The following is a 57,671-nucleotide window of genomic DNA, read 5'->3' as shown; positions in this document are numbered from 1 at the left end:
CCTTGGGAATCTTGTGGAAGGAGTACTTCATAAGTGTCAATCCACTCTTTTCGTATATAAAGCCATACAGCCATTGGGTACGATTAAACGCAGGCTGGTTATCATTCCACCTAATGCCGATAAAGAGGTCGGTTTTTCACTCTGGTTATCCAAAATATGGAATTTAGGTCGTAACTCAGGTGGGAAACTAAGTTTCTATGCTACCAATGAGATACTCGATACCCTTCGCTATGTATACAAGATACATCCTATAGATGCGGAATTTAATGAGTTTAGTGATTGGAAAGAACTTGTCAGACTGGCAAAAGAGGTCGGAAAAAATGATGGATTGGTTATTGTGATGAGCCGCCAGCGGAAGATATCCTATAATCCTGTTATGCGTAATATCCCCGATTACATCAACAAGCATTTTAAAGATACCAATTTTATGTTGCTTTATCCGGTACAATCAACCTCCGTGGAAGACTATCACAACGATATGATCAATGCCTCACTGATAACGCCTGTTCGTAATCAGGATGGATTTGGTGTTACTCCTTGATAAGGGATAATACTTTAATATACTGCGCACGACAACTGGTAATTAGTAATTTTGTAATTAGTAATTTTTAAAATGAATACATTCGGAACAATATTCAGGTTGACATCATTCGGAGAGTCACATGGTGCAGCTGTGGGAGGTGTTATCGATGGCTGCCCTCCGGGATTGGAACTTGATATGGATTTTATACAGTCGGAGCTCGACAGACGTCGTCCCGGTCAGTCCCGTATCACTACTCCGCGTAAGGAGGCAGACAAAGTGGAATTTCTTTCGGGAGTATTTGAAAATAAAACTACCGGCGCTCCTATCGGTTTCATCGTGAGGAACGAGAATCAGCAGTCGTCCGATTACGATAACATCAAAGAGGCTTTTCGTCCTTCGCATGCCGATTTCACCTATCAGGAGAAATATGGTATCCGCGACTATCGTGGTGGAGGACGATCGTCAGCGCGGGAGACTATTGCCCGTGTGGTGGCCGGGGCTGTGGCAAAACTCTACCTTCGGCATCTGGATATACATATTACAGCCTATACTTCACAGGTGGGCGATATTGCATTAGAGAACGATTACAGGATATACGACCTTTCACGTACGGAAGATAATTTTGTACGTTGTCCTGATCCTGATATCGCGGAACAAATGATCAGGCTTATTCAGGAGGTACGCTATCAGGGAGATACCATTGGCGGGACTATCACCTGTGTGGTCAAAGGGACACCGATAGGATTGGGTGAACCGGTATTTGGTAAACTCCATGCTATGCTTGGCTCGGCTATGTTGAGCATCAATGCTGTCAAAGGCTTTGAGTATGGCTCCGGTTTCGATGTCGCTGCACGTGGTTCCGAGGTGAATGACTCTTTTTATAACGATAATGGCAGGGTGAGTACCCGCACTAACTATTCGGGTGGTATTCAAGCCGGTATTTCCAATGGGCAGGATATCTATTTCCGTGTAGCCTTCAAGCCGGTTTCTACTATCCTCCGGGAGCAGCAGACGGTGGATATGCATGGCAACGATACGATCATTAAAGCACGCGGACGACACGACCCTTGTGTGCTGCCCCGTGCAGTCCCCATTGTGGAAGCCATGGCGGCTATCACCCTTCTGGATGCTTATTTGCTCTCGAAAGCTACAGCACCGCTTCATCCGTAATTTGGACGATTAAACCGGGAATTCCCTGGAATGGGGAGTAAAACAGAGAATCATGGGAAAGATGGTAATTGTATTTTCGATCATGATGTTATCTACAGTCTTTGCGGAGGATATCAGTATGCCTCCTGAAGCGGTTTATACTGCAGAAGACCGGCAGATATTCGATCGTTACATTGCCTATATCGACCCGTGGCGATCAGCGCCTACTGACAGCCTGCTTGAAAAGACAGCTCTTTTCTTTTTGAATTTTCCTTATGTATCCCATACGCTGGAGATGCCCGGAGAAGAGAATTTGGTCGTCAACCTGCGCGAATTTGACTGTACCACTTTCGTCGAATCGGTCATTGCCCTGGTTCGTACCACCCGTTCGGAGAGCCCTGGTTTTAATACTTTCCTCAACGAGTTACAACGTATCCGCTATCGCGACGGCAATCTGCAGGGATATGCCTCGCGACTTCATTATACATCCGACTGGCTTTATGATAATGAGAAGAAAGGGTTCTTGAAAAACAGTTCCGCCGTATTAGGCGGTATCCGTGAGGAAAAAACGATCGATTTCATGACTACCCATCGTAATGCTTACAGGCAATTGAAGAACGACGAAGTGCTGCTTCAGGAGATGCAAGTGATAGAAAATGGTATCAATGAACGGAATGGATTTTATTATCTGCCCAAAGAGTCTATAGCCGGTAGGGCGTCTAAGATCCCGCATATGTCTATGGTTGCCTTTACTACCAGTATTAAAGGGCTGGACGTCACCCATATGGGATTTGCCTTTCAGGAGGAGGACAGGCTCACTTTTATACATGCCTCATCCACACGGGAAAAAGTGGTGATCGATCAAAAAACGCTCAGTGACTACTGTGCCGGTCAATCTTCCTGTACCGGCATTATCATTGCAGAAGTGCTATAGTCTTAGACTAAAAACATCTTTCCACCATTCCACCGTTCTACCTTTTTACTTTCCCAAGAATACTGATTTTCCGGTTTTTCCTTTATTTCTGCTGTAGGTGGTACCTTTGCCGGTAGCGGCCGAAGTATCGAGCGGTACATCTCCGCGTTCCGGAGTACCTCCACTGCCTTATCGTACACCTTGTCGTCCGACAATTGATGCAAAAGTACTCCCTTCTTATAATAGAAACGCTGCACGATCTCCGATTCGATCATGCTGGTAATATCCTCTTTGAAGAGTTCCAGGTCCCGATCCAGATTTGCATGTAACTTTGCTTCCAATGCTGCGAATTCTTCTTTGGCTACATCCATATATCCTTCGAATTCCATCATACTCTTCAACTGTTGCAGCGAACGTTCGCTCAACTGGTCGTATTCGAAATCCCGATTCTTTACAAATTCCTTGAACGCTTCGTAGTCGCTCTCCGAAAGCCTGAACTGGTGGGGTGGAGCAATCTCTTTATGTTGTTGCGTCCACTCTGTCACATAATCAAAGATTACATTGTCGGCCATCAGATAGTATGCAATTGTTCCCCCGGCAGGCTGCGGAATGGTAATATCGGGCGTAATTCCACCTCCGTCACGTACTTCACGCCCGTTACGCGTTTTAAATACATTTGTCAGTGAGTCGGGTACCCGTGCCACACTTCCGTCGGGGTTACGGTGCGAGTAATCCAGCGCCTGGATACAGCGCCCACTCGGAATATAATATTTTGAAGTGGTAATTTTGATATTTCCACCATATGGCAGATCGCGTGGCGTTTGCACCAATCCTTTTCCGAACGACCGGTTACCGACTATCACCGCCCTGTCGAGATCCTGAAGTCCTCCCGCTACGATCTCTGATGCCGATGCCGAGCCGGTATCAATCAATACTACGATAGGTATAATTTCATCCAACGGCTGATTGCGTGTCAGGTAGGTTCTGTCCCACTGTTTTACCTTTCCTTTGGTCGATACGATCTCTTCTCCTTTCGGGACAAACAGGTTCACTACATCCACTGCTTCGTCCAGGATACCCCCGCCGTTACCGCGCAGGTCCATGATCAACGATGTGGCTCCCTTCTCCTTCAGGTCCTGTACTGTTTTCTTTACCCGGTCGGCACTTCGTGTCGTAAAACTCCCGAAATGAAGATAACCGATCTTATCATCTGTGACTCCCGAGTAGGTAATGGGGTCGACTTCTATCTTCTCTCTCACGATCTTCAGTGTCCGATCCTTCTTTTCTCCGGGCCGCCGGATCGTCAATTCAAGCGATGTGCCCGGTGTTCCTTTCAGTTTGTCGCTTACCTCTTTCACCGTCGATTTCCGCATATCTTTTCCGTCAATCTCAAGGATGGCGTCACCCGCTTTCAGGCCGGCCTTATCTGCCGGCAATCCCTCATGGGGTTCATTGATCACTACCTGCCCGTTGTTATAAGATATAATCGCCCCGATACCTGCATATTCGCCTGTCGTCATAAACTGAAGGTCTTCCATATTCTCTTCCGCGTAATATTCGGTATAAGGATCCAGACGTGTTAACATGTTGCGGATACTGTTCTGTACTAAATTATTCACCTCTACACTGTCCACATAAAACATGTCCAGTTCACGCAGTACCGAGTTGAAGATGTCAATATTCTTATTGATGTCGAAATAACGTTGATTTTTATTATCAGCCGGTGCCTGCGCCTGCGCTGCCGCTTGCAATGTTGTAAAAACCGCCAGCATACAAAGAATAATCTTTCTCATATAATATAATTGATTCATTTTTTACTTTCAAAATTCAGCTACGCTGATTCGCAATTCACATCCATGATTCGTGATCTCGGATCTCGGATTTGGAATTCCCATCTCCCTTTCTCCCCAGTCCCCCAATCATATGTCAACTTTCCCTCCTTCTCAAGTGGCAAAGGAACAAATTTTTGATGAGAATGAAATATAGTTTTAGTTATATGTTTATAAATCCATGTTTCTATTAGGATATAACTTCCATTTGTTGTAGTCTGTTTTTTATTTTGCATGTAAACTACGCATGTCTCGCAACAAAAGCAGTTGGTTTGTTGTTATCTTTGAAGTTTTTCAGATTAATTCTTGTTTATGAAGACCCTGCTCCGTTATATATTCCTGCCTCTACTTACAGTATTGCTTATTTTTATTGCTACCTGTCTAATTTCATCTTCCCGGATGCCCGGTATGCCCGAAGGTTTTCCGTGGGATAAGTTGGTACATTTTGGTATGTTTTTTGTCCTTTCCGCCGTCTCGTTGATCGATTATTACAGGTTGTGCAAGGGAAACCCGCCTACTTTACGATGGATTTTCTGGGGCTTTTTTATTCCCGTACTTTATGGAGGAGGTATTGAGTTAATGCAGAAATATTTCTTCGTATCCCGCAGTGCGGAATGGGCTGATTGGATTGCTGATATTCTCGGTTCGCTGGTCGCGACTGTAGTAGTAATTATTTCCCTCAAAAAACGACGATATTCGGAAAAAAATATATCTTTGTAAAGTCGAACATGTTTAAAAAGGTTATAATATCCGAAAGTATAACTAAATTGTCTTGGTCTTGAACTTTAGTTCCAAATTCCAAATTCTAAGTTCCAAATTCTAAGTTCTAAGTTCTAAGTTCCAAGTTCCAAGTTCCAAGTTCTAAGTTCCAAGTTCTGAATTAATAATGATTAATATGCGTAAATTTTTTATACTCTATAGTTTTCTGGCAGCTGGATTGCTGATATCATGTACCGCTTCTTCCGAAAAAAAATCCGCAGTATCCGACACACCATCCGATTCTGCTGCTGTAGCACAGGAACCACTTAGTGACGGTGATCGGCAGTTTTTGGTGAAAGTGGGCGACCAGGCTCCCGATTTTACAATGGAACTGCCTGACGGTAGTCATGTCACACTCTCCTCTCTACGGGGGAAAGTGGTGATGTTGCAATTTACCGCCAGTTGGTGTGGTGTATGCCGTAAGGAAATGCCCCATATTGAATCGCGTATCTGGCAGCGTCATAAAAATAATCCGGAATTTGCACTGTATGGAGTCGATCGTGAAGAGCCGGTAGAGAAAATTCAGGAACTCATTGAGGCCACCGGAGTGACCTATCCCATAGGTTTGGATCCTGATGCCGGTATCTTTGGTTTATATGCCGAAAAGAAGGCTGGTATTACCCGTAATATCATTATTGACCGGGAAGGGAAAATTGTGATGCTTACGCGTCTGTTCGAAGAAGAAGAATTTGAACGAATGGTGAATCTGATTGATTCGTTATTGTCAGAATCCTGATGGTTTTAGATTTCAAATTCAAGATTTCAAATCATTAAAATCGCTTTTCATTTTTCACTTTTCACTTTTAATTTGTTTATTGTATGAAATACGAAGATTTAAAAATTCTCGATGAGTTACGGGAAAAAGGGAGTATTTCCGAAGAGGAATATCAACGCGAGAAAGAAAAAATTCTCAATGATCAGGAAAATATCTTGAGTAATACCGGTAAGAAGCCTTTGTTTGGGCTCGAGGAAAACACTTATCTGATGCTTATGCACCTCACTCAATTTGCAGGAGCTATCGTTCCGTTGGCCGGTTTCATAATTCCTATCCTGATGTGGACTACCAACAAAGATACTAATGCCAATGTTGATAAGCATGGTAAGAATATTCTCAATTGTATGATCAGTTACGCTATTTATGCCGTCGTACTCTGTATCACTGTGATCGGTATCCCTGTGGCTGTCGTATTGGGTCTACTTTACGCCGTTTTTGTAGTGATTGCTACTGTCAAAGCCAATAACGGAGAGTACTGGAAATATCCGTTTACTATTCAATTCATTAAATAAAAAACAATGGTGCAGGAACAACTTGTTAATTATTCCAATGTACAACTCAACCGTGAGGAAAATATTATCCTTCGCAATGTCAATCTTACTGTCAATCGCGGCGATTTCCTCTATATCATTGGCAAAGTCGGTTCCGGAAAAAGCACCCTGATGAAAAGTATGTATGCCGAGCTTCCCATCGAGGAGGGGAGTGCACGGGTATTCGATTATGAACTGGCCGGCATCAAACGCCGGCTGATTCCTTTTCTTCGTAGAAAGATAGGAATTGTCTTTCAGGATTTTCAACTGCTTATCGACCGTACTGTTGAGAAGAATCTCGAGTTTGTACTGCGTGCCACCGGCTGGAAGAACCGCCGTGAGATCAGGGACCGGATTAATGAGGTGTTGGTGCAGGTCGGTATGCAGAATAAGACCTATAAGATGCCGCACGAACTGTCGGGTGGAGAACAGCAACGTGTGGTGATTGCCCGTGCCCTGCTCAATTCACCCGCCCTCATACTGGCCGATGAACCGACCGGCAACCTCGACCCCGAAACCGGAAGCCAGATTGTCGCTCTCCTCCAGGAAATATCCAGCCGCGGTACTGCCGTCATCATGTCCACCCACAATTACTCCATCGTACAGGCCTTCCCCGGCAAGATCATGCGTTGTGAAAATGCCTCCCTTATTCCTATGTGATTCAAGATTTAAGATTCAATATTCAATATTCAAGATTTAAAATTCAAGAGCCAGAACTTTTTTAGATTTGAAATATGGAATTTGAGATTTGAAATGTCTTAATTACTAATTACCAATTCTTCATTTTCAATTATCAATTATCCATTGTCAATTATCCATTGTCAATTATCCATCATCCCTTTCCACTTTTCCGCCTTCCCACTGCCCATTATTCCTAATTTTTTCCTACCTTTGCAACTTCGAAAAATTCATTTACGTTAAACAATTCACAATCGTGGCCGATACAAAGTATATTTTTGTTACAGGTGGAGTAGTTTCCTCACTGGGAAAAGGAATTATTGCTTCGTCGTTGGGTAAGTTGTTGCAGTCAAGAGGTTATAAAGTCACCATTCAGAAGTTCGACCCCTATATCAATGTCGACCCAGGAACCCTTAACCCCTATGAGCATGGCGAGTGCTATGTAACTGTGGATGGGCATGAGGCCGACCTCGACCTGGGACACTACGAACGTTTCCTCAACATACAGACCACCAAGGGGAATAACATCACCACCGGACGGATTTATCAGAGTGTGATCCAGAAGGAGCGTCGCGGCGACTACCTTGGCAAGACCGTACAGGTCATTCCCCACATTACCGATGAAATCAAGCGCAATGTCAAATCGCTCGGCGTGAAGAGTAAGTTCGATTTTGTTATCACCGAGATCGGGGGAACTGTGGGTGACATCGAATCCACCCCTTTCCTTGAGGCCGTACGCCAGCTTCGTTGGGAGCTCGGACGCAACTGCTTCTGCCTCCATCTCACCTATGTACCTTATATCGCAGCTGCGGGAGAAGTGAAGACCAAACCTACGCAACACTCCGTCAAGGAATTGCAGTCACTCGGTATCCAACCCGATATGCTGGTACTCCGCACGGATCGTAATCTCAACAAAGATATTCTCGACAAGGTAGCCCTTTTCTGTAATGTGGAACAGGGCGCCGTGATGCAGTCGGTAGATGTGTCCAGCATTTATGAAGTACCTATCATGATGCAGAAGCAGGGCATGGACGAGGTGGTACTGCGCAAAATGAATATGCCTGTCGAAGGCAGCGCCGACCTGGATGCATGGAATGCTTTCCTTCAGAAACGTAAAAGCGCCAGGAAAGAGGTCTGCATCAAATTGGTAGGGAAATATGCCGAATTGCCCGATGCTTACAAATCGATCAACGAAGCGCTTTCTCAGGCGGCTATCTATAACGACAGGAAGCTAAAGTTGGATCTCTGCCATTCGGAGAAGATCACTGAAGAGAACGTTGAAGAGACACTGCAGGATGCCGACGGCATTGTCGTTGCCCCCGGCTTCGGCCAGCGGGGTATCGAAGGAAAATACCTCGCGTTGCGTTATGCGCGTGAAAATGATATACCTACTTTTGGTATCTGCCTCGGTATGCAATGTATGGTCATTGAGTATGCCCGCTCTGTCCTGGATATTCCGGGCGCCAACTCCACCGAGTTCGATCCTAAGGCTGCTGATAAGGTGATCGACCTGATGGAAGAGCAGAAGCATATTACGAATATGGGGGCTTCCATGCGTCTCGGGGCTTACGATTGTTCCATTAAAAAAGGATCGCTGGCATACAAAGCCTACGGTAAGACCAAGGTGAGCGAACGTCACCGCCACCGCTATGAGTTCAATAACCTTTATAAAGAACGGTTCGAGGCTGCCGGCATGAAATGTACCGGTATCAATCCTGATTCGGAACTGGTGGAAGTGGTAGAAGTGCCTCATCTCCACTGGTACCTCGGTACCCAGTTCCACCCCGAATACAACAGCACCGTTATTTCACCCAATCCGCTCTTCATGAGTTTTATGCAAGCTGCGGCGGAATTACACGATGCACGAAAAAAATAAAAACTGATAATGGATAAAAATACAGTCACAGGATTGCTGCTTATCACAGCCATCATTATTGCTTTTACTATTTATAACAGGCCCAATCGTGAACAGATTGAGGCACAGCAGCGCATGCGCGACTCCATTGCAATGGTGGAAGCAGAACGTGCACAACTCGAAGCACAACAAAAGAGAGTAGATACACAGGCTGACACAGCCCTGCCGGGTACAGGGGAGAATGCCGTAGCTGATTTTTTTAGTGCAGGTTCCTTATCATCGTCTGCAGATACTTCTATCGTTTCTGTATTGGAACAAAGTGAGGATTCCGTAACTTTAGCGATGCAGCCAGGCGCCTCTTCTTCGGTTCAGGAAGAAACCGTTGTTCTGGAGAACGAAAAGGTACGTATTCTTCTCAGCACACGTGGTGGTTCCATCCAGTCTGTACAACTTAAGGAATATCTTCACCACACGGGGGAAAATCTCTTATTGTTCAATGGATCTAATGAAGCGCGTTTCAATCTTAACCTGTTCAACCGCAACAGTGTCCATCTCTCCACCGAAGACCAAATCTTTACTCCTGTTTCAGGTGGTGACAGTCATTCTGTCACTATGCGCCTGCAACAAAGTCCCGATCAATATATTGATTTTGTATATACCCTTCCGCCCGATGAATACATGATGGATTTCGAGGTGCGTCTGGCTGGTATGAAGAATGGTCTTCACCCGGAAAGCCTCACCAATTTCCGTATGAACTGGGAGCAGAAGATCCGTCAACAGGAGAAGGGACGCACCTTCGAGAATCGTTTCACTCGTATCCACTATAAATATGACAAACAGGATGTACAGAAGATGAGTGAATCCAAGAACGATCGAAAGGAACTCTCAGAACCGTTGAAGTGGTTCTCGTTCAAAGATCAGTATTTTACTTCCATCATTATCGGTAAGCAACCTTTCAGTAACACTATACTTAGTTCCGAAGTGCTTAACGATCCCGATTACACCAAATATTACAAGGCTGAAGGGTGGGTACCCGCTATAGTAAGCCCAGATAGCGACCTGCTTACTGCAGGCTTTAACTACTACTTCGGACCGGTACACTACAATACACTCAAGGCATACGACAAGGATGTCGCCAACAGTACAGACAAGCTGCAACTCGAGGAGAATGTATATCTCGGTTACCGTTGGCTTAGTTGGGTTAACAAGTGGTTTGTGATCCCTGTTTTTAATTTCTTCCTCTCCCTCAACTGGGGTATGGGATTGATTATCCTGATACTCACCCTTATGGTGAAACTGATCACCCTGCCGCTTACTTACAAATCGTTTATGTCATCGGCTAAGATGAGGGTGCTTCGTCCGCAGATACAGGAATTTGAGAAGAAATACCCGGGTAACGACCAGGAGATGATGATGAAGCGGCAACAGGCTACTATGGAGCTTTACAACAAGGCGGGAGTCAATCCCATGAGCGGTTGTCTTCCCATGTTGATACAGATGCCCGTACTGCTGGCTCTCTTCTTTTTCTTCCCGGCTGCCATCGAGTTGCGCCAGCAGGGTTTCCTTTGGGCAGATGACCTGTCCACCTACGACTCCCTTATATCATGGAGCGGCAATATTCCCCTGATCACCCGTTTCCTGGGTAATCATATCAGCATATTCTGTCTGCTGATGACCGTGGTCAACGTCTTCTATACCAAGTACAACATGTCGATGACCGACACCGGTTCGCAGGCAATGCCCGGAATGAAGTACATGCCCATCTTTATGTCCGTCTTCATGTTCTTCTTCCTCAACTCTTATCCTGCCGGATTGAACTATTACTATTTTCTTTCCACGCTGATCACTATCGGGCTTACTCTTGTCATGAAGCAGGTGATCGATGAAAATAAGATCCTGGCGCAGTTAGAAGCCAACAAGAAGAAGCCCAAAAAGAAATCGGGCTTTATGGCACGTCTTGAAGAAGCACAGAAGATGCAGGAGAAGATGGCACGCGAGAAAGCCAAGGAGAATGCTAAACGCAATGTTCGCCGTTAAGAAGAATCTTCGGATAAGCAGGTATCACCCTTTTATCCGGAGTTTTTTTATTCCCCGGGGAGAAATGCTACACACACCCTGAATTTTTAACAATAGACGAATGTCATTGAACTTATTTTTCCCATATTTGTTTTTTATTTAGTAAGAAGACATTTACTTTTTAAAAAGATATCCACATGAGTCAGGAAGATAAAGTACTTGAATATGATGAGGACGATTCTCTGCGTTTCATACGTGAGAACCTGCCTGAAGAGATGCAGGACGAGTTCTCGGATGACGAGATCAATTACATTGTAGATCTTATTTATGACTTCTACGAAGAAAAGGGCTATCTCGATGAGAATGACGACGACGATGATTCCGAGGTTGAAATCAATGAGGACGAACTACTGGAATATATCGGCCGGAATGCCCGGAAAAATAAAGAGGTATTAGGAAGAGATTATACTGATGAGCAGATTGAAGCCATCGTGGCAGGTGAGTTGGCCTATTGCGACACGCTCAATCTGTTCGATTAACCAAAATAAATTATTAAAATAACAACGAACTATGAAACAATTTTCTAAATTATTTGCCATCGGCCTTTTAGGAGGCGCATTGGTGTTATCGGGTTGTGGAGCAAGCAATACGGTGAAAGGTGGAGGTATTGGCGCCGGTGCCGGTGCAGCTGTCGGTGCAGGTATAGGGGCTATTGCCGGAGGGGGTAAAGGTGCCGCTTGGGGTGCCGGTATAGGGGCTGTACTGGGAGGCTCTGCCGGAGCTATTATCGGTAACAAAATGGATAAGCAGGCTGCCGAACTCGAGCAGATCGAAGGAGCTCAGGTAGAGAAAGTCAACGAAGGTGAAGCCATCAAGGTTACTTTCGAGTCGGGTATCCTTTTCGCCACCAATTCGAGTACACTGAACACCGCTTCACGTACTTCACTCGATAAGTTTGCTACTTCGCTGCAAAACAATCCCGATACCGATGTGAAGATATACGGTCATACCGACAGCACAGGTAGTGATGCTATCAACAATCCACTGTCGCAACGCCGGGCCGAATCGGTATATAATTATCTTGTATCTAAAGGAGTTTCCGGTGCCCGTATGGTATCCGAGGGCTTCGGTTCCACACAGCCTGTGGCCGACAACAATACGGTAACCGGTCGTGCACAAAATCGCCGTGTGGAAGTGTATATTCTTCCTAATGCCAAGATGATCCGCGAGGCACAGGAACAGGCACGATAAGTTTTACTGTGTGGTTTAATTTACTTAACTTACTTTTTCTAAGTTTACGTTTTTGAATCGCGTTGCCTTTACCGGCAGCGCGATTTTTTCACACAGATAGAATAAAGGCTATGGCAGAAGATTTACACATCCCGTATGGGGCATCCAAAGAGGAAATATATAAAGCGTTATACCCCCAGTTGCAGGCATTGATAGAAGGGGAACCCGACCTCATTGCCAATATGGCGAATATTGCATCTGTACTCAAGGAAGCGTTCCACTTTTTCTGGGTCGGTTTTTACCGTGTGTCAGGAGAACAGCTGGTACTCGGCCCCTTTCAGGGACCACCGGCCTGTACCCGAATCAATTATGGAAAAGGAGTCTGCGGCACTGCCTGGAAAGAGGAACGTACCCTTATTGTCCCCGATGTCGATAAGTTTCCCGGCCATATCGCCTGCAGCAGTTTGTCGCGTTCAGAGATCGTTGTACCGGTGAGACATAGAGGTGCTGTTACCGCAGTGCTGGATGTCGACAGTGACCGGCTCGATCATTTCGATGAAACCGATGCTTTCTATCTAGGGGGAATAATTGAACTATTTCGTTAATTTTCCCTTCCGATATTTTGCAGACACAAAACAAAAAAGTATCTTTGCACTGCAATTCCGACGCGTGCTCTCGGTTGGTAGAGCATAACCTTGGCAAGGAGTACCGGAACAGAGGTTTCGGTAAAAAGAACTAAACATTATTGCGGAAGTAGCTCAGTTGGTAGAGCATAACCTTGCCAAGGTTAGGGTCGCGGGTTCGAGTCCCGTCTTCCGCTCAATCTCTCAAAGACATGAGAGAGAAAAAACGAGGATAATAGCTTTCCAGTCAACAGATTAGGGGCTATTTTTTTTATACTTATTCCATTTAACAGACTAAGAAAAGCCCCTAACAGACAACAAATCGGTACTAAATCGGTACCGATTTGAATTTACCCTAAATTGGTACCGATTCGTTTACTTAAGTCATTGATTTGTCGAATTATGTCCGTCAATCTGTCCGTCTTTCGAGACAAGTTGAGACTATTTTTGTGATTTTAAAATTAATGAGTATGAGACGAAGCACTTTTAGAATTCTCTTTTATATCAAAAAGTAAGCTTTTATGCTTAACTCTGTGTCCCAATAAAGTTAGTAAATCCATACAATCAAATATATAGATGCGAAAAGTAATTTTGAATTGCTGTAATTTTATTGGATTTAGTTTTTCTTGTTGGTTTTTATATATTATATTTGTGGTATTGTAAAGAAAACCAAATGAAAAACAGAAAATTTAAGAATCAGTTGTTCCTGGTAATAACGCTTGTTTCAGGCTTATTATACAGTTGTGAGGAAATCCCTTTGGAGGACAGTCTCCAAACCTTGGATATCCCTTCCGACTTAAGCGGAATCATTTCTTCCGAGGAATCTTCTTTCAAAGATAAGTTTGGATATATTGAAACATTCTTTGGGTTCTCTCCTGTACCGAAATGGAATAACCCCAGAATAATCCGGTTAAATGAAGAAGATGCGAATATTTTTATTGATTGCACAACTAACGGATCTGAAATTGGCAACAAGTTTGTTTTTGTGATTTCAAAAAGGGGGGATGATTATTTCTCTTACATAAAAATGCTTCCGGAGAAAGATAAAACAATTCATAGACTGGTTGCTTCCGTAGAAGAAGAGAAGGTGTATTTAGAATTATTTACCAAACAAGCAGACGGGGGAACTATTTCTCAACAAATGGGATATCTGACATCCGGAAACGGACAGCCTGAGACAAGGAGTAACTGTTTTAACCAGAGTATTGATATTATGGTCGGTATTCGTTCCTACGGGGACGGACAATATTCACCCATATATAAAACAATGTTGAAGCTCGTTTGCATAGACTCCGAAGGTGGCGGTGGCGGTAATTGGGTACCTGTTGAACAACCGGATTACACGGGTGTTATACCTCCTTACAAATCTCCAACGGGAGATGGTGGAAGCAGCGGTTCCGGTGGAAACAATGGTTCTGGAGGAAGCAGCGGCTCTGGCGGGGGCTCCGGATCCGGTGGAAGTTCCGGTACAGGTGGTGGTTCGGGTTCCGGTGGAGGCTCCGGCTTGGGTGGGGGTAACGGCGGAGGAGGTAACGGTGGTGGCAATAACGGCCCTATTCCCAGTTGGGGAATTCCGGACTCAGAGGATCCCGGCGGTATAGATTTTATACCATCTCCCCCTAAAAAGTGGATTGAAGACCCTTATGCCGATGCCCGAAAACGCTTTGCAGAAGAAATGTATCAATTGTTGGATGAAGTAAGAAAATATACCCCAATACCCGATGGTACGGAGACAAATCTTGTTGAAAACTGCGCTTCAAATGCAAGGGTAAAAGACGGGAATATAGAGGTTTGTTATCGGTTTTACACGGATGAACATCTTACCAATAAAGACCGTGTTTCCATCCTGTATCATGAGGTGTTGCATATAAAAAACCATGACACTGATAAAGAACCTGAAGTATATAAGATGAAGACAGCCATAACCCTTCAAAATGTGCCTTCCGAATTTAAACAATATATAATGGATCATGTTATTATGATAGGATATCTTCCTTCGGATCAATGGGAGCAAGAGTATCTGAGAGAAATTACGTTTGAATCGATTTACCCTCCGGAATATTACAAGAACGAGATTGAGGCGTATGAAAATGAAATCCAGACAATAACAGGTGTCTCTGCGTATTATAATACGCAACGGAGGTATAAATTATGGGAGCATACACAACTATATGATATATCTAAAAATTATTACGGAAAATGAAAACTTTATTATTTATTTTATTCACCATTTTGCCTTTTACCCTTTCCGCCCAGTTTACGGTAAAGGCATTCAGGACAACGGACGAATATAATAGGAAGGTTATTCGTATAGAGGTAAAAAACACAAGCAATTATGATCTTCGAATTCGCAATCGGGTTGGTGGAGGTCCAGAAAACGGGACATTGTTGTTTTTTAGTTCGACAAAGGAAATTGAGAACAATGCTAGTTTCAGTTTTTACCCCAATCCGTTTGAACCCAAATTATCAAAATTGAGAAACGTAATCATAGAAAAAGGGAAAACGGAAAAGGCAGATATCTCTTTAGACGAGGTTGCAAATGATATCCCAATTGACAAAAAAATCTATTTGTTGGGACATATTGAATATTCTTTCCTACATGGGGACTATGAATTGAAATGGAAAGATATCGAGTTAGAGGTTGAATAGTAAATATTCTCTATATGTATCGGCTAAAAAAGGTATTTCTATTTTTACTCGCATGTATACCCCTGTCCCTTTCTGCCCAGTTTACGGTAAAGGCATACATGACAACGGACCAGTACAACAGAAAAGCCATCCGGATAGAAATAAAGAATGCTGGAAGCCAAGATCTCATGATTAGTAATTCAATCTCTGGTCCTGAAAATGGAACAATATTTCATTTCAGTACTACCAAGAAACAAGAACGCAATGTATTCTTTAGTTTCCATCCCGATCCAACGGAACATAGGAAATTCAGAGTTATAGAAAAGGGAAAGAGTGAGAAAGTCGATGCACCTTTAAACGAGGTTTCAAATTATATTCCGATTGACAAGGATATTTATCTTTTAGGACGAATTGACTATTCACTTCGCGACAATAAAGGTTTCCAAACAAAAGAAATTACAATAAAGGTTGAATAGCAAATATATTCTGAATGTACTGGATAAAAACAATATCTTTACTTTTATTTGCATGTATGCCTTTGTTACTTTCGGCCCAACTGGATGTAAAAGTGTATAAACTCTCCGAAACGACGGATCAAATCACTCTCCGGATGGAAGTAAAGAACAACGGTAAAGAGGATATTACAATTAGAAATTATCCTACTTTTGCCAGAGACTGGCATGGGACATTTATCTATTTTGTAACTACAGATGAAATAAAACAACTGAAAAGCGGTAAAGTAATTTCTTCTGCCTTTCCGTATGTTTTTTGTCCGGAGAAATACGAGGATAAAAACAATCCGGAAAAATCAACTTTCATTCCAGTAAAAAAAGATGAAACAGAGAGAGTTGATTATGTATTGAATAAAAAATGGTACGCCGATCGGACGATTCATATTTACGGGGATATTTCTTACCGCATCGACAATCAAAAGGGAGGTGGAAGAACGCCGATTGATATGAAAGTAAATTTTTGATGATTAGAACAATAACGGTTGAATAGTAAATATATTCTGTATGTACCGGATAAAAAAGATGTTTTTACTTTTACTGGCATGCATACCTCTTTCGCTTTCAGCTCAACTAGATGCCCAGCTAGATTTCAGAGTGTACAAGCTCTCCGAAACTACGGATAAAGTCACTCTCCGGATGGAAGTAAAGAATAACGGCAAAGAGGATATTGTAATCCGAAATGTTCCTAAACTTGTCAGAGAAGAACATGAAACATATATCTATTTCACAACTACGGATGAAATAAAACAGTTGAAAAGCGGCAAAGTAATATCTACGAGCTTTCCGTTTGTCTTTTGTCCGGAGAGATACGAGGACAAAAATAATCCGGAAAAGACAACGTTTATTCCGGTAAAAAAAGGGGAAACAGAGAGAGTTGATTATGTATTGAATAAAAAAAGGTACAGTGATCGGACGATTCATATTTACGGGAGTATTGGTTATCGCAAACTCGACGACCCGAAGATCGCTGGCAGAATCCCGATTGATCTGAAAGTAAATTTTTAATACATTCTATTTCATACTGTATAAAAGAGATTCTCTTGTAGCACGTTGAAGCGATACTTCCTATGATACAATACAAGTAAATGAAAGTTTTATTATCTGTTTTATTCACTATTTTGCCTTTTACGCTTTCTGCTCAATTTAGCGTAATGGCATACAAGACAACGGATCAATACAACAGGAAGGTCATCCGTATAGAGATAAAAAATACCGGAAATCAAGATCTCAGAATACGCAATGCAACTTCTGGTCCTGAAAATGGAACGATATTACATTTCAGCACAAGTAAAAAACAAGAAACCAATGCGTTTTTTAGTTTCCAACTCAATCCAATGGAAGATAGAAGGTACACGAATATACAAAAAGGGAAAGCTGAAAAAATCGATGTTCCTTTAAACGAGGTTTCAAACAATATTCCGATTGACAAGGATATCTATTTGCTGGGACATATTGAATATTATTTCCCCGAAGATAATGAGCGACATATCAAAGAAATAGCAATAAAGGTTGAATAGCAAATATATTCAGGATATATCAGTTAAAGAAGATGTTTTCACTTTTATTTGTGTATCTGCCTTTGTTACTTTCTGCCCAACTGGATATAAAAGCGTACCAACTCTCCAAAACGACGGATAAGGTGACGTTTCGGATTGAGGTATAATGTAAATTTCATTTTATGGAATTCGTTCACTTGAAAGAAAAAAAGAGGGTTGAAAATCAACCCTCTCCAAATTTTGAGTATTTTTGTTCTAACTTGGTACAATCAAATATATAGATGCGTTTTTTTATATTGGTTCTTGTATGAATTCTATATGTGAAAAGAAAAAGGAAGAAATTTGATGCGAAAGTTGTGTAATAGAAACAAGAGAGACTACTTTTGAATTTGAAAAGGAAACAGGCTGCCAGAGGACGCTTGTGTGACAATTTAAGACAGAAAAAAGGTACTAAAGCGGTACTTAGTCGTTAAGTTGATTTGGAAAGATTTTATTCTCAATGATATAGTGAATGCGGGTTCGAGTCCCGTCTTCCGCTCAGATATATAAACGTCCTAAAGTAAAATCTTAGGGCGTTTTTTTATACCGTGTACATTTAACATTTGGCCGCGAAAATCCGTACCAGATCTTACTTCTCGACTATTTACCTATGACAAGCGTATCGGCATTCAACAGGTTCCGATGATTGTAATTTTTTCTCCTGTTAGGTTTTATTAGTACTGCTCTGTAAAACAATAAGAAAAGACATTTGTTTCATTTATATACAGTGCACTGTGGATTCGATTATCAATTAAAAAAGAAAGGACTCAATTATGAATTTAGAAAAACAAGCAGAAACATTGAACGATTTGATATTAATCAATAACGACAGAGTGGAAGGTTATCAGAAAGCCATTGACGAGTTAAAACCTGAAGATTCCGATTTGAGAATCTTATTTCAGGAAAGGGTTGAACAGAGCAGTCTGAATCGCGATGAATTGGCTCCTGCAGTGGTTCGTGGAGGAGAAGAAATTGCCGAAGGCACCATGGTGTCGGGTAAGATTTACCGCGCGTGGATGGATGTCAAAGCCTTTTTCTCGGGAAATAACCGGAGAGCTATTCTCGATAACTGCGTATTCGGCGAAGAAGCAGCTTTGCGTGCTTATGAAGAAGCATTGAACAGCGAGGATCTTACTCCCGAACAACGTGCAATAGTAATCCGTCAACAAGCGGAAATACAGGTCTCGTACGATGAGATCAGGGCCATGCGTGAGATGCTTGGTTAAATTTATTAAAATGATAAGGGTGGGTGCCTGAGGGCATCTACCCTTATTTTTCACGATCTCCGGTTTGGGCTTTCACCCATTCATCATTTTCATTACAGTACTCGCACACATTCCTTTCCCCCTCGTTCATTATACGTGTATATCCGCAATAAGTGCAGGCATACATGCCGTGGTGTTTTATCTGTTTGGTTTTTTTCTCCAGATAGTTTGGCCATATTGGTAATCCCGCTTTTATATCCGGAGAGTTATAGAATAAAATACTTAGTTCACCGCTTGTTTCCAATATAGCGCTCTCTACTTGTCCCAGATGAAAAATATGCTGGTTTCGAAGTACCGAGAAAAATTCATCCATAGCCAATTCTTTATGTCTTAATGATTCTTTCGATGCTTTCCCTTCATGGATGATCTGATACGGTTTTCCTTCAAGGATCGTTTCTATTTTTTTCGAATGTTCGATCAATTTAGTGATGAGCCAATAAGTAAAGAAAACGATAATAAAAACCACCAGGGCATATACAATGCCTATTTCTTTGTAAATCATAGGATCGCCTGCTGCAGAGCCAAGTGCGATAATGATCAGTAGTTCAAATATAGAGAGTTGCTTTACTCCCCGTTTTCCCGTGATGCGCAGACCCGCAAAAAGAAGGAGGAACATTATCAGGGAGCGAAAAGCAATTTCTACAAGAAACATAAAGTCTTCAGCGCCGAATAAAATATCTTGCCAATTCATAATTTCCATTTTTTAATTTAAGTGGTTATTATCCATTGTACTCCATCTTCTAACAATAGATAATAAACGATTGTTTACCATTGAACCTGCCACACATGTTTATTATTGAACCAAGCCTTCTTTATTACTGTTCTATATAAAAACGATGGTATAACATGGGTATAAGAATAAAGTCATATGAAATCTATTTGGAATGGAGCTATCGGATTCGGACTGGTTAATATTCCCGTCAAGATGTATTCCGCAACAGAAAGCAGTACGCTCGATCTGGATATGCTGGACAAGAGCGATCTGTCTAATATCCGCTTTAAGCGGGTGAACGAAAAGACCGGTAAGGAAGTGGAGTGGGATAATATTGTGAAAGGCTATAAGCTCAATGACCGTTATATTGTACTGGATGAGGAGGATTTTGAAGCTGCAAGCCCGGAAAAAAGCAAAGTGTTTTCTATTCAGCAATTTGTGGATGAAGACGAAATAGACAGCGTGTATTTTGAAGCTCCTTATTTTTTGGAACCTCAAAAAAACGGGGAAAATGCTTACTCGCTACTGTTACAAGCATTGAAAAAGACCCGCAAGGTAGGTGTAGGCACATTCATTATGCGCAACAAGGAAATATTGGGTATTGTAAAGCCCTATCACGACGTTCTTATTATCAATAAGATACGTTTTCCTGAAGAACTTCGTGAATACGAAGAATTGAATATCCCTCCTAAAAAAGTTAAACCCAATGAGTTGAAAATGGCAGTTGCCCTCATCGATCTAAACTCGGAAACATTTGACGGAGAACAATATAAAGACACTTATAGCGCTGATTTACTGAAGATCATCAAACAGAAAGCGAAGGGACAGAAGCTGAAAGTGGCTAAAGGAGCGGAACCCACGGATAGAACCATCGACTTGATGGAAAAACTGAAAGCAAGTCTGGAAAAATCAAAAAAGAACATCTCCTGATGGCACTGGATAAATATAATAAGAAGCGTAACTTCAATCAAACCTCCGAACCAAAAGGGGAAACTGTTTCAGCGGGTGCTGATTCTTTGGATACAACTTCTGCGGATACCGCTTCTTCTGACAATAGGCATATTTTTGTTGTACAACGACATGCGGCTACCCGGCTGCATTATGATTTCCGGCTCGAGATGGAAGGTGTGCTCAAGAGCTGGGCCGTCCCGAAAGGCCCCTCACTCAACCCTACTGATAAACGGCTGGCTATAATGGTAGAAGACCATCCTTATTCTTACCGCACCTTTGAAGGAACTATTCCTGAAGGCAATTACGGAGCGGGCGAAGTGGAAATTTGGGATGAAGGCACCTATGAGCCCCTGCTTCGCCGGGAAGGTAAGACGGACGAAGAGATTTTGCTGGAAGGATTGAACAAAGGTTCTGTTAAAATTATTCTCCACGGAAAAAAGCTAAAAGGCGAATTTGCTTTGGTAAAGATGCATACAGCGAAAGAAGCTAATGCGTGGCTGCTCATCAAGCACAACGACTCGTATGCCGTACATGAAAATTACGATGCCGAAAATTACACATCCTCAAAATCCAAGATAACAAAACTGGTTGGAAAGAAATATAAAACTTCCGCTCCTTCCGGAACAGCTTCGAAAAAGAAACGTCCTCCGGCTTTGTCTCTTTCAGGGCAGGAAAAACTTTCCCAGTATATCAGGCCCATGCTGGCAATTACCGGTGAAGATCCGTTCGACAGTGAAGAATGGATATTTGAAATCAAATGGGACGGGTACCGTGCCATTGCCGATCTTACCGATGGTTTACAGTTCTACTCTCGTAACGGATTATCGTTTCTCGGCAGATATCCCCTTATTGAGGCCGGACTTGGACAACAGACGCATCAAATGATCGTGGACGGAGAGATTGTGGCATACGACAAGAACGACAAACCCGATTTTCAGACCTTACAACACTTTGCGGATAATCCGCAGACGCCACTCATTTACCACGTGTTCGATTTGCTTTTCCTGAATGGGTACAGTACGAAAGAGCTTCCTTTGCTCCAGCGCAAAGAACTACTGAAAGAAGCACTCACCGAAACATCGCATGTGAAATTTTGCGATCATGTGGAAAACAAGGGTAAAGAATTTTATAAAGCCATACAACAAGCCGATTTGGAGGGAATGATCGCAAAGAAGAAATCGAGCCTCTATATCGAAGGGGTACGTACAGCGGAATGGGTAAAAATAAAGAATCATCAGACAGATGAAGCTGTCATCGCCGGTTACACCGAACCGCGCGGTTCGCGAAAGTATTTCGGGGCACTTATCCTGGGTAAATACAGAGAAGGAAAGCTATATTACGCGGGACATACGGGAACCGGATTCAGCAAAAAATCGCTCAAAGAGATACATATCTTGTTGCAACCTATGGTAACCGAAAAAATACCTTTCACAACCAAGCCTCCTACCAATGCCCCGCCCACGTGGTTAAAACCGGAAACGGTGTGTACCGTGAAGTACTCCAGAATAACCGAGGACGGTCTTTTTCGCCAACCCGTATTTATAGGTATCCGGGACGATTTGAGCGCTATAGACCTCTACCACGATAGTCTCCCGGGGACTACTGTACAACCACAGGAAGGGGAATCGGCTCCTGCTTCGTCGGCCGGAACAGTAGACAAAATGAAATACACTCATCTCGATAAACTCTACTGGAAAAAGGAAAAGATTACCAAGGGTGAGTTAATTGATTACTATCTGTCCGTGAGCGAATATATTTTACCGCATTTAAAAAACCGCGCGCAATCATTACACCGCTTTCCCGACGGTATAGACGGATTGAGTTTCTACCACAAAGATGCCGGAAAAAATGCGCCGTCATGGGTGGAAACAGTCTCTGTTTTTTCGGAATCCAATAACAAGGAATTGGAATACATTGTCTGTAACAACAAAGAAACACTCGGATATCTCATCAATTTAGGCTGTATTGAGCTTAATCCATGGAACAACCGGATAGAAAATCCTGGTAATCCCGATTACCTGATCATTGATCTTGATCCCTCGGAAAAAAATAGCTTCATTCAGGTTATCGAAGCAGCCCAAGTGACCAAAGAAATACTGGAGATATGCCAGGTACCGGCATATTGCAAGACATCGGGAAGTACGGGCATTCACATTTTTGTACCCATGGGTGCGCAGTACACTTACGACCAGGTACGCGATTTTGCCCATATTGTCGTCCGGTTCGTGGAGCAGAGATTATCCGGTACCACTACTTTAGAACGCAGTCTACGAAAGCGTGGCCCGAAAATTTATCTGGATTACATGCAAAATCGGGAAGGACAAACCGTGGCAAGTGCTTACAGTGTCCGTCCCAAACCCGGAGCTACAGTTTCTATGCCGGTTGAATGGGATGAATTGACGAAGGATCTGTCCATAGGTGATTTTTCCATTCACAACGCCCTTTCTCGTTTGGCAAGAAAAGGTGACATCTTCTTACCGGTATTGGAAAAAGGTATTGATTTAAAAAAAGCAATAGACCGATTGGTAATGTGATTTTCACGTCATCCGCCAACCTCGTCGATTTATTTACTAACGATATTTATATGAATATTTTTGATCATAATAAAATAAACCAAATCAGCCGATTATTGCAAAAGAGGAAGCAAACCATTGCCGCTGCCGAAAGTTGTACCTCAGGACTAATACAAAATGCTCTTTCGCAGGCTACAGAGGCTACTTCTTTTTTCCAGGGAGGTATGACGCTTTATAATTTGGGACAAAAAGCGAAACACCTACATGTGAATCCGGTTTTTGCCGAGGCTTGTAATTCAGTGAGTAAAGAAATATCCGATAAAATGGCAGTGGAAGTAGCATTGGCTTTCAATGCCGAATTAGGGCTAGCCATTACAGGATATGCACAACCCGTATCCACTCTTTCTATAAAGGATTGCTATGCCTATCTAGCTATAGCGGAAGACTCAAATATAATTTTATCCAAAAGAATCAAGGGAGATCCTTTAAAATCCCTGTTTGAAAATCAATATATTTTTATGGAGAAATCGATGGATGGATTATTGGAAATTTTAAAGAAAAAATAAGTCGATAAGGCCCATTTGAACATTTTCGTTAAGCTAAATGAATAGAGACCGAACTTGTTCGGGCTCTATCATAGTGAGGAAATGACTAATTTGAATGAATAAATCCTTTATGAAGCGAACAGATAAAGAGGACGATCTTACCCACGCAATATCGTCCGGAAAAATAGCCCGGATACTCTATGATCCCCAAAAAACGGCGAAGGCAGTCAACCTGGTATATGTTACCGATGATCGGCCGGGAATAATACGTAAAAAACGAGGGAAAACGTTTCGGTACTTTTTGGACGGAAAAGAAGTGAAAAATAAGGAAGTGCTGGAAAGGATCAGGAAACTGGTTATTCCCCCCGCCTGGGAAGATGTATGGATATGCGCGTTGGAAAACGGCCATCTTCAGGCTACCGGTATTGATACTGAAAAGCGAAAACAATACCGGTATCATCCTGCATGGGTTGCATTGAGAAACCATACTAAATATTACCGCATGGTACAATTTGCACATGCTTTACCTCGCATAAGGGCGAATGTCGAAAAAGATCTTGCGCGTCACGGGCTTCCGCAGGAAAAAGTACTGGCTGCGGTGATCAGTCTTATGGAACGTACCAACATGAGGGTAGGGAATAGCAGTTACGAGAGATTGTATGGCTCGTTCGGACTTACCACGCTTAAAGACAAACATATTGATGTAAAAGGAAATGCGATCAGGTTTTCTTTTAAAGGTAAAAAAGGCGTGCTCCAGGATATCACTCTGCGGAATGCAAAACTGGCACGAATTGTGCAACGATGCAAGGAAATTCCCGGTAAGGAATTGTTCCAGTATTATGATGAAGACGGGAAACGCCAAACCATTGACTCCGGAATGGTAAACGATTATATAAGAGAGGTTGGCGGAGAGGATTTTACCGCCAAGGATTTCCGTACCTGGGGCGGAACGGTGAACGCTTTTTTGGCATTCAGGGAGTTAGGCTGGGGTGAAACGCAAACGGAGCAAAAGAAAAAAGTAGTGGAAGCACTCGATAAAGTAGCTGCATATTTGGGAAATACGCGCACAGTCTGTAAAAAATATTACGTGCATCCACTTATTATAAGTTTGTACGAAAACGGTTCGCTTCATGAATATTTTGATCAGCTCGATAAAATCGAAGAAAACGATAACCGGACAGCTCTGACCAAAGAAGAAAAAATTATCCTTTCTATTTTGGAGAAAGGATAATTTCCAGGATAACTTCATATCCTATTTATTTGTAGGCTTCATCATCCTCTTCTTCGTACAAGTCTTCATCTTCATCGGTGTGCATCGGGTATTCGCTGTCTGAATCACCCTCACGATAGTCGCCATGTTCTCTTGCCGGATTATAATCATTGATTTGTTCCTCGACTGGATCATAGGGGCTCCCAACGCCATTTCCGCTTTCTTCTCCTTCTTCTTTTGCTTCTTCATTTACCGATTCAACCGCCAATTCCGTTAAGCCTACATCGGCCGACTTTTCTTCTTCGAGTGTCTCTTCAAGAATGTCGGCCGCCTCATCCAAACCGAGTGTTCGAGCCAATTCGGCAAGACTCCCGTAAGTGGCGATTTCATAATGCTCTACTTTTTGGCAAGCAATAATAATTGCCACATCGCGCACCATGCTGCCCTCTTCAGTATCTTCGAGCATGGTTTCCCCTTCTTTGAGGATACCGATGATAGCTTCGCATTTCTTTTTGGAAGGTTCTTCGCCGACAAGTTGAAATACTTCTTTCAACCTTTCTATTTGTTCTTCGGTTTCTGTATGATGGTACCGGATACTTTCCTTGAGGGATTGAGAGATGGCGGCTGACTCCATCTTGTCAAGACCTCTTAAAATTTCACCTTCCGCAAAATAAATGTCTTTCAATTCTTCCACGAAAAATTCTTTTAATTTTCCTTCAAATTTTTCGTTAAAACGAGCATTTTGTCTTTTTTTTGTAATATCTTTGCTCTGCGATTGGCTACTAGCCGATTGATTAATTGAGTCCATAGATTTGATAATTTTTGGATTTTCAGCCGGAGTACAGCCGAGAACTGCACTCCGGCTTCTAATTTATTGGATTGATTAAATAATTTGATAATTTGGATTTATCCCTATTATCTGTTTTTCGGCCCGGATTTGTTATCCGAATTTTTGTTACTCCTTGAACCAGATTTATTATCCTTGTTCTTGTCAGTGTGGGACGTAGAACCAGATTTGTGGTCCTTGTCTTTGTTTGTTTTTTTTGAGTCCATAATTGATTTTCTAATTGAAATACCTGATTCGGTTCAGATACATTTATACAACTATTGAGAGAAATGATTTGTTCTGTGAGAAATTTAAGATTGAATTTTATTAAGTATTCAGAATGATCATTTTATCTACGGCTTAATTTATTTGTTGTGGGTCCTATCCTGCAAAATAATAGATTATATCTTTGTATAACTCTTTTTTCCATTAATCTTATCTAACATATCTATTTTAATATATAAGATTCTTTTTACGATAAACTGCGACCTGAATTTTCTCACATTAACGAAATTATCCTCCCTCTCACTTTCTTTCAAATAAGTGGCTTTCATACGGAAGGCCGGATAAACGTATCTCAATTTTTTGAATATTCCTGAAAAACCCGAAAAAGGGGGTGAAATTGAATATTTCACTCCATTTATTTTTGTGTCGACAATTCTATTATTTATCATAAAACCGGTGTGATGAAATAATCATGGAAAGTGCATGGAATATACACTTTAATAAAAAATAAACTAATCGTATGAACACAATTCAGAGAGCTAAAAACATTCTGAGGACTCCCAAAACAGAGTGGGATCTGATATCGGAAGAAAACAACGGACATGTAAAATTACTGACCGGCTATTTGATTCCGTTGGCATTGATACCGGCAATAGCTGGTTTTATCGGGTACGGCCTTATCGGTTATAGTGTGATAGGTATTCAGATCGGGTCGATTGGTTTTGGAATACGTCAGGCCTTAGTGTCATTTATTTCTACAGTGGGCAGCGTTTATCTGTCAGCATGGGTCATCTCTTTCCTGGCTGATAAATTCGATTCATTGAAAAGTTTCGATAAAGCGTTCGAACTGGTAGTTTATTCCTATACGCCGATGTGCGTAGCCGGCATTTTGCTGATTTATACCCCTCTCTCCTTTCTGGTTAGCCTCGGTGGGTTGTATGGCCTGTATTTGTTATACGTAGGCCTGGTGCCTATGCTACAAACGCCCGGAGAAAAGAAAACACCTTTCTTCCTTGTCAGCCTGCTGGCCATAGTTCTTGTATCTGTGATCCTGTCGGCCATATTGGGCGCCGTGATTATTTCTTCAATGAGAACATTTATCTATTGATTATTTAAAACAAAGCATCATGAAAAAATTAGTATTCTTCATTTCCCTGTTTCTCCTTATCGCTACACAGGCCGATGCGCAAAGCTGGCTCGATAAAGTGGGGAAAAAAGTGGAAAACGCAGCGAAGCGTACCGTAGAAAGAAAAGCCGAGCAAAAAACAGAAGACGCAGTGGGTAAGGCTGTGGATAAGGCGATCGACAAAGACACTTATAAAGAGTCGGAAAAAGATAAAGACGTGGAAACGATCGAATGGACAGAGATGGAATCGGGTGAAATCGAAAAATCTGCCGGCAGCAAACAGGGTGGGGCGCCTAAACTGGAAGCTTATTCCAAATACGATTTTGTGCCCGGCGACCAGATCCTTTTTTATGAAGATTTTTCGCAGGACGCCATCGGCGATTTTCCCGCACTGTGGACAACTAATGTCAGCGGGGAAGTGAAGACCATCAATATTGCTCCTGGCAAGTGGTTGCAGAACACAACCAGCAGCGGGGAATTTGCCTACCTCAAAAATCTGGACCTGCCTGCTAATTTTATTCTCGAGTTCGACTACATACCCTATTTCAGTGAGGAGGCCCAGCAAAAGAATCCAAACAGGAGTAACTGGTATGCTACCGGCGCTGTGAAGCTCTACAGTGATAAACCCGGGAAGGAAAAAGAGTTTGATGGTGGTCTGTTTCCGGGCGATATGGGATTGAGAATACATTTTAGAAAAGATTGGTGGAGTATGGACGCTTATGATTATAATACAGAGTATAGAAGTATGGATGCTAAAAGCGAGAGGAATTGTGTCGTGTCCGAACAGGTCAACCATATCATCGTATGGGTGCAGAACCGCAGGGTAAGGGTTTATCACGGCGGTGCGAAAGTAATGGACGTGCCTACAATGCTTGCGCCGGACACAAAACTGACACGTTTGCGCCTGGACAATGCCCACGAAGACAACCGGCCCTTCTTCTCAAATATAAAGATCACCACTGCTTCGCCCGATACGCGCAGCAAACTTATCACCGAAGGAAAATTGATTACCTATGGTATCACTTTCGATGTGAATAAGGATGTAGTAAAACCTGAATCCTACGGTACACTGAAAAGCATTGCCGATGTACTGGCGGAAAATCCCGATGTAAAGGTGAAGATTATAGGGCATACCGACAGTGATGGTGCCGATGATGCCAACCTCGACCTTTCACGCCGCCGCGCCGCTTCGGTAAAGAGCGAATTGTCCAAATCGTTCGGCATCGATGCTTCACGTATGGAAACCGAAGGAGCGGGCGAAAGCCAACCCATAGCCCCGAACGATACCTCGGAGAACAAAGCCAAAAACCGTCGCGTAGAATTTGTGAAGCAGTGAGAGCAAAGCTGAGCTTGCTCAAGCTTTGCCGAGTCGCGAAACAAAAGGACGAAGTCAATTTGTGAAGCAGTGAGAGCAAAGCCGAACTTGTTTGAACTTTGCCGGGTCGTGAAGCAAAAGAACAAAGTTAACTTGTGAAGCAATGAGAGCAAAGCCGAACATATTTGAGTTTTACCGGGTAGTGAAACAAATGAACGAAGTTAATTTGGAAAACTGTAAAATCATGAAATCAACTCCTAAAAAACTATTGACTGCGGTAATGGTTGTCACCGCCTTATTGGGCGGAGGGAAAGCCGGAGCGCAACCGGAAGTGATCCGTTCGCCGCAACCGCCGGAGGTATTCCGTCAGTTGGTGCCGCAAGGCGCCGTTATTGATGTGGCCGAAACGACCAAAACACCTGAATACGGAATGGGAACGGTAACTTTCGCTGCCCGCCGGACAGGAAAAAATGGACGTTTTGAAACAAATTATCTCTTTGAACTTACCATTGTAACGGCACGAACGATTGAATCGGCCGAAAAATGGCGCATGATGTACCGGCAGGATCTGGAAAGTAAAGCCGGCAGCAAAATGAAGGAAGAAAATTCAACCGTAAACTGTGAAAACGATCCGCCTGAATTAACCGGATATCCATGGGGATCAGGAGTCAGGCAGCGATCCGTCTGCAAAGATACAGACGGGAATAACATCCGGAACGAAATATATTACGACGGTACTTATTATGGCCTGATTGAGGAGGACGGCGGAGTCTTCAAATTATTCACACTGACTGTGAAATATGGTGAAAACCCCGGAGAGGTTGGCGAATGGACGGAAAAAGCAGTGCAATTGATATCGGAAACCGGTCTTGATCAACTATAATAATATGCCGGATAACATTCAATAGTTATCACTATAATAAACGTCACAAATAATCGAATCTTTTTAAAGTGCAAACGTTTGAATAATAGTAGATTGTCTTCGATCTTGATTCTTGACTCTTATGTCTTTTATTATATCTATTGATAAAGTTTAATAAAGAGGAACGTTTTCGTTAAGCAATACGAACAGAAGACAAGCTTGCTTGAGCTATGCCATAGCAAGAAATAGTCTAATTTTAATGAACTATATAAACTTCAATTTTTTCAAACATATGAAACACAAATCAATTTTACTCATAACGTTCTGTCTTACATTAATTACGCTCTGTGCGTGTAACGGAAAGAAAAAAAATCACGACGGACAGGATGTGTCGGTTACTGAAATGAAAGCCGATGTCAAAGCAAAAAAATATCCTTTCGAAAAAGGAATCGTCTATCAGAAAACAAGCGCCATGGGAATAGAAAGTAATCCCGTAGTTTATTTTGACAAATGGGGTGAATGGGAAGCAACCGAAACCGTGATCGAAATGGAAATGATGGGACAAAAAATGGTCACCAGGGAACTTGAGATCACGAAAGGCAACGACTACTGGAAAATCAACCTCGAAGAGAAAACAGGTGTTCATTTCAACCGGCCGCCGGCCATTAGCCCGATGGGCATGGATATGGAAAAAATATCGAAAGAAATGTTGGGAGAGATGAACATAGAACTTCTCGGTGAAGAGACTTTTCTGGGTTATCCGTGCAAAAAGTACCGCTTGCAAAGCGACAAAAACACTTTAGGTATGGAATACCTGCTCTACGGCAACCTGATGATGAAAATGAAAGGTGAAGCCATGGGGATGCCAGTTACTACCGAAGTAATCAAAATAGAAACCGTGGCACCTCCGGCCGAAAAATTCGAAGTGCCGGCGGATGTCGAAATTACGAAATATTAGATAATTTATCAATGTACCAATCCCGATGAATCGGGACAACTTGTCCCGATTTTTCGGGAAGTAGTGACAAACAACTGTTGGCTACGCCGATTTTAACTACATCGATTGTTAATTCAACTCAATGGAACGAGATGTAGTTAAATGTGGTATAAGGCAAGAACTGGAATGTGGTGAACAACTGCGAAATACTTAATGGAGGAAGTTTATGAAACGTATATTCATTCTTTTATTGCTGTTCTCTTTCACGATCGTTTCGGTTTTTGCACAAAGCGCGGAGATCAAAGCAATTATGGAAAAGGCGCGATCCGGAAAACAGCTTTCTGACGACGAAATGCGAAAGTTACGTCAGAATGGCAAAAGACCTGATGGCGGTCTATGGGACACGTTCGGGACAGGAAGAGGAATTAAATAAATTGTTGGAGTCCGCTTCCAAACCTACCGACGGCGCCGATATGGGAGGTATGCTCATGGTTGTCGGCGCTGGTTCCGCCTGTGTTTATACCACTGCATGGAGCGCAGTTCAACAACCCGACGATATTTTGACCGCGAACAACCTCGGGGTCGCCCTCAAAGACATGGGTGAACTCTCGCAGGCGCTGCAGGTACTCAAATATGCGGAATCACTCAAACCAAACGCTGCGCTTATTCAGGGTAATCTGGGATGGGTCTACTGGGAAGCGGGTGAACTGTCGCAAGCCGCAACTCAATTCAGGAAAGCATTGAATATTGCTCCCGACATGGTTTCGGCAAACCTAGGTATGGGGTTGTCGCTGAACTGCCAGGGCAAAAAAGCGGAAGCGGAGGAATACCTGCGTAAAGCTTTGAAAGAACGTCATTCTACCATGGGTATCATGGCTTACCGCCAAAACGTACAAACCGGCAAACCGGGACAGGATGCCAGGTACCGCTTAGCAGGCAGGGATTAAGTAGAGTAATGTTGTCAATAGGTGAAATTAAAATACTGTAAATCAATGAAAACAGCAAAATTCCACGATTTGAAATCTCCCCGGAGGGCGTTTACTTTCGGGAGAGTGAAATGGCTACTGGTGATGGCGGCGCTACTGCTCGCGGTTGCACCGGCTTTGGGGCAACCCGCCAGACCGCCCGCGCAGAAAGTGGAGTCAATCTCTGTCAGCCCCACCACGATGCACCTGAAAATGGGCGAAAGCGCTCCGTTGAACGTTACCATCGTGCCTACCGATGTGAAGTTGGATTTCTGCACAAGCGAAGATGCCCGCATCGCATACGAGCGGAATGGCAGGATATATGGCGGCTCCGTGGAGGGCACCACCGTCATCACCGCCTATGCCGGCCGAGGTGCCAAAAGTGCCACCTGCACCGTTACCGTCACCAAAAAGGAAGAGGTGAAGTACCCGTTGTGCTACGAAGTGAGGATAAACATCACGGTGCGCACGGTCACGATCTCTCCGTCGGACAGGAATCCCGCGCCGAAACGGGAGGAGATCATGCAGATAAAAGGCTCAGTGGTGGGCGAAGTGGTGAGGGGAAGGATTGAGAAAATCGCCTCCGACACCGACTACTGGTGGTATTTAAGGGATAAAGGACACACCCCCGTTTTTATCGCCAACAGCGATTATGAGGTAAAGGACGACGATTTTAACGTGGTGTTCAATAAACGGTGCCCTTTGCAGGTAAACATAGAACGGACGGAATGGGACTACAAGGATTTCTCCCGCGACGGTATGCAATACGTGAAGACGCTCGATTACCGCGCGGCGGGGATCAACGACAAGCAAACCATCCAGATGGGTATCCACCCTTATTATGAAATGGACGTCCATGACCCTGATCCGGTATTAAGGCCGGTAATCAGGCAGTATGTCGTTGCGCTGAACGTATTAACCTATACGGAGCATTTCGCAAAACCCATCCCGGGCAACGGGCGTATGCTGAGATGGGACGACCAAAAGATGAAGCTTGAACCGTACGGCAATGAGGTGTCGGTAGATGTACTGGGGCGGATATCAAGCCGGGAATACGATGAGCATGTTACCCCGCCCCTGATTGGCGAAATCCCGCTGAATCAATATTTCCTGAACCCTTCGGGCGGCACCAAAAAATTTATCCTGACCGGGAAATCCTACGAAGAGGGGAACAGGAGAAGCACTGAGATAAATGTGACGCTGGAGTTCAGGTGCATCGCCGACGTGAAAGCCACTTCCACTATTGATCCACCCCCGCCCCCGCTGGAAGATTGGGAACGCTGATAAAGTTCCATTGAATTGATCATTCATCAATTACTTAAAACAATTCAACGACTCAACAACTTAACAATTCAACAAAAATGACTAAACAACACCTACTCACCTTGTTGTTCCTTGCCGGTCTGTTATTCGCAGGCTGCCAGAACGACGACATGGCCGTGCCGGCACCGGAAACCGGTAGCGTGCGTACTTTGAAGATCACGGCATCGATGCCTTTGGAAGGGGATGTCGGCACCCGTGTGACCGCTTCGCAGAAAGAGGACAGCAAAAACATCGAATTGCGCTGGAAAGAACGCGACGTCATTCAATTCTACTTCAAACAGGAAAATAAAATTATTAAAGGCGACGCGATATTGCTGCTGAATTTTTCTGCTGATGGTAAACGCGCTGAATTTACCGTACCCATTCCCGGCACGGTAAATACGGCATATCCTTTCGATCTCTATGGCGTGCATGGCGCCCAATCCGCCATTTTGGACAATGCCATCGTACTGGATGGCCGCCCTTCCGGCTTCCAACCTCTCGACAAAATAGCCGTACCCATCTTTTTCAAAGCGCAGGACCTGACGGATGTTACTGCGCTCGATGTGACGTTCCGCCATTACGGTGCCTTGCACGTGGCTACGCTCAAAAATAGTTCCCCATTCGGGCTGTCGCCCAGGAACATATTCCTGAGTATCACCGGTAACCCGTGGTTCCATCTGGAAACGGAACAAACGATCCCTGTATATGACCTGGTCTCAGAAACGGTATTGCAGAAATTAATCACGTTTGATCCACTTCCATACCAACCCCTTGCTCCCCTTGTGTCGGGCGACAATGCAAAACTCGCGCAATGGGTAATGCCCAACGGGCAAAACCCGCCCGGATTTGCCTTGGCGATGACGTTGGACCAGGGCCAGACCATACAGTCCGGAACCAAACCGGCGCGTACCCAGCCATTGATACCTGGGCACGCCTATCACCTGTATACCCTGTGGAACGGAAGCTCTTTCGCTTTTTCCGATGAAGCGGCAACCAAACCCTCTTCCATTACTTTTACGACAGCCAAAACCGCCGGGAATACTATTGAATTAATAATCGGTGCATTTGCACCCTCTCTCGACGGCATATGGCTGGATTTGAACAATAACGGTAAAAAAGAGGAGGGGGAGTCCGTGACGCAATTAAGCACCAAGGTTGCTTATACTATCGGCGCACAAACCATCACCCTCTACGGAAATGTCATGGAGTTCCACTGCGACCACAACCAACTTACCAGGCTGGACATCAGCAATAATCCGGTACTGACCGGTTTGTTCTGTTACAGTAACCAACTTACGGAATTGGATGTATCGAAGAACAGTGCCTTGTACTCGTTATATTGTAGTGATAATAGGCTCACCGGACTGGACGTGACTAAAAATAACGACCTTATGTCTTTAAGCTGTGGTCACAACCAACTCACGACATTGGATGTGACACAAAATACAGGGCTACAAATTTTGAATTGCATCGGCAATCAAATCAGTACGTTAAATGTTCGGAGCAATACCGCTTTAGAAAAATTGGAATGTTCCAGAAATCGACTTGAGACATTGGATATAACAGAAAATGCAGGGTTGATATTACTGGATTGCAGCCGAAACCAACTCACGGCATTGGATGTGACTAAAAATCCCTCCTTATCCACATTGTATTGTTATGAAAACCTGCTCACGGGGTTGAATACCACGAATAATACCGGTTTATCAGCATTGAATTGCATTGACAATCAACTTACGGCATTGGATGTAACAAAGAATACCGTATTAAACTCATTGTCTTGTAGCAGTAACCAACTTACGGCGTTGGACGTGACAAAGAATACCGCACTGAAATCTCTATATTGCTCCGATAATCAGCTTACTACGTTAAATGTTGGCGGCAATACCGTGTTAATTACATTGTTTTGTGATGGCAATCGTCTTACGGAGTTGAATACCCTTCATAATACGGATCTGACCGTTCTGTACTGCTACCGTAATCAACTCACCTCGCTGGATATAACGAATAACACCAAATTATTCCATTTAGCGTGTTACCTGAATAAAATCAACGCGACGGAAATGGAGAAAGTGGTCAATGCCCTGCCCGTCCATTCGGAAAATACTACCGGGGTTTTTACGCCGATTCAAACCGGAAGCAGCAACCCCGCCGAAGAGAACGTATGCACCAAAGCACAAGTGACAACCGCAAAAAGTAAAAACTGGAAGGTAATGAACGCGGGTACCGGCCTGGATTACGGGGGTAGCTGAATGGATTACTTACCGTATGGGTGGACATCACAAATATCTAAAATCTTATTCGATACAAACACTAATTTATAAAAAAATAGTATGAAAACGGAAAAAGAACAAACGACAGGCCTTCGGGAAGAGAAACAATACCAGAAGCCGGCTATCGAAATCATCGAAATGGAATTGGAACAGCCTGTCCTTGCAGGCAGCACACCGCCTGACATGCCGGGCGGCGACTGGTAGGATTAAAAAGCCCATGTTTATTTATCAATTATTCGAACAAATGAAAACCAAACAACATCTATTCAACCTGTTGCTCTTTACGGGCATATTGCTCGTCAGTTGCAACAGTGACGATGTTTCAGTTCCGGTACTAACCCCCGGAACCGGGCATACCCTGAAACTTACGGTATCCATGCCTTCGGAAGGGAATCCTGCTACCCGTGTAGCCGCTTCGCAGAAAACGGATAGTAAAAACATCGAACTGCGCTGGAAAGAAGGCGACAAAATTCAGCTCTACTTTAAACAGGGGGACAATATTAAAAAAGGAGCCGAAGTAACCGTGCAAAACTTCTCCAACGACGGAAAACGCGCCGAATTTGACTTGTCCATTCCTGAGGGTATAGATACGGCCAATCCTTTTGACCTCTACGGTGTACACGGTGTATTATCTGCCATTTCGGACAATGCTATTGTATTGGACGGCCGGGCTTCGGGTTTTCAACCCCTGGATAAAATAGCCATACCCATCTTTTTCAAGGCGCAGAACCTCACGGGCGTTACGGCACTCGACGTAACGTTCCGCCACTACGGTGCTTTGCACGTGGTTACACTCAAAAACAATGCTGCTTCCCGTTTGGAACCGAAGAGTATATTCCTGGATATTGATGGTACCCTGTGGTATCATGCAGCTTCGGAACAAACGATTCCGGTATATGACATGGTTTCGGAAACATTATTGCATCAGGCAATATCGTTTGAACTGCCTGCATCCCAATCCCTTGAGCCCATTGCCTCCGGCACCAACACCAAACTGGCGCAATGGGTAATGCCCAACGGGCAAAATCCGGCTGAATTTAATCTGGCGGTAAGGTTGAATGATGATCAGATAAAATATTCCGGCATTGTATTGTTACGATAACCGGCTGATGGCATTGAATATAAGTAATAACCGGGATTTAGATATGCTGGAGTGTAACGGGAATCAACTTACCGCGTTGGATATAACAAATAACACAAAATTACGCCTGTTGACTTGCTACATGAATAAAATCAACGCGACGGAAATGGAGAAAGTGGTCAATGCTCTCCCCGACCTCATGGGAAATTATGAGGGAAGTTTTACGCCCATTCAAACCGGAGGCATCCCCACTGATGAGAACATATGTACCAAAGCACAGGTAACAACGGCAAAAAGCAAAAACTGGAGGGTCACAAACGCGGGTACCGGCCTGGATTACGAGGGAAGCTGAACAACATTGAAAAATTCAAAATAAATAGATGAATTTAATTCTTTTCCGGGCAACAACGTATTGATAATTAGCATATCTTTACGGCAAATCCTGGATTAACGAAATACTGTGACCGCAATGAAAAATCTGGCTTTTATCCTTCTGTTATTAGCTGCCTGTGTAGAAGCGCACGGCCAGAATATTGATTCGCTCCTTCGCGCCGCAAGGGTGAATCCCGACACCGCTGTTATCAATCGGCTGTATGAAATCGGATATGAAGTGGAAATGCGCGATCACGGAGCGGCGAAAAGAATTTACCGTACGGCCGGAGAACTTAGTGAGGAGATAGACTATCCGATGGGGCGCATCCGGTTCGCTTCCAATTACACCTACTTGCTCAACTTAGAAGGGAAACTCGATTCTTCCCTCACCATCAACCTGAAGGCATTGGAGCTGGCACGTGAAATCGGCAATGAAGAAAGAATCAATGTCGCCTTGGTCAATATCGGCAACGTATACCACTACAAGCGTTTGTACAATACAGCGCTGGAGTATTATATCCGGGCGCTTCCCTGGTTCGAAAAAGCCGGTAACCGTAAAAACCTTGCGACGCTGTACGATGTAATACAGGTGTTTTACCAGCGTACCGAACGGCCCGAACAGGGGATTGTGTACGGAAAGAAAGCGTTGGAACTGATGAAAGATTATCCCGATGACATCATCCGCGGACATATATTAATTAATCTTGCCTCGCTCTATTCGAACTGCGTTCCGAGAAGATGGGAGGAGCATCTGGAGTGTCTGAAAGAGGCATTGCGCATTGCGGAAGCAACCGATTATATAGATATGAAAGCTTCTGTGCTGAACAATCTGGGGAATTATTACCTGCAAAAATTTGATTATAAAACCGCGGAGCTATACGGGCAGGAGGCGTTGGTATTGCACGATTCCATAGGAGATATGACCGGTTATCTGGTAAGCCTCAGAGGACTTGCTCTTTGCAATTTACAGAAAGGCGATTATGAAAAAGCCGAGGCATACGCTCAGGAAGCCTTGATACTCGCACAGGAGCAGGAATGGGATGTCGAAGAACGCAAATGTTACCAGATCCTTGCCGACCTTGCCCTTCTGAAAGACAGAGATTATGTGAAAAGTCAAAAGTTGATTTTCAAATTCGATTCTCTCGGCAATGAGATTTTGAACGACAATATCTGGCGCGCCAACGAAGAATTGAAGATAAAATACGAAACCGAACAAAAGGAATTTCAGATCGCAACGCTTAACGAAAGGCATAAATCCACCATTTTGATAGGGATTATCGGTGGTGCGGCCCTGGTATCGGGAGTGTTGGCGCTGCTCTTTCTTTGGCTTTGGACTAAACAAAAACGCCGAAAGACAGAATTACAACTGAAACAATTGGAACAGGAGAAGCAGTTAGTAGCCACTCGTTCTGTCCTTGAAGGAGAGATGCAGGAACGCTCCCGCCTTGCCCGTGACCTGCACGACGGATTAGGGGGGATACTCTCTGCGGCGAAGATCAATATGAGTGAACTAAAGAACGGGGCTTTGCTGGAGTTTCCCGATGTAGAAGGTATCAACCGGATCATGGGTTTGCTGGACGAGTCGTTACGTGAATTGCGGCGGGTTGCCCACCATCTTATGCCGGAATCGTTAAGCCGCTATGGATTAAAAACAGCCCTGTCCGATTTTTGCCGTACCGTGGAGAAGATCGAGTTTGCCTGGTTCGGTGAAGAAGAACGTTTGGAGCATCAGTTGGAGATAGTGGTGTACCGCATTGTACACGAGTTGGTGAATAATGCGTTGAAATACTCGGAAGCGACCCGTATCCTTGTGCATATTGTCCAGGACAGGGATCGTATTTCATTGACAGTGGAAGACAACGGGAAAGGTTTTGATATTTCTGCAGCCACGACCGGTACGGGATTGCAGAACATTCGCACGAGAGTAGCTGCGCTGGAAGGGAATATGGATATCTTTTCGACCGAAAATGAAGGGACGGAGGTACATGTCGAATTAAAAATCAAAGCCGATGATACGGGTACAGATAGTTGACGACCATCCGTTGGTGGTGGAAGGGTTGGAAAGGATCATCAATGACTCCGGAATAGCGAGGATCATCGGGAAGGCTCATTCTTTGAAGGATTGTTGGAGAATGCTTGCCCGCGCCACTGCCGATGTGTTGCTGTTGGATATCGGGTTGCCTGATGGCAACGGGATCGATGCCTGTGCGCAGATACTGAAAAAATATCCCGGCGTGAAGATACTGATGCTGACAAGTTATGCCGAGTTGAATGTCATCACCCGGTCACTGGAAAACGGGGCACTGGGTTATGTGCTGAAAAACTCCACTGTGGAGGAAATTATCGAAGGGATTTGTACCGTAGCTCTGGATGAGCGGTTTTTATGTGAAGAAGTAGATCTGCTGTTGCGTACCAAAAAGGAAGACACCATATCCCTTTCCCGGCGGGAGCGTGAACTGCTCAGACTCATTGCCGAAGGGCACACCATGAATACTATCTCCGAGATAATGTGCATCGGCTACGAAACCGTTAAAAGCTACCGTAAGAATATCATGACCAAACTACAGGTTCCCAATACTGCCGCCCTGATAAAATATGTAGTGGAAAGGAAGATTGTGTAGAGGTTATCCACCTCCTTCAATGGCGTTCTTCTCACCGTATGGACAGAGGATCGGAATTTCCAATGATCGCATTGCGTATGCCGTTATCATAAAAATACCATTTGCCTGCTTTTGTAATCCCGCCATGACATTGTTTGCATCTCCAAATTACAGATTTTCCTTCAATAGAAAATCTCTGATATAAAGATGCTTTACTCCTTCTATAGAGTCTCTCCAAAAATCGTCCATCGTAACCACATATTTAGGATATTGGTCATTAACAGACAAAAGGTTCCCAAATTCCCTTTCTGTTGTTTGTTCGTTTTCTAATTTATATGCTACTTGTACATATATTTTTTCGCCTTGTCTTTCGGCAACAAAATCAATTTCGCTGTTTTCTAATTTTCCGACATATACGCTATATCCTCTTCTCTTCAGTTCCAGAAAAACGATATTTTCTAATATTCCGCCAATCATTCTGTCACGGTTTCCCATTGTTGCATACATAATAGAAATATCGCCTACATAGAATTTCTCCTGTGTTTTCAGAATTTCCTTTACTTTAATGTCGTATCGGGGAACACGGTACAGGATAAATGCACCTTCCAAGGCATTCAGGTAATTATAGACCGTATTGAGGTCTATTTTACGTTGCTGGCTTTTGAAATAATCCGCTACATTTTTCCCCGAGAAGGTATTCCCAATATTGTCAAATGCGTATTTTATGACACGTTCCAACAACTCTACATCCCGGATTTTATACCGTTGATAAAGGGGGTAAGCTGTGCTATGTAAGTAGGCCTTAATATCATTTTTTTATGGTTATAACCGCAAAAATAATAATTTAAATTCATTTGTTGTGGGTGTAACCCTAATATTTTTTCTTTTACTTCGGAAATCACGGTGCTGATTTCCAGACGACCAGTGTGTGCCACTGTCCTGCGGGGATATGGATGCCGTGCAGATTATACTGTTTTCATTAATCGGAATTTCATTCCGTAGATGCCGACTAATGTGACTGCCAGTATCAGGAATATCCACCATCCCACAATGGGGTAAAGGGCAATGATCAGTGTGGAACAAAGCAGTTGAGCCATGAAATAAGACAAGGAGACCGTCCTGTGCCCGGTTTTCTGTTCATTAGCCAGTATCTGGTAGAAATGCAGTCGGTGCGCCTCCATGATATTCTGTTTCAGGTAAATCCGGTGTAGTATTGTGCAAACCGTATCCACTCCATACACTAACAGGAAACCGATCCATACCAGGTTTTGCGTTTTAATGATCAGTAGTAGTAACAGGATTACGATCCAGAAGGCGATGCCCACGCTTCCCACATCGCCCGCGAAGCATTTCGCCCTTTTCCTGAAGTTGAAGAACAGGAATACCAGTGAAGCGAGTAGGGGAAAAAGCAGGAAATCGTTATCGGTGAAAGGTTGTATATATATGTTCACATAGATCATCGGGAGCAGTACCGCCAGCGTGTACAATCCCGTCATGCCGTTGATGCCGTCCATGAAGTTGTATGCGTTCATAATGCCCGTAAACAGGATATATCCAATCACAATAGCCCACCAGGGATAGCCCCCGAATATGTCTGTCATGTAAAACACACATGTCATGGCCAGCAGGGGGATTATTAACCGGATATTTTGGCTCAGGCCTTTTATATCGTTCCAAAGGCTGATTCCTGCAATGATGGTGATACCTGTAAAAAACCACACCGCCGCTTCCGATGGATTGAGCAACACGTAAAGCAGGGCGGCGACCCAGTAGATAATACCTCCTCCACGCAGAGTAACCTGCGTATGCGAACTCCTCTCATTGGGCCTGTCCACAATGATATAATGATTGGCGATACGAAAGTAAAAGAGTTCCGCGGCGAAAAGAATAACTATAATTAAAAGGTACACCATTATTGTATTATAAAATTTTCCAATACGCTTAACGGTTCCCAACCCAATATTTTTTTTGCTTTTTCATTGGAGAAAGTAAGTGATTCGGTCATCTTTAGCAATCTCCGGCTGTTAAATGGGGCTCTCTTGCCTAACAGGTCTCCCGCCAGTGCCATGCCACGGGCTATCGGTAAGGAAATAGAAGAAGGAGGTCTTTTCTTTAGCTGTTTGGCGATCAGTAATTCCAACTGCCTGAACGATGGATGATCACTATCGCAAACATTATATATCCCCCCATTTTCAATCAGTGCCGGTAATAAACGGGCAATATCCTGTACCATTAAGATACTTTTTCTCACGTTGCCTCCTCCAATCGAAAAGTATTTGCCCGTTTTTATACCGTTAATCATTGCTTCGAGGTTTCCCGGCGGATTGGGACCTGCGATGACAGAAGGACGGATAATACTTAATTTAACGTTGTGGTAAGTGCACCAATCCGTCAAAAACTGTTCAGCCCGGATTTTGCTTAAGGCATAGGGAGTCGTCCCGTTAAGCGGATAATTTTCGGTGATATTTTCACCCTTGTCCAATCCGTACACCGCTACCGAACTAATATAGACAAGTGCTTTTGGAATGCCGCTTTTATCCAGTGCCCTGCAAAGATTCATTGTTCCCCTGTAATTGATATTGAAAAAAATTTCATTTTCGTCTTCACTCTTAGGAACGGTATGCACTTTACCGGCGGCATGGAGCACCACGTCGAAATTCTCCTGCAAACGGGGAACGGTAGTTGATAAATCCAGCCTGTAATCGCCTTCCCTGGTTAATCCCATCGTCTTTACCTCGAAAGAAGCGTTTCGAAGCAATGGTATCAGGTTGACACCTACAAAACCGGATGCGCCTGTCAGTAAAAGCCTCCTCATCGTTTTATATACTGTAATAATTTGGGAATTAACCGGTACACAACATAAAACCGGGGAGGAGCAAAGCCATTAAGTGCAAAAGCTTTCATGCATTCAAGATTCTGCTGTCTTATATTTTTCCAATTCTTGTTCGTAGCGCCCCCCGATCGCATTTTGACAGAGGTATAGTCGATATATTTCGTTTTGATTTTATATTTCTCAAAAAGGCGCAGCATCAGTTCAAAATCCGCAGCCAGGGGGAGGGTTGGTGTAAACAAGCCATATTGTGTGTACACTTCTTTTTTCAGGTAGAGTGTCGGATGAGGAGGATGCCAACCTTTAAAAAAACTGTTTTGTTTAAAGGGATTCGATATCCAGTGCCTTAAGATGCTGTTGGGGTTATCACGTTTCACGTAAAATAAATTACTGTACACCCCATTGATAGAACTGTCAATAGTAAATTCCGCTACAATACGGGAGATGACATCGTCGGTAGCGAAAAAATCATCCGCATTCAGGAATCCGATAACCTCTCCGGTAGAAGTTTCTATTCCTTTATTCATGGCATCATAGATACCTTTATCGGGTTCCGAAATAACATGGGCTATTCTATTGCCATAGCTCTCGACAATATCCATTGTATTGTCTTTGCTATCCCCGTCCACGATGATGTGTTCAATATCGTGATAATCCTGCGCGAGCACGCTTTCAATCGTTTCGCGTATGGTTGCAGCGCCATTCAACACTACGGTAATCACGGATATTTTCATCTGTCGTTGATTTATGCTTTTCCTGCCGTTTCCCGGACGACATCAGCCACTCGTTGGATATCCTCGTCGGAGAGAGAAGAGCCGGAAGGAAGGCAAAGCCCGTTATCGAACAGTTTTTCCGCAGTATTGCCGCCGTAATAGGGAGTCCCGGCGAATACCGGTTGCAGGTGCATAGGCTTCCATAGCGGGCGCGTTTCGATGTTTTCCTCTTCCATTTTCATGCGGATATCCTCACGGCTGAAACCCGCCACATCCGGGTTCACGACAATGCAGGTAAGCCAGTGGTTCGAGTTGAAGTCGGCGTTTGGATTCACGAGGAATGAAACGCCCGGCACATCTTCCAGCAACTTCCTGTATAACGCGTTGATCTCCCTCCGGCGGGCGACATGATCCCGGAGCACCAGCATCTGCCCCCGTCCAATACCCGCGCAGATGTTACTCATACGGTAGTTGTAGCCGATATGCGAGTGTTGGTAGTGAGGCGCCTGATCCCGTGCCTGTGTGGCGAGGAATTTGGTGTGTTTTGCTTCCTCTCCGGTACGGCATACCAATGCACCACCTCCAGAAGTCGTGATCATCTTGTTGCCGTTGAACGAAAGGCAGGCAAATTCGCCGAAAGTGCCGCATTTCCGGCCTTTGTATTCCGACCCGATCGCTTCCGCCGCGTCTTCAAGTACCGGGATCTCATACTCCCGGGCAATCGCCATGATTTCATCCATTTTGGCCGGCATGCCGTACAGGTGTACCGGGATGATCGCTTTGGGCTTTTTTCCCATTTTGGCGATCCGATCTTCTATGGCTTCCCGTAAGAAACCGGGCGACATGTTCCACGTGTCCGGTTCGCTGTCCACGAATACAGGATCTGCGCCCAGATACTTTATCGGGTTTGCGCTGGCGCTAAAGGTAAAACTCTGGCAGGCCACCTCATCGCCGGGGCCAACACCCAGTTGGATCAATCCCAGGTGAATTGCCGCCGTACCCGCACTCAAGGCTACGATATGCCTCTCCTGTGCAAGAAATGCTTCCAAATCCTTTTCAAATCCATCCACGTTAGGGCCTAAAGGCACCACCCAGTTTGTGTCGAAAGCCTCCTGAATAAATTTCTGTTCATGTCCCCCCATATGGGCCAGTGAAAGCCATATTCTCTTATTGTTCATATATTTATTTTCTTTACAATTCTCGCAGGATTTCCTAAAACCAATACATTATCCGGTACATTTTTCATTACCACCGCACCGGCAGCAACCAGACTCCATTTTCCAATTTTTATTCCGGGAATTACTACTGCTCCTGCACCTACCTGGCTTCCTTCATCCACTGATACAGCGCCGCAAAGTGTCGCATTGGGGGAAATATGTGCAAAATCTCCTATTACACAATCATGATCTACAGAAGAGGAGGTATTAATGATACAATGCTTTCCGATCTTTACACTCGATTGTATAACAGCCCCTTGCATCACCACTGTGCCTTCACCGATGGATGTGTATTCAGAAATAATTGCTGACGGATGGATCGCCTGACCGTAATTGATGGTCTGAGGAAGTTTTTCAGCAATCTTTTTTCTAATATTATTTAATCCGACGGAGATAATTAATTCGTCGTCTCCTAACCGCTCCGCATCGAAAGATCCGAACACAGAATAATCCAGAAGTGATTTTAGGTCCGGATCATCATCAAAAAGCCCTGAAATAATGATTCCAGAAGCTTTTAACGAATCAATAATAACTTTGGCGTGGCCGCTTGCACCGTAGAGATACATCTTGTTAAATATAAAATGACGAATATTAGCGTGTAAAAATACAATGGAGAGTTATGTTGAATCAGTTCCCTTTGAATATCTCCATCGTGGCGTTGGTATCCGAATTGATTCCTTCACGTTTGAATACTTTTTGAATTGTACGTGCTAATATTTTCAAGTCCAAAGATAATGAAATATGATCCACATACCATACATCATATTCAAATTTCTGTTCCCACGATATGGCATTTCTACCATTTACCTGCGCCCAACCGGTAATGCCGGGGCGTACTTCGTGACGGCGCCGCTGAAATTCATTGTAGAGTGGGAGATACTGTACTAAAAGGGGGCGTGGCCCGATTAGTGACATGTCCCCCTTTATCACGTTCAGCAATTGAGGGATTTCATCTAGAGAGGTAGAACGTACAAAGCAGCCGACCTTGGTCAACCGCTCTTTGTCGGGTAATAAATTGCCCGATGCATCCCGTTCGTCGGTCATTGTTTTGAATTTGATCACTTTAAATATCTTTCCTTCCTTACCCGGCCGTTTCTGGGTAAAGAAAGCACCGGCACCTTTGTTAACGAAATGCAATCCGATCATCAATGCCAAAAATACCGGACTTAGAATAATCAATCCGGTCAACGCAATTAGAAAATCGACTAGGTACTTAAAGAAATATTTGTACATAATCTCATTTTTTAGCGACCTGTCAACGATTGATATTCTTTTAATAATGCTTCCCATACATTACGTTGTTCATAACGGGAAGTAATACATTCACGCGCATTGGAAGTCATGCGGTTTACCTCCTCCGGATTATCTAAGAAATACAACATCTTATCATAGATCGCTTGTTCGTTTTTTGGGGGAATGATAACTCCATTCTTTCCTTCTATAATGATCTCGTTACAACCATTAATATCAGTTACGATACTTGGTAGCCCCATAGCACCGGCTTGCATTACTACATTGGGAAAACCTTCACGATAGCTGGGAAAAACCAATGCGTCGCTAATAGCAAAATACGGGCGTACATCTTTTTGAAAACCCACTGATATTATATTAGAATTGACTTGAATTGTTTCTAATGTTTCCGGTTCTAAAGGATCTAGTTCTTGCTCCACTGACCCAACAAGCACCAGTTTCAGATTCTTAATCTGCTTATTTACAGATAGCGTATATCTTTCTTCAAGTCTGCAAAAAGATGCAACTAATTCATTAATACCTTTATCTTTCACCAATCTGCCTACAAAAATGAACACAAAATCACAGGATTGTATGCCTAACGTTCTTCGAAACTCCTGCCTATCTTTTTCTGTATATAATGCTGGGCTGAAAGATGAACAGTCTATACCGTTGATACTACCATTCAATATCTTCTTTAATGGTTTTCGAGTTATTTTTTCATTTCGCAAAGTAGAGGCAACACCATTTCCTTCGGGAATCACTTTTGTAGCGCATGCGCAGGTGATCTTTTCCATTAGTATTAATAAACGTCTGAAACTACCAGTTGCTGTTTCAAATCGTAATCCTGTCACAGTATATACTCGATGTGGGACACCACACAATTTAGCTGCCACCATGCTTAAGAGACTTGCTTTAGGTGTATTAGCATGGACGATATCCGGTTGTTCCTTTCTGAACAACCTAATAAATAAGTAAATAGATTTTAAATCATTACGAATACAAATTTCTCGTCTCATGGGAATATATACTGTCCTAATACCTTCTCTTTCTGAAACTTCTTTTAATTCTTCTTCACCAGAAGCTACGCCTATGACCTCATAATAACCGCTTAAAAACCGTAGTTGACCATTCAAAAGACTGTTCAGACTAACGGAAACTGTCGTAATTCGTAAGATTTTCTGCATTTTATAATAATTTTAAAAGAGTAACCTACAATTACTTTGTTTTCTTCTTAGAAATGTATATATCTTTTTTGGTAATAATCCAATTAATATGGGTCTTAACGTGTAAAATTGATAATAAAAAGGCAGATTTAACATCTTAAATCCTCTTGAACGGATCAAACTTTCCATAATTCGATATTTAAATTTCCGTCTGCTTATGGCATTTTTATCATCTCTCATTTTATATAACGGCTCATTTATATTGAACCCTTTATGTCCCTTTGCATACATTCTAAACCACAAATCATAATCTTGTCCTCTAACAATAGTTTCGTCATATCCCCCCACATCAAAATAAGCAGAACTCCTTACCATACAAGCTGCATGTGCAAAAGGAGTACCTCTTATAAAATCTTTTTTATTAGGATATTGAATTGGGGTTGATTCTCTATAATCTCCAAATTCATCGAAATAAATCATAGCTGAGCTTACGATTGAAATATGAGGATTTTGATCTAAAAAACTTATCTCTTTTTCAAATCTGGTTGGCAAAGAAATATCATCTCCATCCATACGGGCTATATACTCTGTATCCGCATATTTGAGACAACGATTAAGTGTGGCAGCCAGTTTCATGTTTTTTTTGTTTTGCAATAAGGTGATATTATCATACCTTTCTATATATTCTCTGGCAATCTTGTAGGTAGAATCTGTTGAGGCATCATCACAAAGAATCAACTTAAAATTCTTATATGTTTGAGCGTATAGTGAATCAAGGGCTTCGTGAAGAGTAGTTGCGCAATTATAAACAGCCATAATTACTGTAATTCGATATTTGGGGTTTAAATGAAGTTTTTCCATAAGGAGTTCCAATTAATATCATTTTTACTTTGATTGCAATATATTATGCAACATTTGATTATTCGGTAATAAAGTTTAGTAATTTCCTGGAAATAATATTTTTATCATATTTCACCCGGTTTGTGATAGAGTTTTGCATCAATTTTTTTCTTAAATCTTCAGAGTCCATAAGCTCTTTAAGCTTTTTTCTATATTCCGTATGGTTTCCTAATGGAATTAACAGACCATTGTATTTATCTTCTATCAAATCTCTTACTCCCGCCGGGCAATCATAAGCTATGCTTGCCAATGGAAAAGCCATAGCTTCGTTTAAAGCGTTAGGAAAGCCTTCAGATAGAGAAACGAATGCAAAAATAGAACCTTTCCCCAGCCATTTTTCGATATTATCAGTTTTACCTACTAAAATGACCTTCCCATCCAAATGAAGAGAAGAAATATAATGAGTAATCTCTTTTTTTAAAGGTCCATCACCTACGATATAAAGCTTCCAGTCGTTCATGTTTATTTCATTAAAAATATCGATAAGTTCTTTTTGATTTTTTGATGGTATTAGTCGGCCAACTGTTATTATAGCTTTTTTGTTTGGCCTAATATCAAAATTTTTGAACTCCATTAAAGGGTTTGGCAATATCAATATATTGTTATTAAGTCTTCGGTCGCTGATTTTCTTTTTTGACAATTCAGTTTGAGCGATCATTCCATCAGCCAACGGATAAAACAATTTTCTCGCGATTTCATCTCGTTTTCTATGTTTCTTTAAAGGATTGCTCCTGTCTGAAATAAAAACTTTTAGATTATTCATCTTTGCAGTAATAATGGAAACAGGATTAAATACTTCTCCAAAGCCTATAACAACTACTGGTTTTATCTTTTTGAGAGAATAGTATAATTGTTTTATTATATTAATTCTTGCAAACATTCCACCGTTATAAGAATTACTCATATGTAAAATGTTAATTCTGTCATCAATCTCATACTCTACAGCATCGCTTGTCAAAGTAATAATAGCAATTGGGTAATCATATTTAACCAAAACATTAGCTAAGATAGAAATTACTCTTTCCATTCCTCCTTTTCTTAAACTTGGAGTTACAAAACATATTTTAACCATTATGTCAAATCAGTTAGAAGAAATTATTCTTATCTAAAAAATAGTCACCGTCATTTATAAATACAGAAAGCCCTAAAATATACCAAATTGTAGATACAATACTATTAATTATTTAAATAATAATTATTGGTTTGATTACTTATCAGGTAAGCGAGTAGCATCGCTTGTGTATAACTTAACATAGAGTTGTACCACATAGAAAACATCGAGATAAATAACCAAGCAATAACAATAGAAAACATTAAATATCTTTTCTGAAAAGGAAAAAACTTATTTCGTATATATTTGAAAGCAGAGATAACGAGAAGTAAATATATTACTACGCCAGTCAAACCAAAATTTGAAAGTAGCTCAAGCCAATCATTATGGGCATAACTCCCCCCTGTCATTTTCAATGAAGCAGCAAAACCATAACCAAATAAGATGTTTAGTATAGAATCACTATTATACCATTTATTCCAGATAGAAGTAAAAATAGTATCTCGTCCACTACTTCCCCCTTCCGTCATTAGGTTCAAACGTGCTATCAAGAATTCATTCTCCATCAGAGTAGTATAAATATAGTAACTCATAAAGGCTGCTGTAGCTAAGATAATGAAGTAATACAATACTCTATATTTCTTGTTCACATTTTTAAATTGGTAAAATATGTAAAGGACAAAAAAGACACTACCGCTAATAATAGCACCGCGTTTAGCTCCATTAATTATAAAAACCATACATATTAGAATAATAATTGCTCCTACGAATTTTCTCTTCTCTATCAAAAAAACGAAAGGTAATAATCTTACAAAGGAATATGATACATTATTTACTATTTGACGGGAGGATCTATCACCTAATATATTTTCCTGATTAGAAAAAAAATTTAGTATGGTAATAGGCAACATAATTATTAAAAAAAATATCAAATGTTGCGGCCCTAAAATACCTTTTTGCGAAAAATAGTAAAATGGATAAAAAGTTAATAAACATACAAGAATTTCTTTAAACAAGTCAAAATGTAATTTATTTCCATAATCTGCAGTAAAAATAAAACCTATGATATTGAGTGAAAAAAGTGTGGTCCATGCTACGAAGAAGAGTGATTGCTTATTCTTCAGTAGTAGAGATCTAATGAAGAAATAAAACGATAGTGCTATAATCACAAATAAACACGATTGGGAAATAATAGATCCCTGCTCATATAACGAACCTTGTAAAAAATATATAGCATATAATACAAATAATATATTACGTACCGTGCTAATGCTAAATAACTTTACCCTATTGAATCTTATATTCATATTGACCTCAATTGTCTAATGATTAATTTTCTTCATAACAAATTTTTAAGTTGCATATATTATGCTTCAAAAAGAATATGTAAGTTGAGAATTCTTTCGATAGAAATTACCTATATTGTATTTTCTCTTTGAGGGCTCGCAAAAAATAATTCGTTAATAACGAAAAAGTAGAATGAGAGGAAACGGAAACATTTTCTACTCCTAGTATTTCGTATTTTTCTACCATTTTTGCCACACTTGCCAACCAAATAATAATTTCGGCATAACGAAGGTCTTTTAAAGGGTATGTTTCACACAATTTTAGTAATTTAACAATAACTGGCATATTAAATATATTGAGTTTTTTTAAATAACCAGACAGGATCATCTCTTTTATTTCCTTGAATATATCATGATGAATAATTTCCGCATAAGAATGATGATTTTTAATAAACGAATCAGGTATCCCTTCTTTTTGACCATATGGTAATCCTGTTCGTGACCAAGGAATATCCGACAGATCTGTTTTAAACTCTTTTAACATGTGTTTATAGACTAAATCTGTCCTTCTAGAAGGAGTTATTGACCACATATAACCAAAAATATCAGGGCTTGTAAAAACTTGATAAAACTCAGATCTTTCCGTAAGTAATTCCATACAGGGATTCAACATTCTACGCATGTAATGTAATTCATAATCCATTTCATTCTGCATATATATTGCTTTAGTAGGAAATAAAAAGTGATATTTCATGATATCTTCTTTGATGTATTTTTGATATTTTTGATAAATTTCCACATTTATCAATCCCAGCACATTCATTATTTTATTATTAATTGGTAAAAGCTTTGTTACTTTTCGCCCAGAATATTCAGCTCTACCTACGCTATCACCGTAACTTCCAGCAAGTATAAGATCTAACTCATTATCATCACATATTTGCGGAATCGCATGCAAATGTATAGGAGAGTATTCACAACCATTATAGGCTGTTTTTTCTATATTTTGTAGTAATTCTTTCGCCCCAACTATATAGTGTTTCCATTTCCAACCAAGACGTCTAGTAATTTCTTTTGCATATATTACATCGCGAGTTCCTTCATTTCCCCAGGTTAAACCAGTGACTTCATCCACCTTCAAATTCCCTGTCTTTTGTAAATAATCAATTGCACCAGCAACCATTCGGCTGTCCATTCCTCCACTAAGTAATACTCCGATCTTTTTTTTATCACCTATATATCCTTTTATTTCTACACATATTTTTTCAAATAATGTTATGGCAATTTCTTCTTCAATAATATTTCTATGCCCGTGCTTAGGAGGTGTTGCGTACTTCCATTCTGTGTAAGTTTCATTTGGTTCAGCATACCAAGGTGTTCTATGTATCTCCTTTATCAGACTTCTATCACCAAAAATATAACCTTTATTTAGTAGTTCGATAATGGACACAGGATCGATGACTTTATCGTTATTAGATTTACTTAATATTGACGAAAAATTTCTATCTATAATAAATGGCTTTTTACCATATAAAAAATATGGATTATGAAATCCTAGATGCGTATAATAGCTAAATAATTTTTTCATTTTTAATTTTTTTCATTTTAAAATCTTAGACAATCTTCTTGCTTTCAACATCGTACTTACTCCTAGAATGCCTCTAGCAATTGTAATAGTTATAGCAGCTCCAATAAAATCAAAAAAGTAAACTAGTGGAAAAGAAATAGCAAAGCCAATTAATGAGCATACAACTGTAATATTTCTTAATTGTTTTTCGTATCCTTGAATAATCATATAATTGATACCGTAAGTATCACTAAAAGATAGGAATAAAAAAGAAAAAGCCATAATTCGTAAAACCACAACTGAATCGTTAAATTCATCAGTAAAAAACAATTTTATGAGTAATGGAGCTACTAAAAAAAGGAGAATAGAAACTATTAAAGAAATAATAATATTGATGTTTTTATAGATATGATGTTTGTCTATTCTTCTTGATAATAAAGGGAAAAAAGATCTTGATATCATAGACATGAACTGTTGCGTAATATTTACAAATTTATTTCCTGCATCTAAAATACCGTTTGAAATGGGACCCCCAAAAAAACCTAATAAAAGAATAGAGAAACTATTATAAAGATTAGGCATTAAGTTATTAATAAACACATCTGTACTCTTTTTAATTGTACTTCTAACTTCTGTATACTTAGGTCGCAATAATTTAATTTTCCATTTTACTAAAATGTAATACATTGCTATTATACCAGAAAGGAAAAAACCCAATGCAGTAAATAAAGGTTGAAGTAAATAATCCGATTTTTCTTTAATAAAAACGAATACAGCAATCGTAAATATAAATTTAGATACTAAATTTAGAATTGTTATATATTTCATCTTTTCCATCGCTTGGAAAAACCAATCAGGGAACATTATATGACCGGGGATAACTAAAAAAGTTATGACCAATAATAATGATATTTCTCTAAATTGAGGAATACATATAATCATTATTATCAGAACAATAAAGGATAATATCATTAAAGTACATCTTGCCCATAAGATGAGTGAGAAAATTTTCGAAACTATTTGCTTATTGTCTCTATTTTTGGCAATGTCTCGAGTTGCAGTATAATTAAATCCCCAGTCAGCCACTGTGTTGAAATATCCAATAACAGCTGAAGCAAATGCTATTTTCCCAAAACTATCTACACCTATTACTCTTGCGAGGTACGGTATCGTTACTAAAGGAAAAATATAACCAGCTATTTGAAGTAATGAAAGATAGGCAAAGTTTTCTACTAAAACTTTGCCATCTTTACTTTTTCTAGCTTGTTTAAATTTATTTAGAAGATTCAAATTCTATATCTAAAGAATTATAATTTAGCATCTACAATATCTTTTGAAAACAGCCCTTTGACATCGTACACTACAGCATTTTCCTTTGTCAGACTGCTGACATTCAATTCAAAGAATTCCTTATGTGCTACAGCCAAGATAACAGTATCAAACTTCTTATTTGGTAATTTATTTAATAAATCCACGTTATATTCATTTTTGGCAATAAAGGGGTCTGCCCAAGGGTCATAGACGAAAACATTGACATTATATTCCTGCAAAGTATCCACAATATCAATAACTTTAGTGTTTCGTACATCAGGGCAGTTTTCTTTAAAGGTAAAACCCAGAACCAATATCTTTGAGCCTAACACCTGAATGCCTTTCTTCAACATTAACTTCACAACTTGGTCGGCCACATATTCACCCATGCCGTCATTCATCCGCCGTCCGGCCAATATGATCTCTGGATTATAACCGTACCGTTGGGCTGCTTGTGCCAGATAATAAGGATCTACGCCAATGCAGTGTCCCCCAACCAATCCGGGTTTAAAAGGCAGAAAATTCCATTTGGTGCCGGCAGCTTCCAGTACATCTTGCGTATCGATGCCCATACGATTGAATATCTTTGCCAATTCGTTGACAAAAGCGATATTAATGTCACGCTGCGAATTTTCTATTACCTTCGCTGCTTCAGCCACCTTAATCGTGGGCGCTAAATGAGTTCCGGCAGTGATTACAGATGCATATACTTTATCTACAATCTTACCGATCTCTGGGGTGGACCCGGAAGTGACTTTTTTGATTTTTTCTACTGTATGTTCTTTGTCGCCCGGATTTATGCGCTCGGGTGAATAACCTGCAAAGAAGCCTTTATTGTAGGTAAGTCCGCTCACTTTTTCCACTACGGGAATACATTCATCTTCGGTTACTCCGGGATAAACGGTCGATTCATATACCACGATATCGCCTTTGGATATTACCTTTCCCACGGTTTCACTGGCACCATATAATGGTTGTAAGTCGGGATTATTGTTTTTATCGACCGGTGTCGGGACCGCCACTACGTAAAAATTACAATCCCGAATATCTTCTATTTGTGTGGTGCAGGTAAATCCATTGTCGAGAGCCGACTGTAATAAGTCGTCGCTCACTTCCAGCGTACTGTCGTGTCCGCTCATTAATTCATTCACCCTACTTTGGTTTAAATCAAACCCTACTGTAGCGTATTTTGTGGAAAACAGGCGTGCCAAGGGTAACCCTACGTATCCCAACCCGATTACGGCTATTTTTATTTCTTTCATTTTATCTATAGTTGGTTTTGTTTAAAGATTGTTCCAATACCACTTCACTGCCTCTTTGAGACCGTTACGCATATTGTATTGCGGGTCGTATCCCAACAGTACCCTTGCCTTGTCCACATTGGCAAGCGAGTGGGGGATATCGCCCGCCCGGTTGGGGCCGTGAATTACTTCGACATCCCGGATTGCCGGGTCGAACTCGCCCAAGAACTCTTTCAGGGAATCGACCAACTGGTTGAGCGTGGTTCTTTCGCCGAATGCGGTGTTGTATACTTGGTTCACCGCTTCGGGATTCGTTGCCTCCATTGCCAGCAGATTCATCTGTATCACGTTATCTATATAGGTGAAGTCGCGGCTGTATTCACCGTCACCATTGATCACGGGCGATTCGTGCCGCATCAGCTGCTTCACGAAGAGAGGGATCACGGCGGCATAGGCCCCGTTGGGATCTTGCTTCCGGCCAAAGACGTTGAAGTAGCGGAGCCCGATACATTCCATCCCATACATCTTTGCAAAGACATCGGCATACAACTCGTTTACATACTTAGTGATGGCGTACGGTGACAAAGGTTTCCCGATCACCTCTTCCACTTTGGGCAACGATTGGCTGTCGCCATAGGTGGAAGAGCTGGCTGCATAGATAAACCGTTTTACACCCGCATCACGGGCGGCCACCAGCATATTTAAAAATCCCGACACGTTGACTTCGTTGCTCGTGACGGGATCTTTAATGGAACGGGGCACAGAGCCCAATGCTGCTTCATGAAACACATATTCAATGTCTTCAACTGCTTTGGTGCAGTCTTCCGGTTTACGGATATCACCTACCTGCAATGTGAGGCGTTCGGGATATTGCTCCAACAGAGGTAAGAGGTTTTCTATCTTTCCCGTGGCAAAGTTATCGAGTACACGCACGTCGTGCCCTTTTTTTAATAATGCTTCTGTAAGGTTGGAACCGATGAATCCGGCACCCCCTGTAACTAATATTTTCTTATTATTCGGCATACTCTTAATTCAAAGTTCTACGAAGATTAATTTATTCTCTGTTATTCTTATAGCTCTTCTGTAAATTGTCTGGTGGCAACGATAAGATTACCTTGTCCATATTTATTTAGTTCTTTCTCTAATCTTACTTGATTTGTTTTGTAGTACTGAGGATTGCGACAACCCGAAGAGATAATTCTCGCATCCAATTTTCGGGGACGGATACTATAATTCACCACCCAGTCCCTGATACTGTTGCTAATCTGTTGAATGGCTTGTTCTATATCGCTTCCTTTTAACTCAATAAAAATGAGCCTGTCATCATCTTTTGCCTGATTCTCATCGTCGTAAACATATAAGGCGTAATCGCACCTAATCCCTTCAACAGGATGCTCCGGATCGTCGAGATGGTATTTTGCAATAACCTTCTCATCATTGTTTATTCCAAGATAGCGTTTCCCTTTTTCTTTTATGGATATTCGCTTTCTGCGGTCGCACTCAACCCGACGGGTATGTATTTCATGAAATCTCTCCATATCCGGCCACTCACAAGTTCTGATGTTCCAGTTCGAATAACTTGTCGAATTGGCTGTTGATAATCTCCGAAACATCATCCAATTTCTCGGCTTTCAACATCGCGAGATCATCAGCAAGCATATTTTCAAGCTCTCCGGTCTCAGCATTAATTTTCCATGCGGAAATATCATCCATATCAATCCATAATGATTTGGGGATAATGTTGTTGGTTTTGTTTGGATGCTCTTTTCCCACCTTTCCTGCGTATATCAGATTGCTCAAACTAGTGAGATTATAAATGCTATGGGTGGTGATGAACAAGGTGTGCTGCTTCTTGTTTATCATTTGTACCATGGAATTCATCAACGCATATTGCGAAATGGGATAAAGGTTGAGTTCCGGTTCTTCGATGAAAAACGAAGTGGATTGAATAATCCGGTAAGAAGTGGCTAATTCAAAATATTTATTCATGATCTCGTCATTAGGGTAGAGAAGTGTGTCCCTTAGATGCTCAGGAACAGAAGAAAAGTCTTTATACTCACTGTGTATTTTCACCCTCTTTTCTTCCCATGATGCTCTCTCTTCCGAAGAAAGGGTCTTAATAAGTTGTTGTAAAATGTTATCGTATAGTCTATTGATTTTTTGTTGTTCGGTCACGTTGGTCTCGGCGAAACTCAATCCGGAGGAATAGAAATCGTTCGCATAGTACTGCAACAACGCTTGTAAAGGAGTCAGGGTTTGCAATCCGCTGGAAGCGTTACCCAATAAAACATCTTTGCCCTCTTTGGTAAGGATATGGTCGGTATTGTCCGATGGATTATGGTAATATTCCCCAAAGTCCAATAGCGAGAGGGGATGTTCTTTTGAGAAATGTTTGCGTACCCTTTCCCAATCGGCCAAAAAGCTGCGGGTGCTGTTTTTTCCCAGATTCACCTCAAACCAGTTGGGAATTACCGAAACAATATTCCGCTCAGCCGGAATGTAAAGGGTTTTGTGACGTTTATAATCTAATCGGCCACTGTTCCATTGAAAAGTGAATTTTCGCTCTGAATACGCAAAAGAGAGCACATCGGAAGAGTAAGCAATAAAGGAGTCTTTGGATATGAACCCATTGAGCTTATGAAATTCTTCAAGATGGTTGATGAAGTAACCCTCTTTTTGAAACTCTTCGGGGCTTTGGGTGATGGAAATCTCTTTTTCCACCCAGGAGCAGTAACATGCTATTTTTGCCAACGTACTTTTGCCGGTACTCTGTTGCCCAATTAAGATGTTGAATTTTTTCAACTCCAAATCAGCTTCTTTTATAGGGCCAATATTTTTAACAATTATCTTTCTTGTATTATTCATAAACAAAAGTTGCTTTATCAACAATTATTACTTTGTCAAACAAACATAATAACCAACGTTATAATTGTAATTATTTGTTTTTGATTGAGCTTCATCGATATTATGTAGTTCTGTAGTATCCCAATAAAATATTTTAAAGAAATCGGTTTTGAATAGGTTTCTCGATCAAAAGACGCAATAACTTCTGAATTAGTCTGATAGGGATCCCTTACACCCCGATGCAATGGTAGGCAAAGAAAGCTTCAATTTTGCGATATGCAAATAGCATCCTTTCCAGATGAATCTTTGATATAGGATAAGCCGATTTGAGTTTGTCTTTTTCTTCGTGTAAAAACATGATAAATCATCATTTATCTGTTATCAGGATATAGTTTCTCGTAATTGACCGATAAAAGTTTTGTTTAGAGCGCATCTGAGTTTAATTTCTGCCATCGCCTTGCGCCCTTTTCGTGGATAGAGCCTTTCTCGATTTCTTTGAAATCCATTTTTTGTTAAGTTCCGGGCACACTTCGTGACTACCTGCCACATCCTGAAATGGGGGTAGTCCAAAATTGATTTGGTAGACAAAAATACAACAAAAAAACATATCTCCGGCTGTTTGGGAAACGAAATTAGGGAAAAGCACGGACGTGGGGTTAAGTTTTTGTTATCCCGGCCGGATAACCCGCATCGGGGCGCGGATGACAGTTCATGTACATACTGTTGGAATTATACCGCAGGTCGGGTGAGGCGAGGTAGATCCAGAAATGGGTGGTGGCGGGCTCCCAGCCTTCGGGAAGCGTGACGGATGCTTTGCCGTCAGCACGGGTGGCACGGCTGAGGGTTTGCACTTCCGCAGGGTGGGCGGTATCGAAACAAACGATATGTACCCTGTCGTTATCGTTTCCCGGTAGGGACGGATTGACAGGTTGTGCGTTCCAACTGAAAACGGCCGTGTGGGAAAGGGGATCGAAGTGAAGCCGTATATCCGCGGGCAATTGGAGGGTACCCTCGGCAATTTGAATTTTGCCGTAATCGAGGTATAGGTCGGGATAGGTGCCGGCAACCGCTTCGCGACAGGCTTTGCCGATCAGGGTGCGATAGACGTTTCCTTTGTCGGGATATCCTTGCTTGATGACTTTGCGCAGGGGGGCAAGCCCTTTATTCACAATCCCCAGTTTTGCCCGTTGCGCCAGTTGTCCGGGTGTCTTCGGGTCTGCCGGTTTGATATAACTCCTGAATACCTGCTTGCCGTCTTTGGTCAAATAAGCAACCACGGGACCTATCCTGCCCGACATCCCTCCTGATTTTGAAAGATCTATCCTTCCCATGATAATCCGTTTAATGGCCGTATGATGCCGCAATGATAATAAATTTCCGGGAGAAGAGCAAGACTTGGGCTTAAAATCGGCGGGAAGCAGAGTCAAGCAGCAAGTGCAATTTACATTAATTGTTTGTAAAACTCAACTTTTGGTGTGCTGAAGCTTAATTTTTCTCTTGGTCGATTGTTCAATTTATGCTGTATTTGCTTTAATCTCCCCGGGGGATAGTCCTTGAATGATGCCCCCTTGGGGATGTATTGCCGGATGAGTTTATTAGCATTTTCAATCGCTCCTTTTTGCCACGATGAATAGGGGTCTGTAAAATATACGGGGACTCCCAGTCTTTTAGTTATCA

Annotated in this window: 58 protein-coding genes, 2 tRNA genes and 1 pseudogene (1 of these 61 running past the window's edge); 38 read left to right on the top strand and 23 right to left on the bottom strand. The window is 42.0% G+C overall.

Going from position 1 to position 57,671, the window contains the following annotated elements; all coding sequences use genetic code 11:
• From F597_RS0110555 to F597_RS0110545, 3 genes are all read left to right on the top strand, one after another.
• A protein-coding gene (locus tag F597_RS0110555; protein ID WP_019539707.1) for a cation:proton antiporter crosses the window boundary here: on the top strand, positions 1-541 show its 3' end. 1,544 nt of this gene lie to the left of the window's left edge; the window shows 541 of its 2,085 coding nt (coding positions 1,545-2,085); its start codon lies off the left edge, out of view; the stop codon is at positions 539-541.
• A 72-nt stretch (positions 542-613) separates the two neighbouring features.
• Positions 614-1,693, top strand: a complete 1,080-nt coding sequence (gene aroC, locus F597_RS0110550) for a chorismate synthase (RefSeq protein WP_019539706.1) — start codon at positions 614-616, stop codon at positions 1,691-1,693.
• A 52-nt stretch (positions 1,694-1,745) separates the two neighbouring features.
• Positions 1,746-2,606, top strand: a complete 861-nt coding sequence (locus tag F597_RS0110545) for an N-acetylmuramoyl-L-alanine amidase-like domain-containing protein (RefSeq protein WP_019539705.1) — start codon at positions 1,746-1,748, stop codon at positions 2,604-2,606.
• A gap of 2 nt (positions 2,607-2,608) precedes the next feature.
• Here the strand turns inward: F597_RS0110545 and F597_RS0110540 are convergent, their stop codons facing one another.
• Complete coding sequence (locus F597_RS0110540) at positions 2,609-4,396, bottom strand: S41 family peptidase (RefSeq protein ID WP_019539704.1); 1,788 nt, start codon at positions 4,394-4,396, stop codon at positions 2,609-2,611.
• Positions 4,397-4,726: 330 nt separating this feature from the next.
• Between F597_RS0110540 and F597_RS20580 the strand changes: the two genes are divergently transcribed.
• From F597_RS20580 to F597_RS0110450, 18 genes are all read left to right on the top strand, one after another.
• Positions 4,727-5,134: a VanZ family protein gene (locus F597_RS20580; RefSeq protein ID WP_019539702.1), complete on the top strand. Its 408-nt coding sequence runs from the start codon at positions 4,727-4,729 to the stop codon at positions 5,132-5,134.
• 175 nt (positions 5,135-5,309) lie between these two features.
• Positions 5,310-5,909 (top strand): TlpA family protein disulfide reductase, encoded by a 600-nt coding sequence (locus F597_RS0110525; RefSeq protein ID WP_019539701.1) that lies wholly within the window; start codon positions 5,310-5,312, stop codon positions 5,907-5,909.
• A gap of 83 nt (positions 5,910-5,992) precedes the next feature.
• Positions 5,993-6,460 (top strand): magnetosome magnetite crystal formation protein family, encoded by a 468-nt coding sequence (locus F597_RS0110520; protein ID WP_019539700.1) that lies wholly within the window; start codon positions 5,993-5,995, stop codon positions 6,458-6,460.
• Between the two features lie 6 nt (positions 6,461-6,466).
• Positions 6,467-7,138, top strand: coding sequence for a cell division ATP-binding protein FtsE (locus F597_RS0110515; RefSeq protein ID WP_019539699.1), 672 nt, complete (start codon positions 6,467-6,469; stop codon positions 7,136-7,138).
• 274 nt (positions 7,139-7,412) lie between these two features.
• Positions 7,413-9,032 (top strand): CTP synthase, encoded by a 1,620-nt coding sequence (locus F597_RS0110510; RefSeq protein ID WP_019539698.1) that lies wholly within the window; start codon positions 7,413-7,415, stop codon positions 9,030-9,032.
• Between the two features lie 9 nt (positions 9,033-9,041).
• On the top strand, positions 9,042-11,048 hold the full coding sequence (yidC, locus tag F597_RS0110505; protein WP_019539697.1) for a membrane protein insertase YidC: 2,007 nt from the start codon (positions 9,042-9,044) through the stop codon (positions 11,046-11,048).
• Between the two features lie 176 nt (positions 11,049-11,224).
• Entirely contained in the window at positions 11,225-11,566 is a 342-nt protein-coding gene (locus F597_RS0110500) for a hypothetical protein (protein WP_019539696.1), read from the top strand.
• Between the two features lie 31 nt (positions 11,567-11,597).
• The gene (locus tag F597_RS0110495; RefSeq protein WP_019539695.1) at positions 11,598-12,278 is read left to right on the top strand and encodes a YiaD family glycine zipper/OmpA-like lipoprotein; all 681 of its coding nucleotides are present in this window, start codon (positions 11,598-11,600) and stop codon (positions 12,276-12,278) included.
• A 110-nt stretch (positions 12,279-12,388) separates the two neighbouring features.
• Entirely contained in the window at positions 12,389-12,862 is a 474-nt protein-coding gene (locus tag F597_RS0110490; protein WP_019539694.1) for a GAF domain-containing protein, read from the top strand.
• Between the two features lie 142 nt (positions 12,863-13,004).
• Positions 13,005-13,077: transfer RNA gene (locus tag F597_RS0110485), tRNA-Gly, on the top strand.
• Positions 13,078-13,553: 476 nt separating this feature from the next.
• Complete coding sequence (locus tag F597_RS22655) at positions 13,554-15,083, top strand: hypothetical protein (RefSeq protein ID WP_019539693.1); 1,530 nt, start codon at positions 13,554-13,556, stop codon at positions 15,081-15,083.
• Positions 15,080-15,529: a hypothetical protein gene (locus F597_RS0110475; RefSeq protein ID WP_019539692.1), complete on the top strand. Its 450-nt coding sequence runs from the start codon at positions 15,080-15,082 to the stop codon at positions 15,527-15,529. Before F597_RS22655 ends, F597_RS0110475 begins: the two co-directional genes overlap by 4 nt.
• A gap of 14 nt (positions 15,530-15,543) precedes the next feature.
• Positions 15,544-15,984 (top strand): hypothetical protein, encoded by a 441-nt coding sequence (locus F597_RS0110470; RefSeq protein ID WP_019539691.1) that lies wholly within the window; start codon positions 15,544-15,546, stop codon positions 15,982-15,984.
• Between the two features lie 14 nt (positions 15,985-15,998).
• On the top strand, positions 15,999-16,484 hold the full coding sequence (locus F597_RS0110465; protein ID WP_139224084.1) for a hypothetical protein: 486 nt from the start codon (positions 15,999-16,001) through the stop codon (positions 16,482-16,484).
• A 58-nt stretch (positions 16,485-16,542) separates the two neighbouring features.
• Positions 16,543-17,025 carry a hypothetical protein gene (locus tag F597_RS0110460; RefSeq protein WP_245542023.1) on the top strand — a complete coding sequence of 161 codons (483 nt, stop codon included), beginning with the start codon at positions 16,543-16,545 and terminating at the stop codon, positions 17,023-17,025.
• 80 nt (positions 17,026-17,105) lie between these two features.
• Positions 17,106-17,537, top strand: a complete 432-nt coding sequence (locus tag F597_RS0110455) for a hypothetical protein (RefSeq protein WP_081624363.1) — start codon at positions 17,106-17,108, stop codon at positions 17,535-17,537.
• A 434-nt stretch (positions 17,538-17,971) separates the two neighbouring features.
• Positions 17,972-18,054 (top strand) — tRNA-Glu (locus tag F597_RS22375).
• Between the two features lie 274 nt (positions 18,055-18,328).
• Entirely contained in the window at positions 18,329-18,781 is a 453-nt protein-coding gene (locus F597_RS0110450; protein WP_019539687.1) for a ferritin-like domain-containing protein, read from the top strand.
• Positions 18,782-18,824: 43 nt separating this feature from the next.
• On the opposite strand, the gene F597_RS0110445 is transcribed toward F597_RS0110450, so the two are convergent.
• On the bottom strand, positions 18,825-19,511 hold the full coding sequence (locus F597_RS0110445) for a DUF421 domain-containing protein (RefSeq protein ID WP_139224083.1): 687 nt from the start codon (positions 19,509-19,511) through the stop codon (positions 18,825-18,827).
• 177 nt (positions 19,512-19,688) lie between these two features.
• Here F597_RS0110445 and ku point away from each other — a divergent pair, with 177 nt between their 5' ends.
• The 4 genes from ku to F597_RS0110425 all read left to right on the top strand — a co-directional run bounded on the left by ku (position 19,689) and on the right by F597_RS0110425 (position 24,772).
• Positions 19,689-20,462 carry a non-homologous end joining protein Ku gene (ku, locus tag F597_RS0110440; RefSeq protein ID WP_019539685.1) on the top strand — a complete coding sequence of 258 codons (774 nt, stop codon included), beginning with the start codon at positions 19,689-19,691 and terminating at the stop codon, positions 20,460-20,462.
• Positions 20,462-23,017, top strand: coding sequence for a DNA ligase D (ligD, locus tag F597_RS0110435; RefSeq protein WP_019539684.1), 2,556 nt, complete (start codon positions 20,462-20,464; stop codon positions 23,015-23,017). The genes ku and ligD overlap by 1 nt, the downstream gene beginning before the upstream one ends.
• A 50-nt stretch (positions 23,018-23,067) precedes the next feature.
• Positions 23,068-23,562, top strand: coding sequence for a CinA family protein (locus tag F597_RS0110430; protein ID WP_139224082.1), 495 nt, complete (start codon positions 23,068-23,070; stop codon positions 23,560-23,562).
• A 109-nt stretch (positions 23,563-23,671) separates the two neighbouring features.
• The gene (locus F597_RS0110425; RefSeq protein ID WP_019539682.1) at positions 23,672-24,772 is read left to right on the top strand and encodes a DNA topoisomerase IB; all 1,101 of its coding nucleotides are present in this window, start codon (positions 23,672-23,674) and stop codon (positions 24,770-24,772) included.
• 25 nt (positions 24,773-24,797) lie between these two features.
• On the opposite strand, the gene F597_RS20575 is transcribed toward F597_RS0110425, so the two are convergent.
• Positions 24,798-25,559 (bottom strand): YciE/YciF ferroxidase family protein, encoded by a 762-nt coding sequence (locus tag F597_RS20575; protein WP_019539681.1) that lies wholly within the window; start codon positions 25,557-25,559, stop codon positions 24,798-24,800.
• 763 nt (positions 25,560-26,322) lie between these two features.
• Between F597_RS20575 and F597_RS0110410 the strand changes: the two genes are divergently transcribed.
• From F597_RS0110410 to F597_RS0110350, 13 genes are all read left to right on the top strand, one after another.
• Positions 26,323-26,910, top strand: a complete 588-nt coding sequence (locus F597_RS0110410; protein WP_019539679.1) for a Yip1 family protein — start codon at positions 26,323-26,325, stop codon at positions 26,908-26,910.
• A gap of 19 nt (positions 26,911-26,929) precedes the next feature.
• A complete protein-coding gene (locus F597_RS20570; RefSeq protein WP_019539678.1) occupies positions 26,930-28,264 on the top strand; it encodes an OmpA family protein in 1,335 nt (444 codons plus the stop codon).
• A 223-nt stretch (positions 28,265-28,487) separates the two neighbouring features.
• Positions 28,488-29,126 (top strand): hypothetical protein, encoded by a 639-nt coding sequence (locus F597_RS0110400; RefSeq protein ID WP_139224081.1) that lies wholly within the window; start codon positions 28,488-28,490, stop codon positions 29,124-29,126.
• A gap of 271 nt (positions 29,127-29,397) precedes the next feature.
• Positions 29,398-30,063, top strand: coding sequence for a DUF4412 domain-containing protein (locus F597_RS0110395; RefSeq protein WP_157279085.1), 666 nt, complete (start codon positions 29,398-29,400; stop codon positions 30,061-30,063).
• Between the two features lie 205 nt (positions 30,064-30,268).
• Positions 30,269-30,475, top strand: coding sequence for a hypothetical protein (locus F597_RS22585; protein ID WP_169337976.1), 207 nt, complete (start codon positions 30,269-30,271; stop codon positions 30,473-30,475).
• Positions 30,414-30,989, top strand: a complete 576-nt coding sequence (locus tag F597_RS0110385) for a tetratricopeptide repeat protein (RefSeq protein ID WP_019539674.1) — start codon at positions 30,414-30,416, stop codon at positions 30,987-30,989. Before F597_RS22585 ends, F597_RS0110385 begins: the two co-directional genes overlap by 62 nt.
• Before the next feature lie 45 nt (positions 30,990-31,034).
• Positions 31,035-32,291: an Ig-like domain-containing protein gene (locus F597_RS0110380; RefSeq protein ID WP_019539673.1), complete on the top strand. Its 1,257-nt coding sequence runs from the start codon at positions 31,035-31,037 to the stop codon at positions 32,289-32,291.
• Between the two features lie 77 nt (positions 32,292-32,368).
• Positions 32,369-34,564 carry a leucine-rich repeat domain-containing protein gene (locus tag F597_RS21630; protein ID WP_139224080.1) on the top strand — a complete coding sequence of 732 codons (2,196 nt, stop codon included), beginning with the start codon at positions 32,369-32,371 and terminating at the stop codon, positions 34,562-34,564.
• Positions 34,565-34,645: 81 nt separating this feature from the next.
• Positions 34,646-34,789, top strand: a complete 144-nt coding sequence (locus F597_RS22370; protein ID WP_019539671.1) for a hypothetical protein — start codon at positions 34,646-34,648, stop codon at positions 34,787-34,789.
• A 40-nt stretch (positions 34,790-34,829) separates the two neighbouring features.
• Positions 34,830-35,687, top strand: a complete 858-nt coding sequence (locus tag F597_RS0110365) for a hypothetical protein (protein WP_139224079.1) — start codon at positions 34,830-34,832, stop codon at positions 35,685-35,687.
• 7 nt (positions 35,688-35,694) lie between these two features.
• Complete coding sequence (locus F597_RS20560; protein WP_139224078.1) at positions 35,695-36,018, top strand: hypothetical protein; 324 nt, start codon at positions 35,695-35,697, stop codon at positions 36,016-36,018.
• A 117-nt stretch (positions 36,019-36,135) separates the two neighbouring features.
• Entirely contained in the window at positions 36,136-38,070 is a 1,935-nt protein-coding gene (locus F597_RS0110355; RefSeq protein ID WP_019539668.1) for a tetratricopeptide repeat-containing sensor histidine kinase, read from the top strand.
• Positions 38,048-38,659 (top strand): response regulator, encoded by a 612-nt coding sequence (locus tag F597_RS0110350; protein WP_019539667.1) that lies wholly within the window; start codon positions 38,048-38,050, stop codon positions 38,657-38,659. Before F597_RS0110355 ends, F597_RS0110350 begins: the two co-directional genes overlap by 23 nt.
• Positions 38,660-38,693: 34 nt before the next feature.
• Here the strand turns inward: F597_RS0110350 and F597_RS22700 are convergent.
• From F597_RS22700 to F597_RS0110235, 20 genes and pseudogenes are all read right to left on the bottom strand, one after another.
• Positions 38,694-38,777 (bottom strand): annotated as a pseudogene (locus F597_RS22700) (ATPase); the annotation flags it as partial.
• A 29-nt stretch (positions 38,778-38,806) separates the two neighbouring features.
• Entirely contained in the window at positions 38,807-39,394 is a 588-nt protein-coding gene (locus F597_RS20555; protein WP_281167186.1) for an ATP-binding protein, read from the bottom strand.
• A gap of 209 nt (positions 39,395-39,603) precedes the next feature.
• A complete protein-coding gene (locus tag F597_RS0110330) occupies positions 39,604-40,551 on the bottom strand; it encodes an MraY family glycosyltransferase (protein ID WP_019539664.1) in 948 nt (315 codons plus the stop codon).
• On the bottom strand, positions 40,551-41,453 hold the full coding sequence (locus tag F597_RS0110325; protein WP_019539663.1) for an NAD-dependent epimerase/dehydratase family protein: 903 nt from the start codon (positions 41,451-41,453) through the stop codon (positions 40,551-40,553). Before F597_RS0110325 ends, F597_RS0110330 begins: the two co-directional genes overlap by 1 nt.
• On the bottom strand, positions 41,450-42,202 hold the full coding sequence (locus F597_RS0110320; protein ID WP_019539662.1) for a glycosyltransferase family 2 protein: 753 nt from the start codon (positions 42,200-42,202) through the stop codon (positions 41,450-41,452). Before F597_RS0110320 ends, F597_RS0110325 begins: the two co-directional genes overlap by 4 nt.
• Before the next feature lie 11 nt (positions 42,203-42,213).
• The gene (locus F597_RS0110315) at positions 42,214-43,359 is read right to left on the bottom strand and encodes a DegT/DnrJ/EryC1/StrS family aminotransferase (RefSeq protein WP_019539661.1); all 1,146 of its coding nucleotides are present in this window, start codon (positions 43,357-43,359) and stop codon (positions 42,214-42,216) included.
• Positions 43,356-43,964 carry an acetyltransferase gene (locus tag F597_RS0110310; protein WP_019539660.1) on the bottom strand — a complete coding sequence of 203 codons (609 nt, stop codon included), beginning with the start codon at positions 43,962-43,964 and terminating at the stop codon, positions 43,356-43,358. Before F597_RS0110310 ends, F597_RS0110315 begins: the two co-directional genes overlap by 4 nt.
• A gap of 61 nt (positions 43,965-44,025) precedes the next feature.
• On the bottom strand, positions 44,026-44,631 hold the full coding sequence (locus tag F597_RS0110305) for a sugar transferase (protein ID WP_019539659.1): 606 nt from the start codon (positions 44,629-44,631) through the stop codon (positions 44,026-44,028).
• Positions 44,632-44,642: 11 nt separating this feature from the next.
• Positions 44,643-45,815, bottom strand: a complete 1,173-nt coding sequence (locus F597_RS0110300; protein WP_019539658.1) for a glycosyltransferase family 4 protein — start codon at positions 45,813-45,815, stop codon at positions 44,643-44,645.
• Positions 45,816-45,827: 12 nt separating this feature from the next.
• On the bottom strand, positions 45,828-46,655 hold the full coding sequence (locus F597_RS0110295) for a glycosyltransferase (protein WP_044060240.1): 828 nt from the start codon (positions 46,653-46,655) through the stop codon (positions 45,828-45,830).
• 58 nt (positions 46,656-46,713) lie between these two features.
• Positions 46,714-47,721, bottom strand: a complete 1,008-nt coding sequence (locus F597_RS0110290) for a glycosyltransferase (protein WP_157279083.1) — start codon at positions 47,719-47,721, stop codon at positions 46,714-46,716.
• 149 nt (positions 47,722-47,870) lie between these two features.
• Positions 47,871-48,761 carry an O-antigen ligase family protein gene (locus F597_RS0110285; protein ID WP_169337975.1) on the bottom strand — a complete coding sequence of 297 codons (891 nt, stop codon included), beginning with the start codon at positions 48,759-48,761 and terminating at the stop codon, positions 47,871-47,873.
• A 397-nt stretch (positions 48,762-49,158) separates the two neighbouring features.
• Entirely contained in the window at positions 49,159-50,619 is a 1,461-nt protein-coding gene (locus tag F597_RS0110280) for an asparagine synthase-related protein (protein ID WP_019539654.1), read from the bottom strand.
• Positions 50,620-50,631: 12 nt separating this feature from the next.
• Positions 50,632-51,888, bottom strand: coding sequence for a flippase (locus tag F597_RS0110275; protein WP_019539653.1), 1,257 nt, complete (start codon positions 51,886-51,888; stop codon positions 50,632-50,634).
• 17 nt (positions 51,889-51,905) lie between these two features.
• Positions 51,906-53,171: a nucleotide sugar dehydrogenase gene (locus F597_RS0110270; protein ID WP_019539652.1), complete on the bottom strand. Its 1,266-nt coding sequence runs from the start codon at positions 53,169-53,171 to the stop codon at positions 51,906-51,908.
• A gap of 21 nt (positions 53,172-53,192) precedes the next feature.
• On the bottom strand, positions 53,193-54,173 hold the full coding sequence (locus tag F597_RS0110265; protein ID WP_019539651.1) for an SDR family oxidoreductase: 981 nt from the start codon (positions 54,171-54,173) through the stop codon (positions 53,193-53,195).
• Between the two features lie 47 nt (positions 54,174-54,220).
• Positions 54,221-54,688: a hypothetical protein gene (locus F597_RS0110260; protein ID WP_019539650.1), complete on the bottom strand. Its 468-nt coding sequence runs from the start codon at positions 54,686-54,688 to the stop codon at positions 54,221-54,223.
• Between the two features lie 10 nt (positions 54,689-54,698).
• A complete protein-coding gene (locus tag F597_RS21625) occupies positions 54,699-56,015 on the bottom strand; it encodes an ATP-binding protein (protein WP_019539649.1) in 1,317 nt (438 codons plus the stop codon).
• Between the two features lie 635 nt (positions 56,016-56,650).
• Positions 56,651-57,325, bottom strand: coding sequence for a DUF6266 family protein (locus F597_RS0110240; protein WP_157279079.1), 675 nt, complete (start codon positions 57,323-57,325; stop codon positions 56,651-56,653).
• 110 nt (positions 57,326-57,435) lie between these two features.
• Positions 57,436-57,671, bottom strand: a 236-nt coding sequence (locus F597_RS0110235) for an IS30 family transposase (RefSeq protein ID WP_019539646.1), incomplete at its 5' end; no start/stop codon positions are given.

This window comes from Proteiniphilum acetatigenes DSM 18083 (assembly GCF_000380985.1).
GTDB classification, from domain to species: domain Bacteria; phylum Bacteroidota; class Bacteroidia; order Bacteroidales; family Dysgonomonadaceae; genus Proteiniphilum; species Proteiniphilum acetatigenes.
This window is presented reverse-complemented; position numbering and strand designations above follow the sequence as displayed.

What these genes read in the sequence shown, in the direction of transcription:
- F597_RS0110325 (WP_019539663.1), bottom strand. Translation starts at nt 41,453, where the DNA reads ATGAGGAGGCTTTTACTGACAGGCGCATCCGGTTTTGTAGGTGTCAAC.
- F597_RS0110290 (WP_157279083.1), bottom strand. Translation starts at nt 47,721, where the DNA reads ATGGAAAGAGTAATTTCTATCTTAGCTAATGTTTTGGTTAAATATGAT.
- yidC (WP_019539697.1), top strand. Translation starts at nt 9,042, where the DNA reads ATGGATAAAAATACAGTCACAGGATTGCTGCTTATCACAGCCATCATT.
- F597_RS22370 (WP_019539671.1), top strand. Translation starts at nt 34,646, where the DNA reads ATGAAAACGGAAAAAGAACAAACGACAGGCCTTCGGGAAGAGAAACAA.
- F597_RS0110315 (WP_019539661.1), bottom strand. Translation starts at nt 43,359, where the DNA reads ATGAACAATAAGAGAATATGGCTTTCACTGGCCCATATGGGGGGACAT.
- F597_RS21625 (WP_019539649.1), bottom strand. Translation starts at nt 56,015, where the DNA reads ATGAATAATACAAGAAAGATAATTGTTAAAAATATTGGCCCTATAAAA.
- F597_RS0110475 (WP_019539692.1), top strand. Translation starts at nt 15,080, where the DNA reads ATGAAAACTTTATTATTTATTTTATTCACCATTTTGCCTTTTACCCTT.
- aroC (WP_019539706.1), top strand. Translation starts at nt 614, where the DNA reads ATGAATACATTCGGAACAATATTCAGGTTGACATCATTCGGAGAGTCA.
- F597_RS0110490 (WP_019539694.1), top strand. Translation starts at nt 12,389, where the DNA reads ATGGCAGAAGATTTACACATCCCGTATGGGGCATCCAAAGAGGAAATA.
- F597_RS0110455 (WP_081624363.1), top strand. Translation starts at nt 17,106, where the DNA reads ATGAAAGTTTTATTATCTGTTTTATTCACTATTTTGCCTTTTACGCTT.
- F597_RS22655 (WP_019539693.1), top strand. Translation starts at nt 13,554, where the DNA reads ATGAAAAACAGAAAATTTAAGAATCAGTTGTTCCTGGTAATAACGCTT.
- F597_RS0110445 (WP_139224083.1), bottom strand. Translation starts at nt 19,511, where the DNA reads ATGAATTGGCAAGATATTTTATTCGGCGCTGAAGACTTTATGTTTCTT.
- F597_RS22585 (WP_169337976.1), top strand. Translation starts at nt 30,269, where the DNA reads ATGAAACGTATATTCATTCTTTTATTGCTGTTCTCTTTCACGATCGTT.
- F597_RS0110540 (WP_019539704.1), bottom strand. Translation starts at nt 4,396, where the DNA reads ATGAATCAATTATATTATATGAGAAAGATTATTCTTTGTATGCTGGCG.
- F597_RS0110350 (WP_019539667.1), top strand. Translation starts at nt 38,048, where the DNA reads ATGATACGGGTACAGATAGTTGACGACCATCCGTTGGTGGTGGAAGGG.
- F597_RS0110520 (WP_019539700.1), top strand. Translation starts at nt 5,993, where the DNA reads ATGAAATACGAAGATTTAAAAATTCTCGATGAGTTACGGGAAAAAGGG.
- F597_RS0110425 (WP_019539682.1), top strand. Translation starts at nt 23,672, where the DNA reads ATGAAGCGAACAGATAAAGAGGACGATCTTACCCACGCAATATCGTCC.
- F597_RS0110320 (WP_019539662.1), bottom strand. Translation starts at nt 42,202, where the DNA reads ATGAAAATATCCGTGATTACCGTAGTGTTGAATGGCGCTGCAACCATA.
- F597_RS0110525 (WP_019539701.1), top strand. Translation starts at nt 5,310, where the DNA reads ATGCGTAAATTTTTTATACTCTATAGTTTTCTGGCAGCTGGATTGCTG.
- F597_RS0110450 (WP_019539687.1), top strand. Translation starts at nt 18,329, where the DNA reads ATGAATTTAGAAAAACAAGCAGAAACATTGAACGATTTGATATTAATC.
- F597_RS21630 (WP_139224080.1), top strand. Translation starts at nt 32,369, where the DNA reads ATGACTAAACAACACCTACTCACCTTGTTGTTCCTTGCCGGTCTGTTA.
- F597_RS20560 (WP_139224078.1), top strand. Translation starts at nt 35,695, where the DNA reads ATGGCATTGAATATAAGTAATAACCGGGATTTAGATATGCTGGAGTGT.
- ku (WP_019539685.1), top strand. Translation starts at nt 19,689, where the DNA reads ATGAAATCTATTTGGAATGGAGCTATCGGATTCGGACTGGTTAATATT.
- F597_RS0110330 (WP_019539664.1), bottom strand. Translation starts at nt 40,551, where the DNA reads ATGGTGTACCTTTTAATTATAGTTATTCTTTTCGCCGCGGAACTCTTT.
- F597_RS0110355 (WP_019539668.1), top strand. Translation starts at nt 36,136, where the DNA reads ATGAAAAATCTGGCTTTTATCCTTCTGTTATTAGCTGCCTGTGTAGAA.
- F597_RS20575 (WP_019539681.1), bottom strand. Translation starts at nt 25,559, where the DNA reads ATGGACTCAATTAATCAATCGGCTAGTAGCCAATCGCAGAGCAAAGAT.
- F597_RS0110500 (WP_019539696.1), top strand. Translation starts at nt 11,225, where the DNA reads ATGAGTCAGGAAGATAAAGTACTTGAATATGATGAGGACGATTCTCTG.
- F597_RS0110305 (WP_019539659.1), bottom strand. Translation starts at nt 44,631, where the DNA reads ATGTACAAATATTTCTTTAAGTACCTAGTCGATTTTCTAATTGCGTTG.
- F597_RS0110380 (WP_019539673.1), top strand. Translation starts at nt 31,035, where the DNA reads ATGAAAACAGCAAAATTCCACGATTTGAAATCTCCCCGGAGGGCGTTT.
- F597_RS0110515 (WP_019539699.1), top strand. Translation starts at nt 6,467, where the DNA reads ATGGTGCAGGAACAACTTGTTAATTATTCCAATGTACAACTCAACCGT.
- F597_RS0110270 (WP_019539652.1), bottom strand. Translation starts at nt 53,171, where the DNA reads ATGAAAGAAATAAAAATAGCCGTAATCGGGTTGGGATACGTAGGGTTA.
- F597_RS0110295 (WP_044060240.1), bottom strand. Translation starts at nt 46,655, where the DNA reads ATGGAAAAACTTCATTTAAACCCCAAATATCGAATTACAGTAATTATG.
- F597_RS20570 (WP_019539678.1), top strand. Translation starts at nt 26,930, where the DNA reads ATGAAAAAATTAGTATTCTTCATTTCCCTGTTTCTCCTTATCGCTACA.
- F597_RS0110465 (WP_139224084.1), top strand. Translation starts at nt 15,999, where the DNA reads ATGTACTGGATAAAAACAATATCTTTACTTTTATTTGCATGTATGCCT.
- F597_RS0110395 (WP_157279085.1), top strand. Translation starts at nt 29,398, where the DNA reads ATGAAACACAAATCAATTTTACTCATAACGTTCTGTCTTACATTAATT.
- F597_RS0110300 (WP_019539658.1), bottom strand. Translation starts at nt 45,815, where the DNA reads ATGCAGAAAATCTTACGAATTACGACAGTTTCCGTTAGTCTGAACAGT.
- F597_RS0110400 (WP_139224081.1), top strand. Translation starts at nt 28,488, where the DNA reads ATGAAATCAACTCCTAAAAAACTATTGACTGCGGTAATGGTTGTCACC.
- F597_RS0110460 (WP_245542023.1), top strand. Translation starts at nt 16,543, where the DNA reads ATGTTTTTACTTTTACTGGCATGCATACCTCTTTCGCTTTCAGCTCAA.
- F597_RS0110265 (WP_019539651.1), bottom strand. Translation starts at nt 54,173, where the DNA reads ATGCCGAATAATAAGAAAATATTAGTTACAGGGGGTGCCGGATTCATC.
- F597_RS0110470 (WP_019539691.1), top strand. Translation starts at nt 15,544, where the DNA reads ATGTATCGGCTAAAAAAGGTATTTCTATTTTTACTCGCATGTATACCC.
- F597_RS0110260 (WP_019539650.1), bottom strand. Translation starts at nt 54,688, where the DNA reads ATGGAGAGATTTCATGAAATACATACCCGTCGGGTTGAGTGCGACCGC.
- F597_RS0110410 (WP_019539679.1), top strand. Translation starts at nt 26,323, where the DNA reads ATGAACACAATTCAGAGAGCTAAAAACATTCTGAGGACTCCCAAAACA.
- F597_RS0110365 (WP_139224079.1), top strand. Translation starts at nt 34,830, where the DNA reads ATGAAAACCAAACAACATCTATTCAACCTGTTGCTCTTTACGGGCATA.
- F597_RS0110545 (WP_019539705.1), top strand. Translation starts at nt 1,746, where the DNA reads ATGGGAAAGATGGTAATTGTATTTTCGATCATGATGTTATCTACAGTC.
- F597_RS0110310 (WP_019539660.1), bottom strand. Translation starts at nt 43,964, where the DNA reads ATGTATCTCTACGGTGCAAGCGGCCACGCCAAAGTTATTATTGATTCG.
- F597_RS0110385 (WP_019539674.1), top strand. Translation starts at nt 30,414, where the DNA reads ATGGCAAAAGACCTGATGGCGGTCTATGGGACACGTTCGGGACAGGAA.
- F597_RS0110280 (WP_019539654.1), bottom strand. Translation starts at nt 50,619, where the DNA reads ATGAAAAAATTATTTAGCTATTATACGCATCTAGGATTTCATAATCCA.
- F597_RS0110495 (WP_019539695.1), top strand. Translation starts at nt 11,598, where the DNA reads ATGAAACAATTTTCTAAATTATTTGCCATCGGCCTTTTAGGAGGCGCA.
- ligD (WP_019539684.1), top strand. Translation starts at nt 20,462, where the DNA reads ATGGCACTGGATAAATATAATAAGAAGCGTAACTTCAATCAAACCTCC.
- F597_RS0110430 (WP_139224082.1), top strand. Translation starts at nt 23,068, where the DNA reads ATGAATATTTTTGATCATAATAAAATAAACCAAATCAGCCGATTATTG.
- F597_RS0110240 (WP_157279079.1), bottom strand. Translation starts at nt 57,325, where the DNA reads ATGGGAAGGATAGATCTTTCAAAATCAGGAGGGATGTCGGGCAGGATA.
- F597_RS20580 (WP_019539702.1), top strand. Translation starts at nt 4,727, where the DNA reads ATGAAGACCCTGCTCCGTTATATATTCCTGCCTCTACTTACAGTATTG.